This is a genomic window from Betaproteobacteria bacterium (genome assembly GCA_016194905.1).
Taxonomy (GTDB): domain Bacteria; phylum Pseudomonadota; class Gammaproteobacteria; order Burkholderiales; family JACQAP01; genus JACQAP01.
In genome coordinates this window covers 115,343-173,013 of the sequence record JACQAP010000019.1, presented here as the reverse complement: position 1 = coordinate 173,013, position 57,671 = coordinate 115,343, and the positions used below count along the sequence as shown (strand labels likewise).

50 protein-coding genes and 1 pseudogene (2 of these 51 running past the window's edge) are annotated in these 57,671 nt (G+C 61.3%); 26 read left to right on the top strand and 25 right to left on the bottom strand.

Going from position 1 to position 57,671, the window contains the following annotated elements; all coding sequences use genetic code 11:
* The 16 genes and pseudogenes from def to HY067_12135 form a co-directional block, all read left to right on the top strand.
* A protein-coding gene (gene def / locus HY067_12210) for a peptide deformylase (protein ID MBI3528720.1) crosses the window boundary here: on the top strand, window positions 1-41 show its 3' end. Its footprint begins 463 nt before the window's first position; 41 of the gene's 504 nt are visible here — the last part of the coding sequence; its start codon lies off the left edge, out of view; the stop codon is at window positions 39-41.
* Window positions 41-970 (top strand): methionyl-tRNA formyltransferase, encoded by a 930-nt coding sequence (locus HY067_12205; GenBank protein ID MBI3528719.1) that lies wholly within the window; start codon window positions 41-43, stop codon window positions 968-970. The genes def and HY067_12205 overlap by 1 nt, the downstream gene beginning before the upstream one ends.
* 12 nt (window positions 971-982) lie before the next feature.
* On the top strand, window positions 983-2,248 hold the full coding sequence (gene rsmB, locus HY067_12200) for a 16S rRNA (cytosine(967)-C(5))-methyltransferase RsmB (protein MBI3528718.1): 1,266 nt from the start codon (window positions 983-985) through the stop codon (window positions 2,246-2,248).
* A 4-nt stretch (window positions 2,249-2,252) separates the two neighbouring features.
* A complete protein-coding gene (locus HY067_12195; GenBank protein ID MBI3528717.1) occupies window positions 2,253-2,801 on the top strand; it encodes a DUF4390 domain-containing protein in 549 nt (182 codons plus the stop codon).
* Between the two features lie 41 nt (window positions 2,802-2,842).
* Window positions 2,843-4,996, top strand: a complete 2,154-nt coding sequence (locus tag HY067_12190) for a HAMP domain-containing protein (protein MBI3528716.1) — start codon at window positions 2,843-2,845, stop codon at window positions 4,994-4,996.
* Window positions 4,993-6,252, top strand: coding sequence for a sigma-54-dependent Fis family transcriptional regulator (locus HY067_12185; GenBank protein ID MBI3528715.1), 1,260 nt, complete (start codon window positions 4,993-4,995; stop codon window positions 6,250-6,252). Before HY067_12190 ends, HY067_12185 begins: the two co-directional genes overlap by 4 nt.
* A gap of 78 nt (window positions 6,253-6,330) precedes the next feature.
* Window positions 6,331-8,316: a transketolase gene (gene tkt, locus HY067_12180; protein ID MBI3528714.1), complete on the top strand. Its 1,986-nt coding sequence runs from the start codon at window positions 6,331-6,333 to the stop codon at window positions 8,314-8,316.
* Between the two features lie 45 nt (window positions 8,317-8,361).
* The gene (locus tag HY067_12175) at window positions 8,362-9,321 is read left to right on the top strand and encodes a glucokinase (GenBank protein ID MBI3528713.1); all 960 of its coding nucleotides are present in this window, start codon (window positions 8,362-8,364) and stop codon (window positions 9,319-9,321) included.
* A gap of 4 nt (window positions 9,322-9,325) precedes the next feature.
* Window positions 9,326-9,613 carry a SemiSWEET transporter gene (locus HY067_12170; GenBank protein ID MBI3528712.1) on the top strand — a complete coding sequence of 96 codons (288 nt, stop codon included), beginning with the start codon at window positions 9,326-9,328 and terminating at the stop codon, window positions 9,611-9,613.
* Window positions 9,614-9,815: 202 nt separating this feature from the next.
* Entirely contained in the window at window positions 9,816-10,829 is a 1,014-nt protein-coding gene (gene gap / locus HY067_12165; protein ID MBI3528711.1) for a type I glyceraldehyde-3-phosphate dehydrogenase, read from the top strand.
* Window positions 10,830-10,942: 113 nt separating this feature from the next.
* Window positions 10,943-12,139: a phosphoglycerate kinase gene (locus tag HY067_12160; GenBank protein ID MBI3528710.1), complete on the top strand. Its 1,197-nt coding sequence runs from the start codon at window positions 10,943-10,945 to the stop codon at window positions 12,137-12,139.
* Window positions 12,140-12,143: 4 nt separating this feature from the next.
* Window positions 12,144-13,577 (top strand): pyruvate kinase, encoded by a 1,434-nt coding sequence (gene pyk / locus HY067_12155; protein MBI3528709.1) that lies wholly within the window; start codon window positions 12,144-12,146, stop codon window positions 13,575-13,577.
* Window positions 13,578-13,618: 41 nt separating this feature from the next.
* Window positions 13,619-14,062 (top strand): annotated as a pseudogene (locus HY067_12150) (phosphate-starvation-inducible PsiE family protein).
* Window positions 14,063-14,194: 132 nt separating this feature from the next.
* Window positions 14,195-14,662: a 5-(carboxyamino)imidazole ribonucleotide mutase gene (gene purE / locus HY067_12145; protein MBI3528708.1), complete on the top strand. Its 468-nt coding sequence runs from the start codon at window positions 14,195-14,197 to the stop codon at window positions 14,660-14,662.
* A 22-nt stretch (window positions 14,663-14,684) separates the two neighbouring features.
* Window positions 14,685-15,572 (top strand): phosphoribosylaminoimidazolesuccinocarboxamide synthase, encoded by an 888-nt coding sequence (locus HY067_12140; protein ID MBI3528707.1) that lies wholly within the window; start codon window positions 14,685-14,687, stop codon window positions 15,570-15,572.
* A 178-nt stretch (window positions 15,573-15,750) separates the two neighbouring features.
* The gene (locus HY067_12135; protein ID MBI3528706.1) at window positions 15,751-16,743 is read left to right on the top strand and encodes a threonylcarbamoyl-AMP synthase; all 993 of its coding nucleotides are present in this window, start codon (window positions 15,751-15,753) and stop codon (window positions 16,741-16,743) included.
* Between the two features lie 12 nt (window positions 16,744-16,755).
* Here the strand turns inward: HY067_12135 and HY067_12130 are convergent, their stop codons facing one another.
* Window positions 16,756-17,982, bottom strand: coding sequence for an aminotransferase class V-fold PLP-dependent enzyme (locus HY067_12130; GenBank protein ID MBI3528705.1), 1,227 nt, complete (start codon window positions 17,980-17,982; stop codon window positions 16,756-16,758).
* 117 nt (window positions 17,983-18,099) lie between these two features.
* Between HY067_12130 and HY067_12125 the strand changes: the two genes are divergently transcribed.
* The 3 genes from HY067_12125 to HY067_12115 are packed head-to-tail and all read left to right on the top strand — an operon-like array spanning window position 18,100 to window position 21,925.
* Window positions 18,100-21,123 (top strand): FAD-binding protein, encoded by a 3,024-nt coding sequence (locus tag HY067_12125; GenBank protein ID MBI3528704.1) that lies wholly within the window; start codon window positions 18,100-18,102, stop codon window positions 21,121-21,123.
* Window positions 21,124-21,159: 36 nt separating this feature from the next.
* Window positions 21,160-21,456, top strand: a complete 297-nt coding sequence (locus tag HY067_12120) for a hypothetical protein (protein ID MBI3528703.1) — start codon at window positions 21,160-21,162, stop codon at window positions 21,454-21,456.
* Between the two features lie 13 nt (window positions 21,457-21,469).
* Window positions 21,470-21,925, top strand: a complete 456-nt coding sequence (locus HY067_12115) for a cupin domain-containing protein (GenBank protein ID MBI3528702.1) — start codon at window positions 21,470-21,472, stop codon at window positions 21,923-21,925.
* A gap of 29 nt (window positions 21,926-21,954) precedes the next feature.
* Here the strand turns inward: HY067_12115 and HY067_12110 are convergent, their stop codons facing one another.
* The 7 genes from HY067_12110 to glgC all read right to left on the bottom strand — a co-directional run bounded on the left by HY067_12110 (window position 21,955) and on the right by glgC (window position 30,657).
* Window positions 21,955-22,896 (bottom strand): hypothetical protein, encoded by a 942-nt coding sequence (locus tag HY067_12110; protein ID MBI3528701.1) that lies wholly within the window; start codon window positions 22,894-22,896, stop codon window positions 21,955-21,957.
* A gap of 4 nt (window positions 22,897-22,900) precedes the next feature.
* Window positions 22,901-24,628 carry a dihydroxy-acid dehydratase gene (locus HY067_12105; protein MBI3528700.1) on the bottom strand — a complete coding sequence of 576 codons (1,728 nt, stop codon included), beginning with the start codon at window positions 24,626-24,628 and terminating at the stop codon, window positions 22,901-22,903.
* 164 nt (window positions 24,629-24,792) lie between these two features.
* The gene (locus HY067_12100) at window positions 24,793-25,071 is read right to left on the bottom strand and encodes a DUF2934 domain-containing protein (protein ID MBI3528699.1); all 279 of its coding nucleotides are present in this window, start codon (window positions 25,069-25,071) and stop codon (window positions 24,793-24,795) included.
* Between the two features lie 168 nt (window positions 25,072-25,239).
* Entirely contained in the window at window positions 25,240-25,539 is a 300-nt protein-coding gene (locus HY067_12095) for a hypothetical protein (GenBank protein ID MBI3528698.1), read from the bottom strand.
* Between the two features lie 80 nt (window positions 25,540-25,619).
* Entirely contained in the window at window positions 25,620-27,590 is a 1,971-nt protein-coding gene (locus HY067_12090) for a DUF1926 domain-containing protein (GenBank protein ID MBI3528697.1), read from the bottom strand.
* Between the two features lie 19 nt (window positions 27,591-27,609).
* Entirely contained in the window at window positions 27,610-29,307 is a 1,698-nt protein-coding gene (locus tag HY067_12085; protein ID MBI3528696.1) for a glycoside hydrolase, read from the bottom strand.
* 66 nt (window positions 29,308-29,373) lie between these two features.
* The gene (gene glgC / locus HY067_12080; GenBank protein MBI3528695.1) at window positions 29,374-30,657 is read right to left on the bottom strand and encodes a glucose-1-phosphate adenylyltransferase; all 1,284 of its coding nucleotides are present in this window, start codon (window positions 30,655-30,657) and stop codon (window positions 29,374-29,376) included.
* A 219-nt stretch (window positions 30,658-30,876) separates the two neighbouring features.
* Between glgC and glgB the strand changes: the two genes are divergently transcribed.
* From glgB to larB, 6 genes are all read left to right on the top strand, one after another.
* Entirely contained in the window at window positions 30,877-33,063 is a 2,187-nt protein-coding gene (gene glgB, locus HY067_12075) for a 1,4-alpha-glucan branching protein GlgB (GenBank protein MBI3528694.1), read from the top strand.
* Window positions 33,064-33,132: 69 nt separating this feature from the next.
* On the top strand, window positions 33,133-34,599 hold the full coding sequence (glgA, locus tag HY067_12070; protein ID MBI3528693.1) for a glycogen synthase GlgA: 1,467 nt from the start codon (window positions 33,133-33,135) through the stop codon (window positions 34,597-34,599).
* A gap of 95 nt (window positions 34,600-34,694) precedes the next feature.
* On the top strand, window positions 34,695-36,020 hold the full coding sequence (locus HY067_12065) for a DUF2088 domain-containing protein (protein MBI3528692.1): 1,326 nt from the start codon (window positions 34,695-34,697) through the stop codon (window positions 36,018-36,020).
* Between the two features lie 27 nt (window positions 36,021-36,047).
* Window positions 36,048-37,307, top strand: coding sequence for a LarC family nickel insertion protein (locus tag HY067_12060; protein ID MBI3528691.1), 1,260 nt, complete (start codon window positions 36,048-36,050; stop codon window positions 37,305-37,307).
* Entirely contained in the window at window positions 37,304-38,128 is an 825-nt protein-coding gene (locus HY067_12055; GenBank protein ID MBI3528690.1) for an adenine nucleotide alpha hydrolase, read from the top strand. The genes HY067_12060 and HY067_12055 overlap by 4 nt, the downstream gene beginning before the upstream one ends.
* Before the next feature lie 214 nt (window positions 38,129-38,342).
* Window positions 38,343-39,002: a nickel pincer cofactor biosynthesis protein LarB gene (larB, locus tag HY067_12050; protein ID MBI3528689.1), complete on the top strand. Its 660-nt coding sequence runs from the start codon at window positions 38,343-38,345 to the stop codon at window positions 39,000-39,002.
* A gap of 55 nt (window positions 39,003-39,057) precedes the next feature.
* On the opposite strand, the gene HY067_12045 is transcribed toward larB, so the two are convergent.
* The 14 genes from HY067_12045 to HY067_11980 all read right to left on the bottom strand — a co-directional run bounded on the left by HY067_12045 (window position 39,058) and on the right by HY067_11980 (window position 53,851).
* Window positions 39,058-39,540 (bottom strand): heme-binding protein, encoded by a 483-nt coding sequence (locus tag HY067_12045; GenBank protein MBI3528688.1) that lies wholly within the window; start codon window positions 39,538-39,540, stop codon window positions 39,058-39,060.
* A gap of 89 nt (window positions 39,541-39,629) precedes the next feature.
* Complete coding sequence (locus HY067_12040; protein ID MBI3528687.1) at window positions 39,630-40,217, bottom strand: TIGR00730 family Rossman fold protein; 588 nt, start codon at window positions 40,215-40,217, stop codon at window positions 39,630-39,632.
* A 7-nt stretch (window positions 40,218-40,224) separates the two neighbouring features.
* Complete coding sequence (locus HY067_12035; GenBank protein MBI3528686.1) at window positions 40,225-40,746, bottom strand: hypothetical protein; 522 nt, start codon at window positions 40,744-40,746, stop codon at window positions 40,225-40,227.
* 67 nt (window positions 40,747-40,813) lie between these two features.
* Complete coding sequence (locus HY067_12030; GenBank protein MBI3528685.1) at window positions 40,814-41,536, bottom strand: ABC transporter ATP-binding protein; 723 nt, start codon at window positions 41,534-41,536, stop codon at window positions 40,814-40,816.
* Entirely contained in the window at window positions 41,523-43,322 is a 1,800-nt protein-coding gene (locus HY067_12025) for a branched-chain amino acid ABC transporter ATP-binding protein/permease (GenBank protein MBI3528684.1), read from the bottom strand. The genes HY067_12030 and HY067_12025 overlap by 14 nt, the downstream gene beginning before the upstream one ends.
* Window positions 43,319-44,200, bottom strand: a complete 882-nt coding sequence (locus tag HY067_12020) for a branched-chain amino acid ABC transporter permease (protein MBI3528683.1) — start codon at window positions 44,198-44,200, stop codon at window positions 43,319-43,321. The genes HY067_12025 and HY067_12020 overlap by 4 nt, the downstream gene beginning before the upstream one ends.
* Window positions 44,201-44,269: 69 nt before the next feature.
* Complete coding sequence (locus HY067_12015; GenBank protein ID MBI3528682.1) at window positions 44,270-45,400, bottom strand: ABC transporter substrate-binding protein; 1,131 nt, start codon at window positions 45,398-45,400, stop codon at window positions 44,270-44,272.
* Window positions 45,401-45,644: 244 nt separating this feature from the next.
* Entirely contained in the window at window positions 45,645-48,203 is a 2,559-nt protein-coding gene (glgP, locus tag HY067_12010; GenBank protein ID MBI3528681.1) for an alpha-glucan family phosphorylase, read from the bottom strand.
* 115 nt (window positions 48,204-48,318) lie between these two features.
* Window positions 48,319-49,650 carry an ATP-dependent protease ATPase subunit HslU gene (gene hslU, locus HY067_12005; GenBank protein MBI3528680.1) on the bottom strand — a complete coding sequence of 444 codons (1,332 nt, stop codon included), beginning with the start codon at window positions 49,648-49,650 and terminating at the stop codon, window positions 48,319-48,321.
* Between the two features lie 80 nt (window positions 49,651-49,730).
* The gene (gene hslV, locus HY067_12000; GenBank protein MBI3528679.1) at window positions 49,731-50,270 is read right to left on the bottom strand and encodes an ATP-dependent protease subunit HslV; all 540 of its coding nucleotides are present in this window, start codon (window positions 50,268-50,270) and stop codon (window positions 49,731-49,733) included.
* A gap of 114 nt (window positions 50,271-50,384) precedes the next feature.
* Window positions 50,385-51,149, bottom strand: coding sequence for a metal ABC transporter permease (locus HY067_11995; GenBank protein MBI3528678.1), 765 nt, complete (start codon window positions 51,147-51,149; stop codon window positions 50,385-50,387).
* 1 nt (window position 51,150) lies between these two features.
* Window positions 51,151-52,056, bottom strand: a complete 906-nt coding sequence (locus HY067_11990) for a zinc ABC transporter substrate-binding protein (protein MBI3528677.1) — start codon at window positions 52,054-52,056, stop codon at window positions 51,151-51,153.
* A gap of 67 nt (window positions 52,057-52,123) precedes the next feature.
* The gene (locus HY067_11985; GenBank protein MBI3528676.1) at window positions 52,124-53,482 is read right to left on the bottom strand and encodes a hypothetical protein; all 1,359 of its coding nucleotides are present in this window, start codon (window positions 53,480-53,482) and stop codon (window positions 52,124-52,126) included.
* Between the two features lie 66 nt (window positions 53,483-53,548).
* Window positions 53,549-53,851: a hypothetical protein gene (locus tag HY067_11980; protein ID MBI3528675.1), complete on the bottom strand. Its 303-nt coding sequence runs from the start codon at window positions 53,849-53,851 to the stop codon at window positions 53,549-53,551.
* A gap of 125 nt (window positions 53,852-53,976) precedes the next feature.
* Between HY067_11980 and HY067_11975 the strand changes: the two genes are divergently transcribed.
* Window positions 53,977-54,633, top strand: a complete 657-nt coding sequence (locus HY067_11975) for a hypothetical protein (protein MBI3528674.1) — start codon at window positions 53,977-53,979, stop codon at window positions 54,631-54,633.
* Window positions 54,634-54,706: 73 nt separating this feature from the next.
* On the opposite strand, the gene HY067_11970 is transcribed toward HY067_11975, so the two are convergent.
* The 3 genes from HY067_11970 to xerC all read right to left on the bottom strand — a co-directional run.
* Window positions 54,707-55,342 (bottom strand): histidine phosphatase family protein, encoded by a 636-nt coding sequence (locus tag HY067_11970; protein MBI3528673.1) that lies wholly within the window; start codon window positions 55,340-55,342, stop codon window positions 54,707-54,709.
* A 52-nt stretch (window positions 55,343-55,394) separates the two neighbouring features.
* On the bottom strand, window positions 55,395-56,582 hold the full coding sequence (locus tag HY067_11965) for a class I SAM-dependent methyltransferase (protein ID MBI3528672.1): 1,188 nt from the start codon (window positions 56,580-56,582) through the stop codon (window positions 55,395-55,397).
* A 168-nt stretch (window positions 56,583-56,750) separates the two neighbouring features.
* A protein-coding gene (gene xerC / locus HY067_11960; GenBank protein ID MBI3528671.1) for a tyrosine recombinase XerC crosses the window boundary here: on the bottom strand, window positions 56,751-57,671 show its 3' portion. The gene runs 18 nt beyond the window's last position; 921 of the gene's 939 nt are visible here — the last part of the coding sequence; its start codon lies off the right edge, out of view; its stop codon occupies window positions 56,751-56,753.

Sequence of the window (57,671 nt, the reverse complement as noted above, 5' to 3'; positions counted from 1 at the left end):
TTGTCGGCAAGCTGAGGAAGCAGCAACGGCAAACTCTCTGATGCGCATCGTGTTCGCAGGCACGCCGGCGTTTGCAGCCGTGGCATTGCAGGCGCTGGTCGACGCCCGTTTCGATGTCGTGCTGGTGCTTACTCAGCCGGACCGTCCGGCGGGACGCGGGCTTCGCGAGTCGCCCAGCGACGTGAAACAGCTGGCATTGCGTCACGGCCTGCCCTTGGCCCAGCCGCGAACATTGCGCGACGAAGAAATCATGGCGCAGCTTCGCTCGACCGCCGCGCGGGCAATGGTGGTAGCGGCCTATGGCCTGATCCTGCCGAACGCAATCCTCGATCTTTTCCCTGCCGGTTGCATCAATATTCACGCGTCGCTGCTGCCGCGCTGGCGCGGGGCTGCGCCGATCCAGCGTGCAATACTCGCCGGCGATCGCGAAACCGGGATCTCCATCATGCGTATGGAACAAGGACTGGATACCGGCCCGGTTTATCTCACCAGGACCATTCCGATCCTGCCCGACAACGATGCAGGATCTTTGCATGACCGACTCGCCGCGCTGGGCGCATGCTGCATTGTAGAAGCGCTTCCTCAAATTGCGGATGGTACGCTCGCACCTGCGCCGCAGCCAAGCGACGGCATTACCTACGCGCACAAGATCACCAAATCTGAAGCGGCGATCGACTGGCAGCGCGACTCGCTGGAAGTGGGTCGCCAGGTTCGCGCCTTCAATCCTTTTCCCGGCGCTTTCAGCCTGCTCAGAAGCGAAACGGTAAAAATATGGCATGGCCTCGCCATCGCCGGCGGACAGGGTGTGCCCGGCGAAATTCTAAGTTGCGGACCGCACGGGATCGACGTCGCCTGCGGCAACGGGACGCTGAAAATAACGGAGCTGCAAAGAGCAGGCAGTAGGCGACTGCCGGCTGCGGATTTCCTGCGCGGTTTGTCGATCGAGCCGGGCGAGCGTTTCGCTTCCTGAGCAAGCAAGTCCGTGCTCCAGATCCAGCGGCTCGCCGCGCAAACGGTCGCAAATGTAATATCAGGCACCAGTCTTAACGTGGCGCTCGATTCGGTCTGGCGCCGGAATCGACACCTGACTACCCCCGATCGCGGTGCCATCCAGGATATCTGCTACGGGACGCTGCGGTATCTTGGAAAGCTCACGGCGGTGCTCGACCAGCTCGCTACAAAACCGATAGCCAGTCCCGAATTGCGGATCTTGCTGCTGACGGTGCTCTATCAACTCGAGTACAGTGACGCCGCGCCATACGCAGTGGTCGATCACGCGGTCGAATGCGCCGTGCAACTCGGCGGCGAACATGTCAGGTCTTTTGCCAATGCGGTGCTGCGCAACTATCAGCGCCGGCGTGAAGTCTTGCTGGCGAATGCCGAACTACTCGACGAGGGACGTTTCTCCTATCCCGATTGGTGGGTAGACAGGCTGAGACGCGACTTCGGTCCGGATGCCGAGCGCATTCTGGAGATCGGTAACCGCCATCCGCCCATGACGCTGCGGACAAACGTCAGGCGTGGCAGCGTGAGTGACTATTTGCAGCGGTTGCGGCAGGCTGGACTCGAGGTGCGCAGACTCGATAACGGCGCGCTTCTGCTGGCGCGACCGATGCCGGTCGATCGATTGCCCGGATTTGGAGATGGCGCGGCTTCAGTTCAGGATGCCGGCGCGCAATTCGCGGCGACGTTGCTGGGTGTCAGAGACGGTATGCGCGTACTCGATGCATGCTCGGCACCGGGCGGCAAAACAGCACATATTCTGGAACTGGCAGATGTCGAGATGGTGGCACTCGATGCGGATGCCGTGCGGTTGCAGCGCGTGGGGTCGAATCTCGAACGTCTTGGGCTGAGTGCGCGGCTGCAAGCTGCGGATGCGGCCGTGCCGGATGCTTGGTGGGACGGTAAACAATTCGAACGGGTGCTGCTCGACGCACCCTGCTCCGCTTCCGGAGTCGTGCGGCGGCACCCGGATATCAAATGGCTCAGGAGACCCTCGGACATCGCCGGATTTGCCGCGCAGCAGCAGCGACTGCTGGAAGCACTGTGGAAGGTCGTCGCCCGTGGTGGTAAATTGCTTTACGTGACCTGTTCGATTTTCAGCGAAGAGGATCACGAGACGATAGGCAGTTTTGCGGCGCGCCACCCCGACGCGCGCATTCTGGGAGGAATGCCGGGACGCGACGGTTTACTGCTCCCGGACGACGAGCACGATGGTTTTTATTACGCCCTCCTCCAGAAAGACTGATTTTTTGCGCTGGCTGCTGGCACTGTGCGTGTTCTGGTGCAGTACGGTGTTCGCGGCTACCGAAGGCATCCACGTCAAGTTCGCAGAGATCTCGCAGAACGGCGGCGACTACTATCTTGAAGCGAATTTCGAGGTCGAACTGACCCATACGCTCGAGGATGCGCTCAACAAAGGCCTGCCGCTGCATTTCATCTTGGAGTTCGAGCTGATCCGGCCGCGCTGGTACACGCTCTATCTCTGGAACAAGTCGGTACTCGAATTCGAGCAGCACTATCGGCTTTCCTATAACGCGCTTACCCGCCAGTACCGATTGTCACTGGGTGCCCTCCATCAGAATTTCGACACGCTCAATGATGCGCTTGCGCTGATGGGTCGCCTGCGGCCGCGTTTCTTGGCGGATGCCGACATGTTGGATCAGGGCAAGGTCTACGAAGCGGCAATTCGCATGCGGTTCGACGTTTCGCAACTGCCCAAGCCGTTCCAGATAAACGCGCTGGCCTCACGCGACTGGAATCTTGCTTCGGAATGGTTCCGCTGGACGCTGACTCGATGAATCTGGCCCGCATCGTCAGACGCTCGCTGCTGAGCCGGGGAATGCAGTTTCTGATCGCGCTCGTCCTCACGCTCGGCGCGGTGATGCTCTATCTGCTGTCCGGTGCCAGTGCCAACACGCCGTGGTTTTCCAGCGATTTGCCGTTGCTGCTGGCGCTCGGGGTCGGTGTCGTCCTGATCCTCATGCTGGTTGTTGGCTACCAGTTGTTGTTGCTGCGAAGGCGGCTCAACGCGCGCGTATTCGGTTCCAAGCTGACGCTGCGGCTGGTGTTGCTGTTCGCGCTGGTTGCAGTGTTACCCGGAGCGCTGGTCTACGCAGTGTCCGTGCAATTCCTTTCGCGATCCATCGAATCCTGGTTCGACGTGCGGGTGGAAAAAGCACTCGAAGGCGGCCTGAGCCTGGGGCGCGTGAATCTGGACAACATGCTGAAGGATTTGCGGCGCAAGGCGGAATCGATGACGCTGGTGCTGTCGGAGCGCGCGACACCGCGCCAGCTGGCGACGCTGAACACCCTGCGCGAACAGGCGGCAGTGAACGAAGCGACGCTCTTGCGCACCGACGGCTCGGTGATCGCGTTTTCGAGCGCGGATTCGACCAGCCTTGTACCGGAATTGCCATCGCCGTCCGTAGTTCGCAGGGTTCGCATGCAGCAGCCCTACAGTGCGATCGAAGCGCTCGGCGAAGGCGGCCTGCAGTTGCGCGTTCTGGTACCAGTCAACGATGTGACGGGGGCGACATTGCTGTTACAACTGATTCAGCCGGTGCCGCCGGCGCTGGCGCGCGACGCCCAGACCGTGCAGGAGATCTACCGCGACTACCAGGAATTGTCGCTGTCGCGGCTCGGGTTGAAACGGTTGTATGCCTTAACGCTCACGCTGTCGCTGCTGCTGGCACTGCTTTCCGCGCTTCTGCTGGCTATCCTGTTCAGCGGGCGGTTGTCCGCGCCCCTGGGTGTGCTCGCCGCCGGTACGCGCGCCGTCGCGCAAGGCGATTTCAGCCAGCGTCATACGGTAAAGTCCCATGACGAACTGGGATTGCTGACCGAATCCTTCAACATCATGACCATGCAACTCGCGGATGCCCAGGCCGACGCGCAGCGCAATCAGGAACAGGTTGCCGCTGCCAAGGCGTACCTGGAAAGCGTGCTCGGCAACCTCTCGGCGGGCGTAATGTCGTTCGATGCCGAATTCCGGTTGCGCTCGGCCAACCGCAGTGCGGAGCAGATTCTCGGCGTCGACGTCGGCGACTTGATTTCCACACATCCGAATGAGTGGGCGGACCGCGAGCCGCGGCTGGCCGCGGTCGGCAACGCCGTACGGGAAGCGTTAGTGAAAGCGCGCGACGAACCTTGGGAAACACAGGTGGAATTATCCGGCGCTGCCGGCCAGCAGGTGTTGCTTTTGCGCGGATCCAGGCTCTCCGCCAGCGCGCAAACCGGCATGGTGCTGGTGTTCGACGACATCACCCGGATGCGGCAGGCGCAACGTCTTGCCGCATGGGGAGAAGTGGCGCAACGGCTGGCGCACGAAATCAAGAATCCACTGACCCCGATCCAGCTGTCGGCGGAGCGCCTGCAACATCGTCTCGCCGACAAGCTCCCCAGTCAGGAAGCTGAAATTCTGAAACGCTCGACGCAGACTATCGTCAATCAAGTGGCGGCGCTCAAGGCGATGGTGGATGCATTCAGCCTGTATGCCCGCTCGCCCGTGCCGGACTTGCAGCCGCTCGATTTGAACCTGTTGACGCGCGAAGTGATGGGACTGTACGAGTCGTCTCGCTCGGCGATGCAGCTGGAGCTTGCCGCAAATCTTCCTCTGGTTTCGGGCGATACCGCCAAGCTGCGACAGGTCATCCACAACCTGCTGCAGAACGCCGAGCAAGCGGTGTCCGATGTGGCGGGGCCGCGCATCGTCGTGCGAACCGAAGCGATAGACGCGGGCGTGCAGCTCACCATGCGCGACAATGGACCCGGCTTCCCCGAGGCGCTGATAAGCCGTGTATTCGAACCTTACGTCACTACCAAGTCCAGGGGCACCGGACTCGGTCTGGCCATCGTCAAGAAGATTGTTGAAGAGCACAACGGCACGATCGCCGTCGCCAACGATCCGTCGGGCGGTGCGAGCGTGACGATCAATCTGCCGAGTGCGCGGGTCGCGGTAGCCGAGTTGCGAATCAACAGGCAGGCGGGAAGATGAGCCAGATACTGGTTGTGGACGACGAAGTCGGGATACGCGAGTTGCTATCGGAAATCCTGCGCGACGAAGGACACCAGGTCCGGCTGGCGCAGAACGCGGGCGAGGCGCGCCAGATCCGCGTCCGCGTCCGGCCGGACCTGGTGCTGCTCGACATCTGGATGCCTGACACCGATGGCATCACGCTGCTCAAGGAGTGGGCCAGCACCGGCCTGCTGACCATGCCAGTGGTCATGATGTCGGGTCACGGCACCATCGATACTGCCGTCGAGGCCACCCGCATCGGTGCGTACGCGTTTCTGGAAAAGCCGATCGCGTTGCAGAAGCTGCTGAGCACGGTGGGCACCGCGCTCAGGCAGGGGACGCTCAAGAGCAATGCACTTGCGGTGCCGGCTACGGTCGGCAAATCGAGGGCGGTCGAGCAGTTGCGCACGCAACTCGAACGGCTGCGCACATTGAAATCGTCAGCCCTGTTTGTCGGTGAGCCTGGCGCGGGAATGGAACAATGCGCGCGGCTGCTGCACCAACTCAACACACCGTGGGTGGCCCCGGAGGATTTTTCAGCATTCGATCAGATGGAGACCAACCTGGTCGGCCAGGCATCGGAGGGCATCCTGTTTTTGCGCGAAGTCGGAGAAATGACGCGTGCCCAGCAAAAAAACCTGCTCAACCAGACGCTGAAACTGGAGCGTTACAACACGCGAATGCTTTCCTCGAGCTCCACGGACCTCGCGGAACTGGTGGCAAAAGGCGCGTTTGAACCCAGGCTATACGCAATTCTGGCTGGCGTAATACTGCGCCTGCCCGGGTTGCGCGAACGTGCCGAGGACGTGCCCGAACTCGCCAATCTCGTACTATCGCGTGCAATCGAGTCGAAGGAGGCACCGACGCGCAGCTTCAACACGGCCGCGCTGAATGCGCTGCGCAATTACCACTGGCCCGGGAACCTGGTGCAGCTGGAAAGCGTCGTCAAGACCGTCGCGCAACTGGCACTTGGCGGCGAAATCGGTGTGGCCGATGTAACCAACGCACTGGCGACCCTGGAAGCGCCGCTGCCGAGCCCGGCGCAGACGTTGCCGCTGGATCGCGAATTGCGCGAGGCGCGCGATGCCTTCGAGCGCGTCTATTTCGAATACCATCTGAGCCGGGAAGGCGGAAACATGAGCCGGGTCGCCGAACGCGTAGGCCTGGAACGCACCCACCTGTATCGCAAGTTGAAGCAACTCGGCGTCAAGCTTCCACGTCGCGCCGAGGAATAATCCAAGCCGTCCTCGGCTACTATAGCGTCGTATTCCATCCCGGGCTCCCGGGGTTTTTTCTGTTCTCCAAAGGAAGACATGGCAACCAGGACCGAACTTGCCAACGCCATCCGCGCACTGGCGATGGATGCAGTACAAAAAGCCAACTCCGGCCATCCGGGCATGCCAATGGGCATGGCCGAAATCGCCGAGGTGTTATGGAATCACCATCTACGGCACAACCCGGCTAATACGAAGTGGGCGGATCGCGACCGCTTCGTGCTTTCCAACGGTCACGGCTCCATGTTGTTGTATGCGTTGTTGCATCTCACCGGTTATGCATTGCCCATGGATGAGATCAAACGCTTCCGGCAGTTGCATTCGATGACGCCTGGACATCCGGAACTCGGCATGACACCCGGCGTGGAAACGACTACGGGGCCGCTCGGCCAAGGCACAAGCAACGCGGTGGGCATGGCGCTCGCCGAAAAATTGCTGGCCGCGGAATTCAACCGCCCCGGACACAACATCGTCAATCATCATACCTATGTCTTCCTCGGCGACGGCTGCCTGATGGAAGGCATTTCGCACGAAGCGTGTTCGCTGGCCGGTACGCTCGGCCTGGGCAAGCTGATCGCGTTTTACGACGATAACGGCATCTCGATCGATGGCCATGTCGACGGCTGGTTTACCGACGACACGCCGAAACGTTTCGAGGCTTACGGCTGGCATGTGCTGCGCAATGTCGACGGCCACGATGTGGATGCCGTCAATGCCGCGATCGAAACGAGCAAAAAGACGGCCGACAAGCCAAGCCTGATCTGCTGCAAGACCATCATCGGCAAGGGTTCCCCCAACAAGGCCGGCAGTCACGACAGCCACGGTGCCGCGTTGGGAGAAAAGGAAGTCGCAGCGACCCGCCGGAATATCGGCTGGGATCATGCGCCGTTCGAAATCCCGGCCGATGTCTACGCGGGATGGGACGCACGGGGCAAAGGGGCGGCGCGGGAAGCGGATTGGAATGCCAGGTTCGCCGCATACTCGAAGACTTTCCCGAAGGAAGCAGCCGAGTTTTCGCGCCGCATGTCGGCCGAGCTGCCGCAGAACTGGCGCCAGCACGCAGAGGGTTTCCTCGCCAAGGTCAACGAGAAGGCCGAGACGATCGCCAGCCGCAAAGCATCGCAAAATACGATCGAAGCGCTGGCACCGGTGCTGCCCGAACTCATCGGCGGTTCGGCCGATCTGGCCGGCTCGAATCTGACGCTGTGGTCGGGATCGAAAGGCGTCGGCAAAGGCAGTGGCGGCAACTATGTTTACTATGGCGTGCGCGAGTTCGGCATGTCCGCGATCATGAACGGCATGACGCTGCACGGCGGGCTGATTCCCTACGGCGGGACCTTCCTCACATTCTCGGACTATTCGCGAAATGCTCTACGCATGGCGGCGCTGATGAAGATTCGCACGCTGTTCGTGTTCACCCACGATTCCATCGGCCTGGGCGAAGACGGACCCACGCACCAGTCGGTCGAGCATGCAGCCAGTCTGCGCCTGATCCCGAACATGGACGTCTGGCGACCTTGCGATTCGGTGGAATCTGCGGTGGCGTGGATAGCCGCGATCGAGCGCCGGGACGGACCGGCGTGCCTGCTGTTCTCGCGTCAGAACCTTCCTTGCCAGGCGCGCGATGCCGAACGTATCAAACAGATTGCGCGCGGCGGTTACGTGCTCTCGGATGCCGCGAGTGCAAAAGCAATCATCATCGCGACCGGATCCGAAGTTTCGCTGGCTATGGCCGCGCAGAAGTTGCTGGCCGACGCCGGTGTTGCAGTGAGAGTCGTGTCGATGCCGAGTACGAACGTGTTCGACCGCCAGGAGGCACAATATCGCGAAGCGGTGCTGCCCAAGGGCGTGAAGCGCGTCGCAGTGGAAGCCGGCGTGACGGACTTCTGGCGCAAGTACGTTGGGCTTGAGGGTGCGGTGGTCGGACTCGATCGCTTCGGTGAATCGGCGCCCGCGGGTGAACTGTTCAAATTCTTCGGCATCACCGCCGAAGCCGTCGCGGACGCGGTGAAACGTTTGATCTGAAGAACGTTTCGTCGCTGGTCGCGCGGCGGCCGTTGAGGACAAGCCATGCAAGACGCCATGCGGTTGGTCGTTGATATCGGCGGCACCAATGCGCGGCTTGCGCTGGTCGCCGCAGGTTCGTTGCAACCACAACACGAGAAGACGGTGCGCTGCGCCGATTTCGAAGGACTGGAGCAAGCCGTGCGCCGCTATCTGCAGGAAAACGGCAATCCGGCGGTGCGCGAAGCTGCAATGGATGTCGCCACGGGCATTACCGGTGATTTCGTGCGGCTTACGAATGGGCCGTGGGGATTTTCCATCGAGCAGATCCGTCGCAATCTGGGGCTCGACCGGCTGCAGGTCGTCAACGACTTCACCGCACTCGCGTTGGCGGTGCCGATCCTGCGTCCGGATGAACTGCAGCAGATTGGTGGTGGAGCGGCGGTTCCAGCAACGCCGATTGCGGTCATCGGTCCGGGCACCGGCCTCGGTGTTTCCGGATTGGTCCCCGTCGGCAACGGCTGGGTCGCGTTGCAGGGCGAAGGCGGTCATACCGCGTTCGGTCCGATGAACGAGAAAGAGATCGGCGTGTTGCGCTGGCTGCAACAGCAGTACGATCATGTATCCACGGAACGCGTGGTCAGCGGCATGGGACTGGAAAATCTCTACCGGGCGTTATGCGCATTGGAAGGCGTGGAAGCGCAATCTCTCGGCCCGGATAAAATTACAGCGGCGGCGTTGTCCAGCAGCGATGCCCGGTGCGCGGAAGCCGTGGAAATGTTCTGTGCAATCCTCGGCACCGCCGCTGCGAACCTGGTGGTCACGCTGGGCGCGCGTGCCGGTTGCTATATCGGCGGCGGCATTGTACCAAGGCTCGGGGATTACTTCGCCCGCTCGCCGTTTCGCGCCCGTTTCGAAACAAAAGGAAGGTTTTCCAGCTATGTTGCGGCGGTGCCGACCTACGTGATTCTTGCACAGACGCCTGCACTACGCGGTCTCGCCACGCTTTTTCACGACGCACGATAAAACCATGAACGGATTGATCGACGGCATCGGCCTGATTGCCGGATTGCTGACCACGACGGCTTTCATACCGCAGGTATTGAAGATTTACCGGACCAAATCCGGCAAGGACATTTCGGCAAGGATGATTTCCCTGTTCACCACCGGCCTCGTGCTCTGGTTGATCTACGGCATCCTTTTGCGGTCCCTGCCGCTGATCCTTTCCAACGTGGTTACGCTGGTGCTGTCGCTGGCCATCATCGCGCTCAAGATCCGGTATCGCGACCCGCAGAGAAGGGACAACGGGGACGCCTGATGTCGATCGACGCGTATTTCATATTCCGGGATCGGGATCGAACAACGCCGCATTGGAAGGATCCGTCGTCAGTGTTCTCGATTGGATTGCTGCGCAGATATGCTGCAGCCGACCCTGCAGCATACCCGTCATCGCATCGGGTCATGGCTGTGATCGGCGCTCCGAGTACAGTAAAATCCAGGTTTAATCGGGAGACTCGCCAATGACTGTTCGCGTTGCAATAAACGGCTATGGCCGGATCGGCCGCAACATCCTGCGGGCGCACTACGAAGGTGGAAAGAAGCATGACATTCAGATCGTTGCGATCAACGACCTCGGCGACGCGAAAATCAATGCCCATCTGACCAAATACGACACCGCCCATGGCACGTTCCCAGGCACCGTGGCGGTCGACGGCGACTATCTGGTCATCAACGGCGACAAGATCAAAGTCTGCGCCCAGCGCAATCCTGCCGAGCTGCCCTGGAAGGACCTCGGCGTGGATGTGGTGCTCGAGTGCACTGGATTGTTTACCAGCAAGGCCAAGGCCGGCGCCCACCTGACGGCCGGAGCGAAGAAGGTCATCATTTCCGCGCCTGGCGACAAGGACGTCGACGCCACGGTGGTCTACGGCGTGAATCACGGCACCCTGAAAGCCGCGCATACGGTGATCTCCAACGCCAGTTGTACGACCAATTGCCTGGCGCCCCTGGTCAAGGCGTTGCATGATCGCATCGGCGTGGTCAACGGCTTGATGACCACGATTCATGCGTACACCAACGATCAGGTGCTGACCGATGTGTATCACACCGATCTGCGCCGCGCGCGTTCCGCGACCATGTCCATGATTCCAACCAAAACCGGCGCGGCTGCGGCGGTCGGTCTCGTGCTCCCGGAGTTGAACGGCAAGCTGGACGGTTTTGCGATGCGCGTTCCGACCATCAATGTGTCCATCGTCGATCTTTCCTTCGTGGCCAAGCGGGCGACCACTGTAGAAGAAGTCAACAACGCGGTGAAGCAGGCTTCCGAAGCCGAACTCAAGGGTATTCTCGAATACAACAAGGATCCCCTGGTCTCGGTGGACTTCAACCACAACCCGGCGTCGTCCGTGTTCGACTCGACGCTGACCAAAGTTTCGGAAGGAACCCTCGTCAAGGTATGCTCCTGGTACGACAACGAGTGGGGTTTCAGCAATCGCATGCTCGATACCACGGTTGCGTTTGTGAACGCGAAATAATACGGAAACGGTTTTCCGCTGGAGGGCACGGAGACGAGAAGGCCGGCAGGACCAGGCCTTGTTCTCTGTGCCCTCTCGCGTTCCTGAATACTTGTGCGGATTGAATTGATGCCATGACTATCCTGCGGATGACCGATCTCGACCTGCGCGGCAAACGCGTGTTCATTCGCGCCGACCTGAACGTTCCGCAGGACGATGCCGGCAACATTACCGACGACACCCGTATTCGCGCTTCCGTCCCGGCGTTGCGCCATGCGCTCAAGGCCGGCGCCGCGGTCATGGCGACTTCGCATCTAGGTCGACCGACCGAAGGCGAATTCAAACCCGAGGATTCGCTGGCGCCAGTCGCGCAGCGTCTGTCCGAACTGCTCGACATGCCGGTGCCGCTGAAGGCGCACTGGGTCGCTGGCGTGGACGTCAAACCCGGCCAGGTCGTGTTGCTGGAAAACTGTCGCGTCAACAAGGGCGAAAAGAAAAACGACGACGCGCTGGCGAGAAAAATGGCCGCGCTCTGCGATGTCTACGTGAACGATGCGTTCGGCACGGCGCACCGTGCGGAAGCGACTACCCACGGCATCGCCAAATATGCGCCGGTCGCGTGCGCCGGGCCGCTCATGGCGGCGGAACTCGACGCACTGGGCAAGGCTTTACGCGATCCCAAACGCCCGCTGGTGGCGATCGTCGCCGGCTCGAAGGTGTCCACGAAGCTCACCATCCTCGGCGAACTGGCGAAAAAAGTGGACCAGCTGATCGTCGGCGGGGGAATCGCGAATACGTTCATGCTTGCCTGCGGTCTGTCGATCGGCAAATCGCTGGCCGAGGCCGATCTTGTCGGCGAAGCCAGGAACATCATGGCCATCATCGAAGCGAAAGGCGGCGGTGTGCCGATCCCTGTGGATGTGGTTTGCGCCAAGGAATTCTCGGCAGATGCCAAGGCAATGGTGAAAGATGCGAAAGAGGTCGCAGCCGACGATCTGATCCTGGACATCGGGCCGAGGACGGCTTCGCAACTCGCTGGTATTCTCGGCAAGGCCGGCACCATCGTCTGGAATGGCCCGGTCGGCGTGTTCGAATTCGAGCGCTTCGGCGAGGGTACGAAGACACTCGCGAAGGCGATTGCCGGTTCGGCGGCATTCTCGATCGCCGGCGGTGGTGATACCGTCGCTGCCATCGCGAAATACGGAATCGAAAACAAGATCGGCTACATTTCCACGGGAGGCGGAGCTTTCCTCGAATTCCTCGAAGGTAAAAAACTGCCTGCCGTGGACATCCTCGAGGCGCGGGCCGCTGGCCAGGGCGGGGGACACTGAAATCATGCAAAGAAGCACGAAAATCGTGGCAACCCTCGGCCCGGCTTCCAGCGATCGCGATGTTCTTATGCGCATGATCGCAGGGGGTGTCGACGTGGTCCGCATGAATTTCTCCCACGGAACCAAGGAGGAACATCTCGCGCGCACGGAGATGGTGCGCGATGTCGCGCGCTCTCTTGAACGCACGGTCGGCATCATGTGCGACCTGCAGGGGCCGAAAATCCGCATCGGAAAATTCGAAACCGGCAGGATCATCCTTAACAAGGGCGACACGTTCACGCTGGATGCGGATTGCGCGATAGGCGATCAGCAGCACGTCGGCCTCGACTATAAGGAACTGCCGCGCGACGTGGCTCCCGGTGCCGTGCTATTGCTCGACGACGGCCGGCTGGTGCTCGACGTGCAAAAAGTACAAGGTGCCCGCATTACCACCACAGTTCGCGTCGGCGGCGTCTTGTCGAACAACAAGGGCATTAACCGCCAGGGAGGCGGACTGACCGCTCCAGCGCTGACCGCCAAGGACATGGAGGATATCAAGACCTCCGTGACAATGAAGGCCGATTTCCTCGCGGTATCGTTTCCCAAGAGCGGTGCCGATATGTACATGGCCAGGGAACTGATGCGTGCCGCCGGCGGCCGTTCGATACTGATTGCCAAGATTGAACGCACCGAAGCCATCGTGGCGATGGACGAAATTCTGGATTCCTGCGACGGCATCATGGTTGCGCGCGGCGACCTCGCGGTGGAAGTCGGCGACGCTGCAGTGCCAGCGCTGCAGAAGCGCATGATTCGCACGGCGCGTGAGCGCAACAAGCTCACAATCACCGCCACACAGATGATGGAATCGATGATCGCGAGTCCGGTGCCGACGCGGGCGGAAGTATCCGACGTGGCGAATGCCGTTCTCGATGGTACCGATGCGGTCATGCTCTCCGCTGAAACGGCGAGCGGAAAATATCCGGTGGAAACCGTCGAGTCGATGGCACGCATCTGCCTCGAAGCCGATAAATCCGCCGATTTCACGCTTGACCGGGAATTCCTCAATCGCGTATTCACGCGCGTCGATCAGTCCATCGCCATGGCGGCGCTGTTCACGGCTTACCATCTGAAGGTCAAGGCGATCGCCGCGTTGACGCAATCGGGTTCGACGGCGCTGTGGATTTCGCGGCTCAACTGCGGCGTGCCGATCTACGCACTGACGCCGGAAATCTCGACCCGCTATCGCCTGAGCCTGTTCCGCGACGTCTATCCGCTGATGATCAAGTATGTCGGCCACGACCGCGACCATTTGTTGCAGGAAGCGGAAGATCAGTTGGTTGCCGCCGGCTTGGTGCAGAAGGGCGATCTGATCGTCATCGCATTCGGCGAACCGATTGGTTCCCCCGGCGGTACCAACACCATGAAGATCGTCAAGGTCGGTGAAAGCCGCAAGCCCTGAAGGCCGTAGTCAACTGATCGCGTAAGCGGGGATTTAGAGGAATGCCGACAAAAACCAGGACCGCGCGTTACACCCTTTTCGGCCTGGAGGTGGTCGAGAACATCGGCTTGATCATCATCGGCATCGCCACCGTCGTCGCCGGTTACCATGAAGTGGCGCTGATGGTGGACAACGGCAAAGTGACGCTGGCCGATCTGCTGCTGATGTTCCTGTATCTGGAAGTGCTCACCATGGTCGGGCTGTACTACAACTCCGGCAAACTGCCGGTGCGCTTTCCGCTGTACATCGCCATGGTTGCGCTGGCGCGCTATCTCATTCTCGACATTAAGGAGCTCGATGTCTAGCGCATGCTGGCGGTATCTGGCTCGGTCCTTTTGATCTCGGTGGCAGTTCTCGTGATCCGCTTTGGCCATGTGCGTTTCCCGTATTCGGAAGATGCGGTACGCCCGGGAAGCAGCGAGCAGCCGGGATTTCACAAGGAATGACACAGGCTCGATAGGCGCTGGTTCTGCCCGATCGGCAATCGTGAGTTCAATTCAGTTTTTACTGGTGCGGGAGAAATCATGGCAATCAATAAAACGTCCAGGCGCAAAGGCGCACCCGCGGTCGCGATTCTCATGGGGAGCAGCAACGACTGGGACGTGATGCAGCACGGCGCGAGGCAATTGAAGGATTTTGGTGTGTCTTACGAAGCGCGTGTCCTCTCCGCGCACCGCACGCCGGAACTGCTTGCCGAGTATGTTGAACAATGTATTTCCGGCGGAACGCGATGCTTCATTGCCGGTGCCGGCGGCGCCGCGCATCTGGCCGGCGTGGTCGCGGCCCTGACAACCTTGCCGGTACTGGCCGTGCCAATCCCCTCCAAACACCTTGGAGGGCTGGACTCGCTACTGTCCATGGTGCAAATGCCAAAGGGGATCCCGGTTGCGACGTTCGCCATCGGCGATGCGGGCTCGGCCAATGCCGGACTGTTCGCGGTGGCGATGCTGGCCATGAGCGATGAAAAGCTTGGCCGCCGGCTGCAAGCCTTCCGCGTCAAGCAAGCCGATGCGGTAAAGGCAGCGAAACTGCCCGAGTTATCCTGAAGTTCGTCCGCAGAACGATGAAATGAGCACGAACAAGCCGCTGCACGAAACCAGTCTCGCGTCGCTCAAGTTCCTGCATCGCGGGAAAGTACGCGATCTCTACGAAGTCGACGCCGAGCGCATGCTGATCATTCAGACCGACCGGCTTTCCGCCTTCGACGTCATCCTGCCTACCCCGATACCCGGGAAAGGGCGCGTGTTGACCGCCATGTCGAATTTCTGGTTCCGGAAATTGCGGCACGTGATTCCGAACCATCTTCTCGACGTGGCGCCGGAGTCCGTGGTCGTGGCGGGAGAGCGTGAGCAGGTCGAAGGCAGGGCATTCGTGGTACGGAAGCTCAAACCGCTGCCGATCGAAGCGATCGTGCGCGGTTACATCACGGGTTCGGGCTGGAAGGATTATCACAAAACCCAGATGATTTGCGGCATACCGTTGCCAGCAGGCCTGAAGGAGGCGCAGCAGTTGCCGCAGCCCTTATTCACGCCGTCGACAAAAGCGGCGATCGGCGCCCACGACGAGAACATTTCCTTCGCGGAAATGGAAAAAATTATCGCTCCCAAGCTTGCTGCGCAAGTGCGTGACAAGACGATCCAGCTGTATTCCGAGGCCGCAGCGTACGCCGCGACGCGGGGCATCATCATCGCGGATACCAAGTTCGAGTTCGGTCAGGACAACGCCGGCAAGCTTTATCTGATCGACGAAGCCCTGACCCCGGACTCGTCGCGCTTCTGGCCAAGAGACCAGTACCGCGTCGGCACCAGCCCGCCTTCGTTCGACAAGCAGTTCGTGCGCGACTGGCTGGAAGCAAAGAAATGGAACAAGCAGCCACCGGCACCGGCCCTGCCTGCCGATGTACTGCGGAAAACCGGTGAAAAATACCAAGAAGCGCTCAAACTCCTTACCGAATAGAGCAACGCTAACCGCAGCAGCTTCAGCCGTAGGTGTTTCACCTTAAGGCGCTGAGGACGCAGAGTAGTGTATCTTCGAAAGCTGTTATTCAGCGCACAGATGTTGAAGATGAAAATCCCTCCTCGCGTTCATATCACCTGCTTTTCCTCTGCGTCCTCCGCGTCCTCTGCGGTGAGAAGTGTTCGTGATCTCTGAACAGGAAATCGAGAAAGCCGCAGAGATCCTCCGCGCCGGCGGGCTGGTGGCGTTTCCGACCGAGACGGTATACGGACTCGGTGCCGACGCTTCGAATCCGGCGGCGGTCAGGAAGATCTTTGCGGCAAAGGGGCGTCCGGCCGATCATCCGGTGATTGTGCATGTCGCCGGCACCAGCGATCTGAAGCACTGGGCGGCGGACGTTCCGCGTTCTGCGTGGTTGCTGGCGGAAAAATTCTGGCCGGGGCCGCTCACCATGGTGTTCAAGCGGGCCGCCCGCGTCAGCGATCTCATCACCGGGGGGCAGGATACCGTCGGCCTGCGGGTTCCTTCGCATCCGGTTGCACAGCAATTGCTGAAAGCTTTCGGCGGCGGGATCGCAGCGCCGTCGGCCAACCGATTCGGGCGTCTTTCGCCGACCACGGCGCAACATGTGCGTGAAGAACTCGGCGATGCGGTCGATCTCGTGCTGGATGGCGGCCCGTGCGATGTCGGCATCGAGTCGACTATCGTCGATCTCACGCGCGAAACGCCGGCTGTACTGCGCCCGGGCCGCATCAGCGCGCAGCAGATTGCGGATGCATTGCTTGCCCAACTCGGTGAGTCCGCAGTCGGACGACCCCGTGTGTCGGGATCGCTGGAGTCCCACTATGCGCCGGGCCTGCCGCTCAAGATCGTGCATCCCGACGAGATCGAAAACTATCTGCGCGCCCGGGCGGGCACGTCGGTGGCGGTGCTATCGCGCCGCAGTCGGCCGCGGGATTCGAAAGCCACGTTGTGGCAGGTGGCTCCGGAACTGCCGGATGACTATGCGCGCCTGCTCTACGGCACCTTGCGTCGGCTCGATGTATCCGGCTGCCGGCTGATCGTCGTCGAAGCACCGCCTGCGTTGCCGGAATGGGCCGCGATACGCGACCGCCTCGGTCGCGCGGCGACGCCGGATCCGGTTGCGCCGCCGGTCAGTGCGGGACGCTAAACCGCGCTCCTTTCAGGCTGCATCCCCGTGGTTCAGGAGCCGCACGCGGGCCTGGTTGCCGGCGGCCCGTTCGCCCGGATGCAACAGATGGTCCAGTGCCGCGGCAACGCCCTCTTTCCGGATCGGCACGCCGGCGAGCTGCAGCCCCATTTCCACGCCGCACAACGTGCCGGCCAAAGCGAGATCGTTGAAATCGCCGAGGTGGCCGATGCGGAAGACCTTGCCCTGCAGTTTGCCGAGCCCGGCACCGAGCGACATGTCGAAACGCTCGAGGATGATCTGTCTGACCGTATCCGCGTCCTGGCCGGCGGGGAGCAGTACTGCTGTCAATGAATTACTGTATTCCGTGGGATCCGCGCACAGGATATCGAGCCCCCAGGCGCGCACCGCACAACGCGTGGCTTCACCGTGACGGGCGTGGCGGGCAAAAACATTGTCGAGCCCTTCTTCCTGCAGCATCCGCAGCGCTTCACGCAATCCGTACAGCAGGTTGGTCGCGGGGGTGTAGGGAAAGAAGCCGGACTTGTTGGGGCCGAGCATTTCGTCCCAGTCGAAGTAGCTGCGCGGCAATCCGGCGGTCTTCGCCGCGGCAAGCGCCTTTGCGCTGATCGCGTTGAAGCTCAGGCCGGGCGGTAACATCAAGCCCTTCTGCGATCCCGCCACGGTGACGTCGACACCCCATTCGTCGTGGCGGTAATCGATCGATCCCAGCGACGAGATCGTGTCGACCAACAGCAGCGCCGGATGGCCGGTGCGGTCGAGCGCCTTGCGCACCAGCGGAATGCGGCTGACGACGCCAGTCGAGGTTTCGTTGTGTACCACGCAGACCGCTTTGATCGTGTGACCACGGTCCTCCACGAGTTTGCGCTCGATTATTTCCATATCGGCGCCATGGCGCCAGTCGCCCGGGATGAAATCGATCTTGAGTCCGAGTCGTGCCGCAAGCTTCTGCCAAAGCGTCGCGAACTGACCGGTCTCCGACATCAGAACGCGATCGCCTGCCGACAGCGTATTGACCAGTGCCGCTTCCCAGGCGCCGGTGCCGGAAGCCGGATAGATAATGACCGGGCTGCTGGTCCGGAAAATCAGCTTGATGCCTTCCAGCACTTCGCGGCCGAGTTGCGCGAATTCCGGACCGCGATGGTCGATCGTGGGCCGGTCCATGGCGCGCAGCACACGGTCGGGCACGTTGGTCGGGCCGGGAATCTGGAGGAAATGGCGTCCGCTGCGAAAAGTCATGGCTGGGTGCCGGGCAAAGAAATTGAGCCTACTGAAAATCCCCGGCCGTAACAAGCGCGCTCGGGAGAGCCTCGGGTATCATTTGCAGCATCGTCTACCAAGGATTGCAGCTTCGGCGTGAACGCTCCCGCAACACCCATACGGTTTCACCCGCACCCGGGCGTTCGCAACCCGCTCGAACAGCGGCTGCGAGCGAACTTTGAAGGGGACGTACTGTTCGATGCGTTTTCGCGAGGTCGTTATTCCACCGACGCGTCCATCTACCAGGTCGACCCGATCGGCGTGGTCATACCACGCACCGAAGAGGCCGCCCGCGTTGCGCTGCAGGTCGCCGCGGAGGAAGGCGTGCCGATCCTGCCGCGCGGCGCGGGAACGTCGCAGTGCGGACAAACCGTCGGCGCAGCGCTGGTCATCGATTGTTCGAAATACCTCGACGAGGTCATCCGCATCGACGCAGACAAACGCGAAGCCACGGTGCAACCCGGCCTGGTGCTCGATCATCTGAACGTCCGCCTGCGATCACACAAACTCTGGTTTCCGGTCGATGTTTCGACTTCGGCACAGGCTACCATCGGCGGCATGGCCGGCAACAATTCCTGCGGCTCGCGCTCGATCCGCTACGGCAACATGGTGCACAACGTGCTCGGCGTGGATGCATGGCTCACCGGCGGCGATGAATTCCATTTCGGCGCCAGCACCGGGTTGGGCGGCGCACCGGCAGGCTATCGCGCACTGGTCGAAAAGATTCACGCCATCGTGCGTCGTGAGGCCACCGAGATCGAAGCGCGCTGGCCAAACGTGCTGCGGCGGGTGCAGGGTTACAACCTCGATATGATCCAGCCCGGTAGCGGTACGCATCCGCTGGCCCACAATCTCGCGCATCTGCTGGTCGGTTCGGAAGGCACGCTCGCGTTTTCGAAACGCATCACGCTGAAGCTTTCGCCGATCCCGGCGCACAAGGTACTGGGCGTCGTGCATTTCCCGACGTTCTATCAGGCGATGGACCTGACGCGGCACATCGTCACGCTGGATCCGGACGCGGTGGAACTCGTGGATCGGACCATGATCGATCTTGCGCGCGGCAATGCGGCGTTTCGCCCGATCGTCGACAAGTTTCTGCAGGCAGAGCCCGAAGCCATTCTGCTGGTGGAGTTCGCGGGCGAGGACAAGGGAGCACTGGTTGCCCGGCTCGCGCGGCTCGTCGAACTGATGGGTGATCTCGACCTTCCCGGCAGCGTGGTGCAGATCACAGAGCCCGCGCTGCAGAAGGAAATCTGGGAGGTGCGCAAGGCCGGGCTCAATATCATGATGTCGATGAAAGGCGACGGCAAGCCGGTGTCCTTCATCGAGGACTGCGCGGTACCGCTGGAACACCTCGCCGAATATACCGACCGGCTCACGAAAGTCTTCGAGAAGCACGGCACGCGGGGCACCTGGTACGCACATGCGTCGGTGGGCACGCTGCACGTGCGCCCGATACTCGACATGCGCCGCGACGGCGCCGAGAAAATGCGCGCGATAGCCGAAGAAGCTTGTGCAATGGTCAGGGAGTTCAAGGGCGCCTATTCCGGCGAGCACGGCGATGGCCTGGTGCGCTCCGAGTGGATCGAGCCGATTCTCGGATCGCGGCTGACCGGGGCACTGGCCGAAGTGAAAGCGCTGCTGGATCCGAAGGGCCTGATGAATCCCGGCAAGATCGTGCGGCCGACGCGTATGGATGACCGCAGTCTGTTCCGCTACAAGCCCGGCTACCGCGCGCAGCATATCGAAACGGCGCTCGACTGGTCGGCGTGGGGTGGCTTCGCGCCCGCGGTCGAGATGTGCAACAACAACGGCCACTGCCGCAAGTTCGACGCCGGCACCATGTGTCCCTCGTTTCGCGCCACCGGCGATGAACAGCATCTGACTCGCGGACGCGCCAATACCCTCAGGCTGGCAATTTCCGGCCAGCTCGGCGCGGACGCGCTGGTATCGGATGCGATGCGCGACACGATGGAATTGTGCGTCAGTTGCAAGGGTTGCCGGCGTGAATGTCCGACCGGGGTGGACATGGCGCGCATGAAGATAGAATTTCTGAGCCAGTACACCCGGCGTCACGGTCTTACGCTGCGGCAGAAACTGATCGCGTATCTGCCGCGCTACGCATCCGCCGCTTCGAAGCTGGCGCCGCTGCTGAATCTGCGCGACGCGATTCCCGGCGCGGCATGGCTCACGGAAAAGCTGTTCGGCCTGAGCGCGCGGCGCAGCCTGCCGCGCTGGAGCGCCTCACCCCTGCGCGCGGATTCGTTAGCGACAATGTCGCCCGTCCGCGGGAAGCGCGCATCCGCTCCGCTTCCCGCCCCGGATCGCTCCGCGAACGCCGTGTCGGCGGAGCCCTCTCCCCGGAGCGGAGAGGGAGGACAAAAAGTCGTTTTGTTCATAGATACGTTCAGCCGCTATTTCGAACCGGAAAATGCCCAGGCGGCGGCGGATGTGCTGGAAGCGGCCAGCTATGGGGTCGAGGTCGCTGCGCCAGCGGACAATGGCCGGCCGCTGTGTTGCGGCAGAACGTTTCTTGCCGCGGGCCTGGTGGAAGAAGCAAAGGTTGAAGCGCTACGCATGCTGAAAGCGCTGCGGCCTTACGTGGAGCGCGGTGTCGCCGTCGTCGGGTTGGAGCCGTCCTGCCTGCTGACGCTGCGCGACGAATATCTGGCGATGGGTCTCGGCGACGAGGCTGCCCGGCTCGCCGGGCATGCCCTGCTGTTCGAGGAATTCATCGCTGCACAGATGGACGCCGGTGCGTTCCGGCTTGAACTTGCGCCGCTCGCCACGAGCGCTGCTTTGCTGCACGGACATTGTCACCAGAAGGCCTTCGATGCGATGCCGGCGGTGCGCAAGGTTCTGGACATGATCCCCGGATTGAAAGTGGAAACCGTCGAATCGAGCTGTTGCGGCATGGCCGGCAGCTTCGGCTACGAGGCGGAGCATTTCGACGTCAGCATGAGAATGGCGGAGCTGTCGTTGCTTCCGACGGTAAGGCAAGCGAAGCCGGAAACCATGGTCGTCGCCGACGGCACGAGCTGCCGCCATCAGATTCACGATGGATCCGGCCGTGAAGCGCTGCATGTGGCGAGGGTGCTGCAAATGGCGCTGAAGAAGTGACTGCACAAGCCAGGGTTGTCGCCGAGGGAATCGCGGTTGAACGGTAAACTGAAGCGCTTTCTGCTCTATTACCTGCCGTTACTGGCCAATATCGGCCTGATCGTTTATCTGGTATGGCAACTCAATCTCGTGCCTTATTTTCAGCGCCAGGGCGAATTCCAGATCTTCTCCATGCTGTATGCGATCGGCGGCCTCGTTGTCGCAGTGTCGGGCATTACCGCTTTCATCCACATCACCGCGAATCAGAAAGGTTCGCGCCCGCTGTTCGCGCTGGCGCTGGTGAACACCATCATTCCAACCGTGCTGCTGCTCGTCATGCTGCACTTCCGCTGACAGGGAAACCTCGATGATCGACTCCAAGTGGAAGGTTCATGGCATCCGCATCGTCAAAGCGTCGGAGCTCGACACCAATACGGCGCAGACGCCCGGCATGAATCGGGCAGCCGCCATCACCCATGCGCGCTGCGGAGCCGAAAAACTGTGGGCCGGGACGGTGGTAATCCATGCGAAGGCCAAGACTGGAGCTCATCATCATGGCCCGGTCGAGAGCGTGATCTACGTGGTCAGCGGGCAGGCGCGCATGCGCTGGGGAGACCATCTCGAATTCGTGGCGGAGGCGGGACCCGGCGATTTCATCCATGTGCCGCCGTATGTCCCGCATCAGGAAATCAACGCGTCGGACACCGAGCCGCTGTCCTGTGTGCTGGTGCGATCGGGCCAGGAACCGGTCGTGGTGAACCTCGACATTCCTGTCGTGGAAAAGCCGGAAAGCGTGTGCTGGACTGACGACTTGCACAAGTAATCCCCCGGCCTGCAGCGGCGTTTCGCTCTTCAGGCACCCCGCTTGGCGGTGATGGCCCGCCGGATTGCGGCAAGCGGCGCCGCATCGTCGAACTCGACACCGTCACCCAAGAGCTTCACGCCGAGGCGTAGCCACAATTGTGCGAGATCCGGCGAAACCGGCGTGGCCCGCATTTCGTCGTACAGTTCGATCAGCACCTTCGTGCCGGTGGCCTGGTCTCCCATCGCCAGTGTGCGTCGCACGTCCCACGACACTTCCACGTTGCCCCCATGCGCGACAATGGCGCGCAACGCATCCTGCAGTCCCGCGCGATTACCGGTGCGTTCGCGGATGCGTACGTCGGCCAGAAGATAGAACAGCGCGCCGCCCCAGTAGGTGCGGCCCCAGGTATGCGTGTTGTCCAGTCCCTGATCGCCTGCGGCAGGCAGGCCTTTGGGCATGTCTTGGAGCATGTCGCGCCAGATCTTTTCCTCGGTCAGTTGCCCGACCTGAACGCGGGCGATCGGCTCGACGTAGGTCGCCAGGCCTTCCTCCAGCCAGGCGTATCGATCGGCGAACTCCGGCATCGCCAGATGAACCATTTCATGGGTCATGATCCAGTCCCGCTTCAGGTCGGCGCTGTCGCTGTAACGCCCTACGCCCACCCGGATCAACGCACCGTTGTAAGCGTAGGTTGTGCCCGACCGCGCGCCGCGCCCCTCCCCGGCCTCGATCCGGATGCGCACGCGCTTGACCGGAAAACACCCGTAATAACTTTGTACGGCATTCGCCGACGCAGTGATCCATTCGCGCAACTCGTTACGGTCCAGACCAGCGGCATCGCCAGTGTAACTAAGCTCGATTGTCGCGTCGGCGAGCCTGATTTCGCTGGTCGCAGGCGATGTTCCGGATCTTTCCGCTGTCTCGGCTCCGGGCGCACTCCCCGCAGAGAGCAGGATAAACAATGCAACGGACCATCGAATCGCGGACATGTCTCTAGTGGATTTCCGGTTCAGGGATAGGTGCCGTGCCTTCGAGAAAGTCGAAGTCGCAGCCCTTGTCGGCCTGGGAGACATGCTGCGAAAAAATCTTGCCGTAGCCACGCTCGTATTTTCTCGCCTTCGGTTTCCAAACCTCGCGCCGCTTCGCCAGCTCCTCTTCGCTGACCTTTAACGTCAATTTCCTGCCCGGCACGTCGAGTTCGATGAGGTCGCCTGTCCTGACCAGCGCGAGCGGTCCGCCGATCCACGACTCGGGCGACACGTGCAGCACGCAGGTGCCGTAACTGGTCCCGCTCATGCGCGCATCGGAAATGCGTACCATGTCGCGCACGCCCAGCTTGAGCAATTTCTTCGGGATCGGCAGCATGCCCCATTCCGGCATGCCGGGACCGCCGAGCGGGCCCGCGTTGCGCAGCACCAGCACCGAATCCGCGTCGACATCCAGATTCGGGTCGTCGAGTCGCGCGGCCATGTCGTTGTAATCGTCGAAGACCATCGCGCGGCCGGCGTGCTTTAGCAACTTCGGATCGGCCGCTGTCGACTTGATGACGGCCCCGTCAGGCGCGAGATTGCCACGCAACACGATGAGGCCGCCCTCCGGTTGCATTGGATTGTCCGGCGTGCGAATCACGTCGGTGTTATGGATTTTGGCGCCGGCGATATTCTCGCCGAGCGTTTTGCCTGTGCAGGTGAGCTCACCCACATCGAGCAAATGGCGCATGCCTTCGAGCATGGCTGCCAGCCCGCCAGCGTAATAGAAATCTTCCATCAGATACTTGCCCGACGGGCGCATGTTCACCAGATAAGGCGTGCGCTGGCCGATTTCCTCGAAGCGCTCGAGCGGAATAGGGATGCCGGCGCGGCCGGCCATGGCGATCACATGGATCAGTCCGTTGGTGGAACCGCCCAGCGCCATCAGTACCTTGATCGCGTTGTCGAAGGATTTTCCGGTGAGGATGTCGCGCGGTTTGAGATCTTCCCAGACCATTTCCACGACACGCCGGCCGGTGAAATCGGCCATGCGGCTGTGATTCGAATCCACGGCCGGAATCGTCGATGAATTGGGAAGACTGAACCCGAGCGTTTCCGCGACACTCGTCATCGTCGAAGCCGTGCCCATGGTCATGCAGGTTCCGGCCGATCGCGCGATGCCTTCCTCGATTTCCGTCCAGTCGCGTCCGGTGATATTGCCCGCGCGCAATTCGTCCCAGTATTTCCAGACGTCCGATCCGGAGCCCAGTGTTTTGCCCTGCCAGTTGCCGCGCAGCATCGGACCCGCCGGCATGAAGATCGCCGGAATGTTCATGCTTATCGCGCCCATCAGCAGTCCCGGCGTGGTCTTGTCGCAACCGCCCATCAGCACGCAGCCATCGACCGGATAGGAGCGCAGCAATTCCTCGGTCTCCATGGCGAGGAAATTGCGATACATCATCGTGGTCGGCTTCTGGAACACTTCCGCGAGCGCGATCGCCGGCATTTCCAGTGGGTAACCTCCCGCCTGCCAGACGCCGCGCTTGACTTCTTCCGCGCGCTGCCTGAAATGCGAATGGCAATTATTGATGTCGCTCCAGGTATTGATGATGGCGATGACCGGCTTGCCTTTGTAGTCCTGGTGCGCGAAGCCCATCTGCAGCGTGCGCGAACGATGTCCGAAGGACCGCAGATCCTGTGCACCGTACCAGCGATAGCTGCGCAGCTTTTCGGGTTTCTTCTTCTTGCCCATGCTTCTCCTCGCTTGTATTTATTCGATTGTGGATCGAAGCGTACAACAGCCGCGCACTGCCGGAAAGGCGGGCATCTGGTGTGGGGAAGGAAAGAAAAAGCCCGGTGCCAGCACCGGGCCGGGAACTACTTAAGGAGAAGCTGCGCCACGCACCCGGCCGGGCTTCAGGTTTTGACGATTTCGCCGAGCTGCTGTTTCAGATCGGCTTCGGCCGCCAGCCAATCCTGCTCCGGCGAGCCATGCTGGAAGCCGCGCGCCTGCGCACGGTAGTAGGCGGCGGTCGCTACCATTTCGCGCCAGACGTCTTCGGCAATCACCGGCCTGGATTTCCTCGCTTTCGAGACCTTTACAGCGGGTGCTACCGGGGAGTTGCTGCGCGTCGTCGTCGTGACGGGGGGAGTCTTGCGGGTCGTGCGCGATTTCCCGGTCTGGGCTGTGGTCATGACGCCTCCTTTTGCGCGTCCGGCCCGAAGCCACGGCCGGCAATGCGCCTGCTCTTGCAAATTCGGGGCCACGCGCAAAAGCGGACTTGCCCGTGGTTTAGAGCCAGACCATGCCCCGGTGCCGGGCAAGCCGCCAGACCGGTGCTCTAACTTGGTGCCGCCGCTCGATCAAGACTTCTTTTTGTGAAATTCTCCCCAGGCTTTCTCGAAGCTCGATTGCATGCCCTTCCAAGCGGCCTCGGCACCTTTGCTGACTTCCATCCAGGCCGCCTGACTGGCGTCGCGGGTTTCGTTCAGGCGTTTGACAGCCTCGTCGCGCTGTTTTTCCAGGGCCTTGATCTGCGCTCCGTATTGCGCTTTCACATTGGCCTGCGCCTTCTGCACCTCTTCTTCCCATTTGCTCAGCTTCGCATTCCACTCGTCGAGCTGTTTTTTCATTTGCTCCACATATTGCTCGCGCGTCATCATGATTGCGCCTCCTCCTCGTCGTTGTGTGCCACCTGCTTTCTTTATAGGTCAGAAAAACGCGACCTGCCGGAATCGAACCCCTACTCGACCGCCAGGACGATGCTAAGTCCATGGGACGGATGGGGATGGACGATGCGCAGCGTCACGGCCTGCATGATTTTCTCGAATCCGTCTTCCGACTGCGAAACAGTCTGGTGTGGCGCGGCATGAATGGTGAGCGGCTGGGTCGCCGTCAGCATTACCTTGCCGCCCAGCACGCCGTCTTCCAGCACCAGCGCCGTGATGTTGTCCCATGTGTAGGGCTGTCCGAATCCGCCGGGCACTTCGCCGTTCACGACATAACGCCCGAGGAAGCCATCGCAACTCGGCATGGCCAGGTTGACCTCGGTTTCTAGCGGCTTGTTCGCCTCGGCGTTCTTGTATTCGACGCTCAACCGGTTGCCGTCGATCGAAATGGTCTTGCCGATGCCATTCGCCGACAGCTCGGCGCGAGCGCCTTGCACGGACGGTCGATGGTATCGCACCGGCTGCCCGTTCTGCCGATCGACGAATAGAACGCGCGCCACGGCATCTGGATTGAGGTCGTCGGGTGAGACCGGATGGCGGAAATTGACGCGATCATGCGCGGAGGCAATGCCTTCGCCGTGACGCTCGCCCTGCCCGGCGCGATGATCGCGGATCTTGCGATAGTAATGCTCGGCCCGCCGCGCCAGCGTGTCGCCGAAATTGTGGCGCAGCCGGTAGGCATCCAGTTCGTGGATCGCGCCGAGGCCGTCATCGCGAATGACCGCCTGCAGCACCTCGTTACCGAGGAAGAACTCGTCGCAGCCGTCCAGATCGAGATCGAGGGCGGTCGATTTGCGAGGCGCGGCCTTGTCGAGCAGCGCTTCCAGTTCGACGAGCGCATTCCATACCGCGCGGCGCAAATGCGGCAGGTAGATGCCGCCGAACAATCCGTGCCAGTAGGCGTCGTTGGCCTGCGCCAGATGCAACAGTTCGCGCATGCGCGCCGTCGCCTTGGCGCCGAGATCGGCGACGCGCGCGGAAAGTTGCTGCATGCGCTTGTGCATCCAGTTCGATTCGGCGTAACGCGACATGAAGTTGCGCCAGATGCCGCCCCGCAGGAAGGGTTTCGTCTGCTCGTAGCGATGATGATCCTTTTCCCGCTTGACCAGTTCCGCGTAGCGGTCCGCACGCTCGGCGTTCAGCGTCCATTCGTTCATCTCGATGTACGAGGTGGTTGGCAGGTACACCACCCCCCGGGTGCGCTGGTCGCTATGGAAGTCGCGATAAAGCGCAGGCTCGATCGACGGCGCGGCAAGCACCCCTTCGATGAACTGCTTCAGCCACTGCTTTTCATAGACCCACTGGTAGGTCTCCGGCCAGATGCCCAGTTTTTCGATGTCGTCGAAGTAGATCGCCGCCGCGGTGCCATCTTCGGTGGCCAGCGATTCGAGGTACTGGATCGCTTCGGGCGCGGTGGAAAACGGAATGCGATAACGCAGCGCTTCCGAGATCGGAAACAGGTCGAGACGGTTGCCGCTTTCTTCCGTCGAGAAGTGGCCCGTCAGTTCCCCGACCTGTCTTCCGGCGCAGAGAAAGTGATAGTCGTCGACCGTGACGTAGCGAATGCCGGAATCGGCGAGCGCGGATGCCACTGACGATTCCCAGACGCGTTCGGTCAGCCAGGCGCCGACCGGTCGCTGGCCAAGTGACACGTCGAGCCGGCTCGACAAGGCCGCGAGCTGCGAACGGCGGTCGCGTTCCGGAATCGATGCCAGCACCGGCTCGGTGTCGCCGCCGCCGAACATTTCTACCTGGCCGCGCGCCACCATCTCGCGCAGTTTCGCCATATCGTCCGGATATCGTCTGAGCAGATAGTCGAGCAACCATCCGCTGAAATGCACCGACAGCCTGAACTGCGGATAGCGGTAGACGGTCTCCAGGAAAGGCTTGTAGCAACGCGCGTGCGCGTCGTCGATCACGTGCTCGAAATTGCCGGCCGGCTGGTGGGCGTGCACGCCGAAGAGCAGCGAAATTTTCTTGTTCATCTGGCCGTTCGATTCCTAGTCAGGACGCACGACGCATCGCATTGGTGGCTTCCGAGCCTTCTCTGCCGTGGCTGATCGGAATGTCGAGTTCGCCAGGCGCGGGCAGTTTCAGCAGCCCATACAGATGGGCGAGTTTCTGGCGGTAAAGCTCGTCGAACGCCATCACCGATTCCGCGGGATTGTAATCACCGAACCACCAGCACCAGTCGGAGGCCTCGCAATCGGCGAGCTGGCGCGTGGCCTGTTCTATTTCCCGGTCGTTCAATCGACCGCTCGCGATGATTGCATCGAAGCTCCGCTTGGCCGCGCACAACAGATCCCATGCACGGTTCTTGTCGTCACTGCCGATCCAGGTGGCGAGATTGCCGTATACCCAGCTTCCAGCCACCAGTGCAGGCAGCGGAGCTGGTTCGCGTTTTTCATCGAGCAGTTGCGCAAACGTCGCCGTTGCTATTTGCGGATGTTTTTCCAGCGCCGCGTAGAGCTCGTCGAGAAAGTAATAGCCGTTGTAAGGGTAATACTCCCAGGCATTCTCGCCATCGAGAATCACACTGACCACCGGCCGTTCGCCTTTCCCCGCCTTGCCGGCGATGTCCTCGAGCGTGGCGACGAAATGCGCCGCCGCGTCCTTGCCGTGCCATTTCGCATATTCAAAACCGATCAGGTCGGACAGGCGATCGTCGCGGAAGAAACAGGTGATCGCGGTTCGACCGTTGTCGATGCGGTAGGGCCGGAAAAGATATTCCGGCCGCTCGGGCAGCGTGCCGCGACTCCTTTGCAGGCTGTGGACCAGGACGCCTTCGCCGCTGGCAATCCATTCGCAGCCGCCCTGCGCCAGCAAGTCGGCGAAATCGCGCGACACCGCACCCTCCGCCGGCCATATACCGCGTGGCGGCCGGCCGAAGCGCCGGGCATGACTCTGCATCGCCGCGTCCGCTTGTGCGCGGGCGCGCTCGCGTCCACCCGGATAATTCGGACTCTGGGGCAGCGGCGCGTCCGGGGCTGCTTCCCGCGCGACTTCGAAGGAAAGCAGCAACGGACCGATCGGATGGTATTCCGGCGTGGTGGTCAGTTCGATGCGACCCGCTTCGAACAATTTGCGGTAGCGCGGAATGACATCGCGTACCTCCCGGCCGATGACTTCGAGCAACTGCAGTCGGTCGTCGTGCGAAAAACCGTGCGCTTTTGCGATCAGACCAGGCACGCTGCCGTCGCAGCGGCGTACCGTCTCGCCCATCCATGAGATGTGGTACCAGCTCAGCAGATCGCCGAGGTATTGCGCCGACAGGTAGGTGGCGCCGGTGTCGCCATGGCTTTCCGCGACTCGGAAGAACTCGAGCAGTCGCTTGTATGGCGGGTAAGGATCGATCAGCTTCTGCTGGTTGGCTCTGAAGCAGGACTTCAAAACGAGGTCACGGCCGGCTTGGTCGAGTTGCTGCAGATCCGGTTGTGCGAGCAGGCGCAGCAACGGGTCGCGAAATCTTCCGGTGGCGAACTGGTCGGTGTAATCATCGAGCTGGTCGAGCAGCACCGGCGTGAAGTTCAGCACTACGCGCATGCCCGGGTGCGCTTCGAGATGCGCGGCCATGTCGCTGTAGTCCTTGATGGCGTGCAGGTACACCCAGGGCTGCGCGAATTCTCCGCTGGCATGGTCGCGGAAATCCGGCTGGTGCATATGCCACAAGATCACCAGATCGAGTTTTTTTTGGTCGCTCATGAAATATCGAAATCGCGGCGCATGCCCACGGCCGGTAACCAGCCTGAGCCGCGCGTCACGCGCGGCTCAGCGTTGATGGAAAACTTCCTGGCCGAGCATTTCCGGCGTGATCAGCGTGATGCCGCGCTCGGAAACATGGAAACGCCGGCGATCCTCTTCCGGATTGAAGCCCACCGTGAGGCCTTCCGGCAGCACGCAACTCTTGTCCACCACCGCGCGTCGAAGCTTCACATGCCGGTTCACGACGACTTCCGGCAGGATCACCGAGTCCTCGATGCTGCCATAGCTGTGCACGCGCACATTCGAAAACAGCAGCGAGCGTCTCACGGTGGTTCCGCTGATGAGGCAACCGCCGGACACGACTGAATCGACTGCTCCGCCGCGCCGGCCTTCGTCATCGAACACGAATTTGGCCGGCGGCAATTGCTCCTGATGCGTCCAGATCGGCCACTCCTGGTCATACATGTTGAGATCCGGCGTGACCCGGGTCAGGTCGAGGTTCGATTCCCAATAAGCATCGACCGTGCCTACGTCGCGCCAGTACGCGGCCTTGTCGCGCTGGCCGACGCAACTGTCGTCGAAGCGCTGCGCGTACACTCGATAGCGTGGCACCAGATGCGGTATGAGATCTTTGCCGAAGTCGTGGCTGGAGTTGGGGGTGAGGGTGTCGCGCACAAGCTGTTCGTACAGAAATGGTGCGTTGAACACATAGATGCCCATGCTGGCGAGCGCCATGTCCGGCCGGCCGGGGATGGACGGCGGGTTGGCCGGCTTTTCTATGAAATCGGTGATGCGCCAGTCGTCGTTTACTCCCATGACGCCAAACGCAATAGCTTCCTCCCGGGGCACCTCCAGGCAGGCCACCGTCATATCGGCATTCTTGGCGACGTGATAGGCCAGCACTTTTCCGTAGTCCATCTTGTAAATGTGGTCCCCGGCAAGTATCACGATGTAGTCCGGTTCGTAGGAGCGCAGGATGTCGAGGTTCTGATACACGGCGTCTGCCGTTCCCTGATACCAGTTCTCCTCGTCGGTGCGCTGCGAGGCCGGTAGGATGTCGACGAACTCCTGGAAACGGCCGTCGAGGAAACTCCAGCCGCGCTGGATGTGCCGGATCAGGCTGTGGGACTTGTACTGGGTGGCTACGCCGATGCGGCGGATCCCGGAATTCACGCAGTTCGACAAAGGAAAATCGACGATGCGGAATTTACCGCCGAAAGGCACGGCCGGTTTGGCACGCCAGTCGGTCAGGTTCTTCAGCCGGCTACCGCGTCCGCCGGCCAGCACGAGCGCGTAGGTATTCTTGGTCAGAACGCTGACGAAGCGGACATTGAGGTCGGTGTCGATCATGATTGTTCCTGATGCAGACGTTGAACGATCGGGTTTGCGGCCCGCACTCCTGCTGGCTTTTACCCATGCCGTGGCCGTCCGCCGTCCATGGGTTCGCCGTCGGATTTCCAGCCGGCACTAAAGAAAGGCCTGAACCGGAGGGCTCTGCTTATAATAGGTGCGACGTCGTCTGCCGTCACGAATTCCCTGACGGCGCATGACGCCGCCCGTCCCGCCACGATGATCCACACTTTCCAATTGCCCGCAGCCGATGATCTAGAGGCCCTGGTTGGCGCCCGCCACCACGATCCGTTCAGCCTGCTTGGGTTGCACCGCGCCGGCCGGGACTGGTCCTTGCGCGTGTTCCGGCCTTACGCCACGAGCGTTTCGGTGCGCACGGCGGCAGGATTCGCGCCCATGAAACGCGTCCATGCGCAGGGGGTATTCGCCTGGCAGGGTGCCGATCCGCCGGCGCACCCGGTCGTGTTGCGGATCAGCGAATCGGGACGGGAGTTCGAAACCTGCGATCCCTACACATTTGTACCGGCCATCGGCGCGAACGATTTGTACCTGTTCAACGAAGGCCGCCTGGAACAAGCCTATCGCGTACTCGGCAGCCGTCTCGAGCAGCGCGAAGGCGTCAGTGGCGCGCGCTTCGCCTGCTGGGCGCCGAATGCCGCGAGGGTCAGCGTAGTCGGTGAATTCAATCGTTGGGACGGGCGCGCGCACCCGATGTCCGCGCACGGGTTGAGCGGGGTATGGGAGTTGTTCATTCCCGGCATCGATGCCGGTACGCTCTACAAGTACGAGATCCGCAACCGCGCCACCGGCGAAGTCTTGGTCAAGACCGATCCCTATGCCCGTTTTCACGAATTGCGTCCCGGCACGGCCGCGCAAGTCGTCGCCGATGAGTATGCCTGGCGCGACCAGGAGTGGATGAGCGCCCGCTCCCGCTGGGACTGGCTGCATGCCCCGGTCAATATCTACGAAGTGCACGCGGGCTCGTGGCGGCGGCACCCCGACGGCCGTTTTTACACCTACGCGGAACTGGCACAAAGCCTGATCCCGTACGTCGTCGAGCTGGGTTACACGCATATCGAACTGTTACCGGTATCCGAACACCCCCTGGACGAATCCTGGGGCTACCAGACCACGGGCTACTTCGCGGTGACCAGCCGGTTCGGCACGGCCGACGCATTCAAAGCCTTCGTCGATGCCTGCCACCAGGCCTCCATAGGCGTCATCCTCGACTGGGTACCCGCGCATTTCCCGACCGATGCGTTTTCACTGGCGCGCTTCGACGGCACCGCGCTTTACGAACACGAAGATCCCCGCCTGGGTTTCCACCAGGATTGGGGCACGCATATTTTCAACTATGGGCGCAAGGAGGTAAAAAGCTTCCTGCTGTCCAGCGCGCACTACTGGCTGGCGGAGTGCCACATCGACGGATTGCGGGTCGATGCGGTCGCCTCGATGCTCTATCTCGATTACTCGCGCAAGGCCGGCGAGTGGATTCCGAACAAGTACGGCGGGCGCGAAAATCTGGAAGCCATCGAGTTCCTGCGCGAACTGAATGTGATGGTGCATCGCGATTTTCCCGGCGCGCTGACCTGCGCCGAAGAATCCACCGCCTGGCCGATGGTTTCGCGGCCGGTGTATCTCGGCGGGCTCGGATTCTCGATGAAGTGGAACATGGGCTGGATGAACGACACGCTGTCGTACATGCAGAACGATCCGGTGCACCGCCGCTTCCACCACAACCAGCTCACCTTTGGCCAGGTTTACGCTTACAGCGAGAATTTCCTGCTGCCGCTGTCGCATGACGAAGTGGTGCACGGCAAGGGATCGCTGCTCGGCAAGATGCCTGGGGACGCCTGGCAGAAATTCGCCAATGTGAGATTGCTGATCGCCTACCAGTTCGTCGCGTCCGGCAAGAAACTCACCTTCATGGGCAACGAAATTGCGCAGGGACGCGAGTGGCGCGCGGGCGGGGAACTCGACTGGGGGCTGCTCGGCATCGACTGGCACCGTGGGGTGCAGACCATGATGCGCGATCTTTCGCGCCTTTACCGCGACGAACCGGCCTTGCACGAACTCGACTTCGAACTGGACGGTTTCCGCTGGATCGACTGCAACGACGCGGACCAGTCGATTCTGTGCTTCGAGCGCCGCGCCCGCGACGGATCATCCATTGTGGTGGCGCTCAATTTCACGCCGGTACCGAGGCACGGCTATCGCGTCGGTTTGCCGAAATCCGGTAACTGGCGGGAAGCGTTCAACAGCGATTCGGTGTTCTACGCCGGCTCCAATGCCGGCAACGCCGGCATCATTCCTTCGCAGCCTTTTCCCTGGATGGGCCACGATCAATCGGCCGCCGTCACATTGCCGCCCCTGGGAGCGCTCATCCTGCGGCATGAAAGGCCGTGAAAACGACGAAGGGAGTTTCACGGCACTCACGACCGAAACGCGCCGACAAGTCGAAATACAAAAACCGCAATGGCCGTAACTGAGAAACTCAAGGTCCTCTTCGCGACGTCCGAAGTCGCGCCGCTGATCAAGACCGGCGGACTGGCTGATGTCAGTGCCGCGCTGCCCGTGGCGCTGAGCGCGCTCGGTGTGGATGTTCGCGTGCTCGTGGCGGGTTATCCGCAGGTCATGGAGGCGCTCAAGACCAGGAGCCGTGTCGCAATGTTGCCGGGATTGCCCGGCGTACCTCCCGCGACTTTGATCGCCTCGAAACTCCCGTCGGGGTTGCCGCTGCTCGTGGTCGAGTGTCCGATCTACGATCGCAGCGGCGGTCCGTATCAGGATGGCTCCGCCACAGATTGGCCGGATAACGACCTGCGTTTCGGCTTGCTGTCCTACGTTGGTGCGCTGCTATCCACGCCCGGCTCGCCGTTTCCCTCCTGGAAGCCGGATATCGTCCACTGCAACGATTGGCAGACCGGGCTCACGCCGGTCTATCTGAACTACGTGCACGGGCCGCGGGCACGCACCGTTATGACCATTCACAATCTCGCGTTCCAGGGCATTTTCCCACTGCAGAGCGCGAACCGGCTTGGACTGCCGCCGCAGGCGTTCACCATCGACGGCGTGGAGTACTACGGCAACATGTCTTTCCTGAAGGGCGGACTGCGATTCGCCGACCGCATCACGACGGTGAGCCCCAGCTATGCCCAGGAGATCCAGAGTGAACCGCTGGGGATGGGGCTGCAGGGCCTGCTTGCCCATCGCAAAGACGTGCTCACCGGAATTCTCAACGGCATCGACGTCGATGCGTGGGATCCGGAATCGGATCCCTACATCGAGCGCTATTACAACGCGTCGAGATTGGCGGCGAAGCAGGACAACAAGCGCGCGCTGCAGCGGCGCATGGGCCTGCGGGACGCGCCGGAGACGCCACTGTTCGGGGCGGTGAGCCGATTGACGGACCAGAAAGGCCCCGATGTCCTGGCTGACGTTGCGGACGACCTCGTGAAGCTGCCGGCGCAGCTGGTCGTCCTCGGCTCGGGTGACCCGGCGTTGCAGCGCCGTTTCCAGGCGCTCGCACAGCGTCACGCCGGCAAGGTCGCCGTACAGATCGGATTCGACGAAAGCCTTTCTCACCAGATCGAAGCCGGTGCGGACTTGTTCGCGATGCCCTCGCGTTTCGAACCCTGCGGACTGAACCAGATGTACAGCCAGCGTTACGGCACGCCGCCGCTGGTGCACGGTACTGGCGGATTGCGCGATTCGGTGGTCGATTGCACTCCGGCAGCCTTGAAGAATCACATGGCGACCGGATTCGTATTTGCGCCGCTCGACCCGGCCACGCTGCTGGAGAACTGCCGCCGGGCCGTTGCCGCTTATCACGACAAGAGAATCTGGCGGCAATTGCAGAAGAATGGCATGAAGCGGGACTTCAGCTGGGAAGCCCGCGCACAGCAATACCTCGATCTGTACCGCGCGCTACCGGTTGGCTAGGGAAGGGCGCACTGGAGTAAAATGTTCGTTCTTCGCTGTGTGGCCATTTCCGGGTCAGCGGCGCCAAAAAACCATACTGGATGGAGGATGCTGAAATGATTGGTGATCGCATCGAAGTCAACATGGCCGGCGGACTCGATGTTGCCCTGCCGCGCATGGTGCATGTGCGCCAGAAGTTCCAGACCAAGAAACTCGACAGTGTCACCAAGACGGTCGTCGAACAGTTCAAGCGCCCCGAAGTGCGGGCCAAGATCAAGCCGGGGATGACCATCGCAGTCGGTTGCGGTTCGCGCGGCATCAACAACATAGCCGAATGCGCCAAGGCAGTGGTCGCCGAGCTCAAGGCGCTCGGTGCCAAGCCTTTCATCTTTCCGGCCATGGGCAGCCACGGCGGCGCAACCGCCGAAGGCCAGCGCGAAGTGCTGGAAGGCTATGGCATCACGGAAAACTATGTCGGTTGCCCGATCAGGTCCGGCATGGACGTCGTGGAACTGGGCAAGCTTGACGATGGCATGCCCGTTTACATGGATAAGCATGCCGCCGAAGCCGACGCAGTCGTCATCATCCCGCGCGTCAAGCCGCACACCAACTTCCGCGCGCAGATCGAATCCGGCATCGTCAAGATGCTGGCCATCGGCATGGGCAAGATCATCGGCGCCACCACGCTGCACACTTACGGCATGGACATGTTCGGCGAACTGCTGCCCAAGGTGGCGAAGCTCATCATCGCCCGGAAGAACGTCCTGTTCGGCGTCGCCATGGTGGAAAACGCCGCGGACGAAACCGCGATCATCGAGATCGTCCCGTCCGAGCAGATATTCGAACGTGAACCCGTGTTGCTCGCCAAGGCCAAGGAACTGATGCCGCGCCTGCAATTCGACGAGATCGACGTGCTGGTGGTGGAAAAGATCGGCAAGAACATTTCCGGTTCGGGCATGGATCCCAACATCACCGGCCGCAACTGCCGCTTCATCGAATGGAACATGAAGCCCTTCGTGAAGAAAATCGCGGTGCTCGGCCTTACGCCGGAAACTTACGGCAACGCCTGCGGCATCGGCGGTGCGGACGTGACGACCATGAAGCTGTACAAGGAACTCGATGTCGCCAAGACTTACGCCAACATCATTACATCGACGTATCTGGACGGCGGCGCGATCCCGATCATCATGAACACCGACGAAGACGCGATCCGTCTCGCCGTCAAGACCGTGGTCAGGGTCAAGTCGCAGGACACCAAGATCGTGCGCATTGCGACCACGCTCGAGATCATGGACATCCATGTCTCGGAGCCGATGCTGCCGATCATCAAGGCAAACCCGTCGCTGTTCGAAATTGTCGGCAGCCCCGAGCCGTTCAAGTTCGATGCAAAGGGCAATCTCTACCCGATGCTGGGCAAACACCGGGAGCACGCGGCGGCCTAGTCGCTGCGGCTTCCCGGGTCTTCCGGTATGCACATCCATCTCGACGCGGTCGGAGGCGTGGCAGGCGATATGTTCATCGCCGCCATGCTCGACGCGTTTCCCGATCTGCGCGACGGCGTGCTGGCGGCGATTCGCGCCGCGGGCCTACCGGCGGACGTTCACGTCGGCTTCGCCGAGCATCAGGACCACGCCCTGACCGGGTTGCGCTTCCGCGTGATCGAACCGCGCGTGGCCGAACTGATGGTTGCCGCGCACCATCATCCGCATACCCCGTTCGCCGATATCCGCACTCATCTGCAGGCCTGTGCGCTGACCCCGGCGGTACGGACGCACGCGATAGAAATTTTCAGCGTGCTGGCAGAAGCTGAAGCGAAGGTTCACGGCAAGACCGTCGATACCGTCAGTTTCCACGAACTTGGCGAATGGGATTCGATTGCCGATATCGTCGGCGCGGCGTATCTGATCGACGCCGTGGCTCTGATCGAAACCGGGGCTCTGATCGAACCCATGGCTCTGATCGATGCTGTGGCGTCCACCTGGTCGGTGAGCAGCCTTCCGCTCGGGCGCGGCAAGGTGAAAACGGCGCACGGCATGCTGCCCGTTCCCACGCCCGCCACGGTGCTGCTGCTCGAGGGATTCGAGTTTACCGATGACGGCCTCGAGGGTGAACGCGTTACGCCGACCGGCGCAGCGATTTTGCGGCATCTGGGTTGCACTCAGGCTGCATCGCGCCGCTCACGCCGGCTGCTGCGCACCGGCATCGGATTCGGCGCCCGGACTTTCCCTGGCATCAGCAATGTGCTTCGCGTTCTGGCTTTCGAGGAAGCCCGGGAGAGTCGCGGCAGTGACGAAGTCGCGCAAGTTCAGTTCGAAGTGGACGATCAGACGCCGGAGGATCTTGCGATCGCGCTCGACAAGCTGCGTTCGCATCCGTCGGTGCTGGATGTGCTGCAGACGCCTGCGTTCGGCAAGAAGGGCAGGATGACCATGCATATCCAACTGCTCGCCGACGTCGCGGACATGGACGGCGTATTCGATGCCTGCTTTAGCGAAACCACGACCATTGGCCTGCGTTATCAGGTCATGCAGCGCCGCAAGCTCGCGCGCGCCAGCACTACGGTCGAGGCCGCAGGCCGGCAGATGCGGGTGAAGGTTGCCGAACGTCCGGGCAGAAAAACCGCAAAAGTGGAAGCCGACGATCTGTTGAATGTGATCGGCGGCCGCGCAGAACGCGAACGACTGCAGCGCGAAGCCGAACAGGTTGTCTTGCGCAAGGATTGCAAGTGAGCGACGTGAAGGACACTCTGGCGAAACTGGAGAGCGTCCTGCGTGACATCGGACCCGTTGCAGTTGCGGTGAGCGGCGGCGTGGACAGCCTGACGCTGGCAACACTCGCTCATCGCACATTGCGCGGCGAAGTCGAAATGTTCCATGCAGTTTCTCCCGCCGTGCCGCGGGAAGCAACCGATCGCGTGCGCACGCTTGCAGCGCGCGAAGGCTGGAAGTTGTCGGTGGTCGACGCGGGTGAGTTTGGCGATGCGAACTATCGCAGCAACCCGGTAAATCGCTGCTTTTACTGCAAGACCAATCTGTATGGCGTACTGGTGCCGCATACGACGGCGCAAATCGTCGCCGGCACGAACCTCGACGATCTCGGCGAATACCGCCCGGGTCTGGACGCGGCAAAGAACCACGGCGTGCGCCATCCGTTCGTCGAAGCCGGCATCGACAAGAAAACGGTGCGCGCCATCGCGCGCCATCTCGATCTCGGGGACGTCGCCGAGCTGCCTTCCGCACCCTGTCTGTCGAGCCGCATCGAAACCGGCATCGCGATCGATCCGGACATGCTCAAGCTGGTGCATGCCGCGGAACTCCTGGTGTCGAGATCGCTCGCCCCGCGCACGGTGCGTTGCCGGGTACGCGCCACGGGCGTGGTGATAGAACTCGATGAACAGAAGCTCGCTGCGCTGGATTCGGCGGCACGCGATGCGATTGAAGGCGATGTCGGCACGTTGTTTCGTGATGGCGGATTCGAGTACGCGGTGTCGCTGGCGCCTTATCGCACCGGCAGTGCATTTCTCGTCCGTCTTGAGCGCGACGCCGCTTAAGCCAATTCAAAAGCGTTGACGCAGAGGACGCAGAGGAAAAACAAGAGAGGACACAGAGAAAGACGAAACAGAGACAATAAAAGTTGAGAAATGTAGATGTACATGCCATTGATCCTACGGCACGTTATTTTCATATTTTGCCGATGGCATTTCTCCGGTTTTCTCTCTTTATCCCTCTGTGAACTCTGCGTCGACGATCTTAGGGTGTAGATGAATGACTTTGCATAAGGATGTAATGCTGGATTTTGCGCGCGATGCCCGCACCGGGCTGGAGGAAGCGGTGCTGTGCGCGTCGAAGTCGATCGCCCATCTTTCGGTGATCCTCGACCAGGTGCAGGGAAAAAGCCGGCACTTACTGCTCACGCGTCTGCTGCCCGAGCAGTTCGCGGGACTTTCTCAAAGCCATCGCGCCGCCATCGACTACGATCCGCTTTCGCGCACCGGTTATTTCGGCGGCGCGCATGAACTGCGCGCCGAGACACGGATTGCGGTCGTCGCAGCCGGTACTTCGGATACCGCGGTCAGCCGTGAAGCTGCACGCACGCTGCGTTTCTACGGTGAGCCGGCCGCCGAGATCAGCGACGTGGGCGTCGCCGGGCTGTGGCGTTTGCTGGAGCGCATCGAGGAAATCCGCAAGATGAAAGTCGTCATTGCGGTCGCGGGCATGGATGCAGCCCTGCCTACCGTGATAGGCGGCCTGGTATCCAGTGTCGTGATCGGTGTACCGACCTCGGTCGGTTACGGTGTGGCTTATGGCGGAGAAACCGCGTTGCGCGCGATGCTGGCGAGTTGCTCGCCAGGACTGACGGTGACCAACATCGACAACGGCTACGGTGCCGCGTGCGCCGCGTTGCGCATTCTGCGCGCGAACTGATCCGGCGGAAAAAAAGCCCGGCTGCTACAGCCGGGCTTTTTCTTTTTCAGGGTGCTTACTTCAGGTCATTCTTGACTGCTTCGACCGAAGCCTGGGCACACAATCCGTCTTGCTCGGCGGTACCGCCCGACACGCCGATAGCGCCAATCTGTTTGCCATCGGCAGTCAGAATCGGCAATCCGCCCTCGAAGGTCACGATGCCCGGTACGAATGCGATGCCCGGCACCTTGGCCGTAATCTCGCCGATCTGCTTCGTCGAGAAGGGGAAGCCGGCCGAAGTACCGGCCTTGAGCTGGGCAATCTCTATGCTCTTCAGGAACGCGTCGTCCTGGCGCAGGAAGTATTTCAGATTTCCGCCGTTGTCGACGATGGCGATGTTCATCTTCCAGCCTTCCTGTTTTGCTCTTGCTTCGCACGCCACCGCCATTTTCTTGGCGACATCCAATGTCAGGATCGGGCGTTGCTCCAACGCCATGGCCGAGCCGGCCAGCGCGGTGAACAGCGATACGAGACTGATTGAAAGCAGGGTCTTCTTCATGGGCATTCCTCTCGAAAAGGTTCTTGTGAAACGTCAAGCGCGATTGTTTCGCGTACCGAATTTCTACCTCCGCGAGTTTGATGCGCAGGTCACGGAAAGTTCCCCGTCGCATTCGCGCGCTTCCTGGCTTGAACGGGAGCAAATGACATGAGGTGCTGCAGAAGCGAATCCGCATCGATATCGGCGATCACAAGCTCGCGATGAGCCGGCCGCAGCAATCCTTCGGCGACGGCATGGTCGAGCATCGCCAGCAGGCTGTCGTAATATCCTGAAACATTCAGCAATCCGCTGGGCTTGCCGTGAATGCCCAGTTGCGACCAGGTGAGGATTTCGAAGAATTCATCCAGGGTGCCGAAGCCACCGGGCAGTGCAATGAACGCGTCGGACAATTCATTCATCAAGGCCTTGCGCTGGTGCATGGTGTCGACGATGCGCAATTCGGTGACGCCGTGATGGGCAACTTCCTTTGCAACGAGGGACTGCGGAATCACCCCGATGACCTTGCCACCCGCCTCCAGCATTGAATCGGCGAGCAGGCCCATCAGGCCGACATTTCCACCACCGTAAACCAGTTCGAGACCGCGACGAGCCAACACGGCGGCCAACCCTTGCGCCGCGACGCCGTATTCGGCGCGAATGCCGGCGTTGGAGCCGCAGAACACGCATACGCGCTTCATTGCGTCTTCAAAATTCCGCCCATTCGTCGTCGCGGTGATAGATTACGCGGCCGGCTTTCTGGATGGGCCCGTCTTCGATGCCATCATGATCGAATGCCGGAGGCGGCTCATCCGGGTGATCGCGTACGGCGCGCTTCTGCAGGACGAAAGCACTGACGACATGAATCGTGCGGCTAGGGTCGGTCGGTTCGCTGCGCAGCATGGGCAAGTCGGACGCTGCCCCGCCGGGATAGAGCAGAATTCCGGTCTTGTCGCCGACCTGGCAGAGCACGGCCCAATCCGTCTGCCCCGGCTTGAAAAACTGTCCCTGGATGGCGTTGTGTCTGGCGTCCCATTTGATGAACTTCGGGACGCGGCAACCGAGCTTCTCCATGTCGGCGCGGATGACTTCCGGAAGTTCGCGCAACTGGCCGGGATTGAGATAACGGAAATCCGGCCAATTCTTGCGGACTTCCTCGACTGTCGTCTGGGCGGCCGCCGCGGCGCTAAGCACGGCCAGCAGGACAGCAAGCCATCGGCTGGGTTTCATCGGACATCTCCTGAGCGACCGGCGATGCCGCCAGTGTAAACCCGCGACAAAATCGATGCGCCGGCGGTCAGCCGTGGCCGCCCAGATAGGCAGCGCGAACTTCCTCGTTGCCAAGCAATTCCTTCGGCGAACCTTCGACTTTCATCTCGCCGGTTTCCAGCACGTAGCCGCGATTGGCGACGGATAACGCCATGTTCGCATTCTGCTCGACCAGAAGAATGGTGGTGCCGCGGGCGTGAATTACGCGGATGGTGGCGAACAATTGCTGCACGATGACCGGCGCGAGTCCGAGCGATGGTTCGTCGAGCAGCAGCAATTTCGGCTTCGCCATGAGTCCGCGCGCCACCGCCAGCATCTGCTGCTGGCCGCCGGAGAGCGTCCAGCCCAGCGCATTCTCGAAGGGCTTGATGACCGGGAAGATGTCGAACATTTCCGCGACCTCTTCGTCCATCTGCTTCTTCGGCAAACGGCCGCGATTGGACGTGCCGAGCATGATGTTTTCGCGCACGGTGAGTCCGGGGAAAATCCGCCGGCCTTCCGGCACGTGCGAAAGGCCGAGCCGCACGATCTTCTCCGGCGCCATGTCATGAATAGGCTGGCCCTCGAACCACACCTCGCCGCTTGCCGGCCGCAGCAGCCCGGATATCGTGCGCAGCGTCGTGCTTTTTCCGGCGCCGTTCGCGCCGAGCAGCGTGACCACTTCGCCCTGCTCGACGCGCAGGCTCACGCTCTTGAGCGCCTGCACGCTGCCGTAATAGCTGGCGACGTTCTTCAGCTCAAGCAGCGGCATTGCTGTCTCCCAGGTACGCGGCAATCACGTCCGGATGCCGCAGCACTTCCTGTGGCGTACCCTCCGCGATCTTCTTGCCGAAGTTGAGCACGGTGATGCGATCCGAGACTTTTTCCACCAGCCCCATGTCGTGATCGATCAGGAAAACGGTCAGGCCATGGCCGCTGCGCAATTTCTTCAGCAACTCCACCAGCTCCATTTTCTCGGTCTGGTTCAATCCGGCCGCGGGTTCGTCGAGCAGCAGCAGCTTCGGATGTCCGGCCAGCGCGCGGGCGATTTCCACCAGCCGCTGGTGACCGTAAGGCAGGCTGCGCACGATGACGTCGGCCTTGTCGGCGAGCCCCACGAACTGCAGCGCCGACATTGCGCGGGCGCGCAAAGCCTTTCCACCCGGCTCGATCGGATTATTGTCGCGCTGGGCGCCGACGATCACGTTTTCCAGCGCCGACATGCTTGGGAACAGCCGGATGTTCTGGAAGGTGCGGCCCAAACCGTGCGCCGCACGCTCGTGCGGCGACTTCAGGGTGACGTCGTTGCCGTCGATGATGATACGGCCGCCGGTCGGTTTGTAGATGCCGTTGACGACGTTCAGCATGGTGGTCTTGCCGGAACCGTTCGGCCCGATCAGCGCATGCACCGTGCCGCGGGAGACTTCCAGATCGATGCCGTCAACCGCGCGCAAGCCGCCAAAGTACTTCTGCATGCCTTCGAGCTTGAGCAACGGCATCGTCTCCGTCACAGTGATATCGAGATTCAGCGGCATGATGCCGGACGTATCGACCGGCAGTGTCGTCCTGAATTTCTTCCAGCCGTTGCGCAGCAGGCCCCAGATCCCTTCGGGCATGAACACCATGATCAGAATCACCGCCATGCCGTAGATCGCCAGGTATACATCCTTGATGAATTGCAGGCTGGGAGGCATCTCCTTCAGCCATTCAGGCAACAGGATCAGCAACGTGGTGCCGAGTGCACCACCGAACGGCGACTGTGCGCCGCCCAGCAGCACCATGGACAGGAATTCCACCGCGCGCTGGAAGTTGAAATTGTCCGGACTGATATAGGCGAAGCCGCCCGCGTAAAGGCCACCGCCGACGCCACCGAGCGCCGCGGACAACGTGAACGCGATGACCTTCGTTCTCAGCGTATGCACGCCGACGACTTCCGCGGCAAGTTCATTTTCGCGCACGCCGCGCATCGCGCGACCAAGCCGCGTCCGCGGCAGATACCAAACCGCGCCCATCATCGCGTACAGCACCAGCGAACACAGCAACAGATAGGCGCGATCGTCCGATAGCTCGCGTCCGAACAGCGACGGCCGCGCTATCCCGGCAATCCCGTCGGGCCCGTGCGTCACCTGGATCCAGTTGACCGCCACCAGATCGAAAATCTGCTGGAAGCTGATGGTGATCATCGCCAGGTAGTGGCCTCCCAGGCGCAGTGTGGTCAGTCCGAGGATGCCACCGGCGATGCCGGCGATGCCGATGCCGATCGCCAGCGAGACCCAGAATGACAAGCCGTAGATCACCGTGCCGAGCGCGACGCCATAGGCGCCGAAGCCGAAGAACGCGGCCTGTGCGAGATTGATCTGTCCGGTATAGCCAAGCACCACCACCATGCCCAGCACCGCGATCGCATAAGTCGTCGCCTGCATGAACATCGACAACACGAAGTGGCTGACATTGGTGAAGTAAGGCAGCAGCGGCACTGCGACGGCGATCGCAAAAAGAATGAACGGCCAGGGCGAGAGGCGGCGCGCGCGCGCCGCTTCGAGTGTTTGCGTGCTCATGCTTTCTCGGAAACCCTTTCGCCGAAGAAGCCCTGCGGCCGGAATACCAGCACCAGGAACAGCATCAGGAAGGCGTAAGCATCCTTATAGGGGACGGAAATGTAGAAGGCCGCGAAGCTTTCGATCACGCCAATGAAAATGCCACCGACGATGGCGCCCTTGACGTCGCCGAAGCCGCCGATGATGGTCGCGGCGAATGCCTTCAGCGCGATGATCGAACCCATGCCGATCGATACGAACAGCACCGGGCCCACCAGTACGCCGGCCAGTCCGCCGAGAGCAGAGCTATAGACGAAGGTGATGGCGATCATCAGCGCCACCGGGATGCCGAGCAGGCGCGCCATGTCCTTGTCCTGCGACGTGGCTTGCAGCTTCTTCCCGAGCATGGTGTGCTCGAAGAAGAAATACTGGAACGCCACCATTACCATCGTCACCGCGAGAATCACCAGGTACTGGCTGTCGAGAAACACCGAGCCGATCTGCACGCCCCCGGCGATGACATTGTCCAGGCGCTTAGGTTGCGCACCGAAGATCGCCAGCACGGAGTTCTGCAGGAAAATCGAGGCGCCGAGGGTGGAAATGATTACCGGCAGGAACCCTCGATGCCGCAGCGGGTAGTACACCCCGTAGTTGAAGACGAGGCCGAACACACCCATGCCCAGCAGCGCGAGCAGGAAGGACAGCCAATAAGGCAGGCCGACACTGACCAGGAAGGCGACCATCATGTAGGCGCCGAGCATGGCGAAATCGCCCTGGGCGAAGTTCACTACGTTGGTGGCGCGGATGATGAGCACGAAGCCCAGCGCAACCAGCGCATAGATGCTGCCGAGCGCGAGGCCCTGGAACAGCACCTGGAAATTATTGGCTAGCGCATCCACGGCGCGTCGTCCCCCTTGTTCATCTGTCCGCCGTCATCGATGATGCCGACGGGCGTGTTGCCGGCGCGCTTATTTGTCGACGTTGATGTGTTCGACGAACTTGACCTTGCCGCCTTCGTTCTTGACGATGTTGTAGCCACGCAGCCCGTCGCCGTTTTCGTCGAACGTGTAGTTGCCCTCGACGCCCTTCCAGTTCTTCAGCCCGAGGATGGCCTTGCGGATGTCGTCCGGCTTGGTGCTCTTCGCCGTATTCATGGCCGTGGCGATGACATACAGCGCATCGTAGGCCCAACTCGAATAGACGTCCGGTTCGAGATTGTACTTGGCGCGGTACGCGGTCGCGAAGATTTTGGCCTCGGCATTGGCATCCGGATTGAAATCGGCGATGCCATAGGTGCCGTGCAGCGATTCGCCCGCCAGCTTCATTGCCGTGTCGGTGACAATCGAGGGCGATCCGACCCAGGTCGCGGTTACACCGAGTTGGCGCAGTTGCTTGGCGAAGATGCCAAGGTCCTGCGAGTTGGTCATATAGGTGCCGATCACGTCGGCACCGGACTTCTTGATCGCCAGCACCACCGGCGTGAAGTCCTGCGAATTGTTGGTGTAGCCCTGGATCAGCACCGGTTCGACGCCGAGCGCCTTCAGTGCGTCGACCAGTGCTTTCTGTCCACCGGAACCGAACGCATCGGTCGAGTGCACGATCGCCCACTTCTTCAGCTTCAGCTTGGTTACGCCGAAGTCGGAGATCACGCGCGAAGAGAACATGTCGTTCGGCCGGCAGCGGAACACCCACGGATTGTTGACGTGCGTCAGGCTCGGGTCGGTGCCGCCGATCATCGTCGGGATGCCGGCCTTTTGAATCGAAGGCGAAGCGGCCTGGATCTGCGTGCTGCGGATCGGGCCGATGATCGCCGGGATGTCAGTGTTGCCGCCCAACTTGGAAAATGCCAGCACCGTGCCGGGGTTGGTCGACTGGTTGTCTTCGATCACCAGTTCGATCTGCTTGCCGAGAATGCCGCCCTTTTGGTTGATTGCGTCGACAGCGAGCTTGGCGCCGTTGAGGGTATAGCTGCCGGCCTCGGCATTCGGCCCGGTGATTTCGCTGATCAGTCCGATGCGAATCGAGTCCGCTGCCGCAGAAAAGGCAAAAAGCGATGCAATGGCGCCAGCCGACAGAGCGCTCAAGAGCGATACACGCATGATTTCCTCCCGATGAATTTTATATTTTCAGGCGCCGCGTCGCAGCATCTCCGCTTCCATTTGCCCTGGATGGTACTCCCGGGCGTTCAAATGAAACGTGACGGGGACTGCGAGCATTGACATGGCCGGGGAGCGTAATGCTATGTCCCGCTCCCCCGACTGTCAACGATTCAGACGCGAGGCGAACATCGCGATGAAACGAACCAGGCAGAAACGAAGGCGAGTTTAACAGGCTGACCGCGACTTACAGCCAGCGCATCATGCCCAGTTCGAACGGATGCGTGAGCAATTCATGTTGCGGGTACAGGCGTACGCGGTATTCCAGCTTGCCGCAGACTTCCGGACTCAGTTCGAGCACGAAGCGCTGTTCGCCCTGCTCGGTCAGCAGGCCCTCGGATTCGAACCGGTAGGATTTCGGCTGGCTGTCCTCTTCGCGACCCGTCTGTTTCGCAATCAGCAGTTCGAGCGCGACGTCCTCCGGCTTGAGTCCGTTGAGAAAAGCGCCGACTTCCAGGCGCAGTCCATCGCCGAAGGCGATGCGCTTCTGCGGGGCATCCAGCCGCCGCATCGCCACTTTCGGCCAGATTTCGCGCACCTGCTGCTTCCACTGCGCCAGGCGACGCGCCGGCTCGAAATCGGATTCCGCGTAGCGCCGGCCCTGCCGGGTCGCCGGCAGATAGAATTTCGCCAGGTACTCGTTGACCATGCGGGTCGACGAGAAGCGCGGCAGGATAGAAGTGATCGAACGCTTGGCCATGCGGATCCATTCGGCCGAATAACCCATGTCGCCGCGGCGGTAGTAGGTCGGAATGACGTGGTCCTGCAACAACTCGTATAGCGTGCGGCTGTCCTCGAAATTGCGGCGTGCCTCCTCCAGGTTTTCCGCCACCGGCTTGATCGCCCAGCCGTTGTGCCCGTCGTAGCCTTCCCCCCACCAACCGTCGAGGACGGAGAGGTTGAGCACGCCGTTGATGCCGGCTTTCATGCCGGAAGTCCCGCTTGCTTCCAGCGGATACGTCGGATTGTTCAGCCAGACGTCCACACCGAAAGCCAGCCGGCGCGCGAGATGCAGATCGTAGTCTTCGAGCAGCAGGATCTTGCCTTCGAACGCCGGCATGCGCGCGATCCGGTTCAGCTCGCGGATGACGTCCTGTCCGGGGACATCGGCGGGGTGGGCCTTGCCGGCGAATATGAACAGGACCGGTTTCGCTTCGTCCCCGAGAATCGTGCGCAGCCAGGCGAGATCCTGGAACAACAGCGTGGCGCGCTTGTAGGTTGCGAATCGGCGCGCGAAACCCACGGTCAGCACGTTCGGATTGATCGGGTCGGCGTTGCGCAGTAACCGGTCAAGATGCGCTTCCGAACCGTTGTTGCGGAAATGCTGCCGTGCCACGCGATGGCGCACCAGATGCAGCATCTGTGCTTTCAGCGATTGCCGCACGCTCCAGAATAGATGGTCCGGCATGGCTTCCAGGCGTTCCTGGAAGCCGTGGCTGCCGGCGTGGTGCGACCAGTCGAAACCGAGAAATTTGTCGAACTGGTCGGCCCATTCCGGCGCGAGGAAAGTCGGTACGTGCACGCCGTTGGTTACGTAGGAAAGAGGGTTTTCGCTTGGATCGAGTTCAGGCCACAGCGGCGCGCAGATTCGCGAGGATACGCCGCCGTGGGTGCGGCTCACGCCGTTCTGAAAGCGCGAACCGCGGATTGCCAGCGCGGTCATGTTGAATTCGTGTCCCCCGTTGACGAGTCCTAATGCAAAAAACTGTTCCTCCGTCAGGCCAAGCTGTTTGCGCAGCCACGGGAAGTAGGCGCTGATCGCCTCAGTGCTGAAATGATCGTGTCCTGCGGGAACAGGTGTATGCGTGGTGAACACGGTATTCGCAGCGACCGCTTCGGACGCGGCGTCGAAACTGAGTCCCTGCGCAACCAGTGTGCGCGCTCGCTCGAGGACCAGGAAAGCCGGATGTCCTTCGTTGATGTGCCACGCCGTCGGTTTGATGCCCATCTCGGTCAGCGCACGTACGCCGCCGATGCCCAACACGATTTCCTGCTGGATGCGGGTGGTGCGGTCTCCGCCGTACAGGCGGTGGGTAATATTGCGATCATCCGCAGAATTCCCGGCCAGGTCGGTATCGAGCAGATAGAGCGTTACATGGCCGATGCGCGCCTGCCACACCTTGATTTGCACGTTCCTGCCTGGAAACTCGATGCTGACGCGCACTTCCGATCCGTCGGTGCACAGGCAGGGGGTAACGGGAAGATCCTCGAAGTCCGAATCGGCGTACAGTGCATGCTGGTTGCCTTCGCTGTCGATGGTCTGGTGAAAATAGCCCTGGCGATACAGCAGTCCCACGCCGACCAAGGGCAGGTGCATGTCGCTCGCCGACTTGCAATGATCGCCGGCGAGAATGCCCAGGCCCCCGGAGTAGATCGGCAGACTTTCGTGGAAGCCGAACTCGGCGCAAAAATAGGCGACGAGATCGTTCTTGCGCAGCCACTCCGAACCATTGCGGCGCAGGGGTTCCTTCAGATAAACGTCGAATGCCGACAGCACTCTGTTCAGGTTTCCCAGAAAAACCGGATCGTCGGCGGCATCGACCAGCTTGTGCTCGTCAATGCGCTTGAGGAAAGCTTTCGGGTTGTGGCCGACCTCGCCCCAGAGATGCGGGTCGAGCCGCGAAAACAGCAGCCGTGTCTGCCGGTCCCAGCTGTACAGCAGGTTGTTGGCGAGTTCTTCCAGCCGCACGAGCTGGTGCGGAAGCTTCGGATTGACTTCTAGGGCGAATGCGGTGCCGCTGGTCATAGGGAATCCTGAGGCGGCAAAGTATCAGGAAATGCTGGCTTTGGGGAATAGCGGCGCCATGACGGATTGCGAGCGGGCGGATTGCGAGGGAGACTGATCAAAGCGCCTGCCTCGATCATAGTACGTAGCGCGCGAGATCTTCGCTCTGTGCGAGCTCCTTCAGCCGGGCATCCACGTAAGCCGCATCGATAACGATGACCTTGCCCTGCCGGCGATTCGCCTCGAATGAGACTTCTTCCAGCAGCTTCTCGATGACGGTGTAGAGCCGGCGCGCGCCGATGTTCTCCATCTTTTCGTTCACCTGCCAGGCGATCTCGGCCATGCGGCGTATGCCGTCCGGGCGGAAATCGAGCTTGACTTCTTCCGTTTCCAGAAGCGCCTGATACTGCCGCGTGAGGCAGGCGTCGGTGGACGTCAGGATGCGTTCGAAATCTTCTACCGACAGACTCTCGAGCTCGACGCGGATCGGGAAGCGGCCTTGCAATTCCGGGATCAGGTCGGAAGGCTTGGAAAGATGGAAGGCGCCGCTGCCGATGAACAGAATGTGGTCGGTCTTGATCATTCCATACTTCGTATTGACGGTGGTGCCTTCCACGAGCGGCAGAAGATCGCGCTGCACGCCATGGCGGGAAACTTCGGCGCCGCCGGTTTCCTGGCGGCTGGTGATCTTGTCGATCTCGTCGATGAACACGATGCCGTTCTGCTCCACGTTGGTGAGAGCTTTCAGTTTCAGGTCTTCGTCGTTCACCAGCTTCGCCGCCTCTTCCTCGGTCAGGAGCTTCATCGCCTCGCGGATCTTGAGCTTGCGCGTCTTGCGCCTTGTGCTGCCGAGGTTCTGGAACATGCCCTGGATCTGCGACGTCAGGTCTTCCATGCCGGGCGGCGCCAGTATTTCCATCTGCGCCTGCGCCGCCACGATGTCGATTTCTATTTCCTTGTCGTCGAGCTCGCCTTCGCGCAGCCGCTTGCGGAATTTCTGCCGCGTCGCATTGTCGCCCTCCTGCTGATCCGGCTGGAAACCGATTTCCCTCGCCGCCGGCAGCAGGGTGTCGAGGATGCGTTCCTCGGCGAGATCTTCGGCGCGGTGTCGCACCTTGCGCGTTTCCTGTTCGCGGGTCTGCTTGATCGCGGTTTCCACCAGATCGCGCACGATGGAATCCACGTCCTTGCCGACGTAGCCGACTTCCGTGAATTTCGTTGCCTCGACTTTGATGAACGGCGCCTCGGCGAGCCTGGCCAGCCGCCGTGCGATTTCCGTCTTGCCGACACCGGTGGGTCCGATCATCAGGATGTTCTTCGGTGTGATCTCCTGGCGCAGCGGTTCGGCAACCTGCTGGCGGCGCCAGCGATTGCGCAACGCGATCGCGACGGCCCGCTTGGCGTCGTCCTGGCCGACGATGTGTTTGTCCAGTTCATGGACGATTTCCTGGGGGGTCATTGATGACATGGCGAAAAGGCGAACGGTAATCGGTGAACAGCGAACAGTAGTCGGCGGCAGCGTGGCGTAGAGGGTTTTCCGTTTACCGTTCACTCTAGTACTTCGATCACATGATTCTGATTGGTATAGATGCAGATCTCGCCGGCGATGGTCAGGGCTTTTTTGACGATTTCCTGCGGCGGCAGATCGGTGTTCTCCAGCAAAGCGCGCGCGGCGGCTTGCGCGTAAGCACCGCCGCTGCCGATCGCGACCAGACCGAGTTCGGGCTCGACCACGTCGCCGTTGCCGGTGATGATCAGCGACGACTCATGATCCGCGACCGCCAGCATCGCTTCGAGCCGGCGCAGGATACGGTCGGTGCGCCAGTCTTTCGCCAGTTCGACCGCCGAGCGCAACAAATGCCCCTGATGTTTTTCCAGTTTTGCTTCGAAGCGTTCGAACAGCGTGAAAGCATCCGCGGTGCCGCCGGCGAACCCGGCAAGAATGCGTTCGTGGAACAGCCGCCGCACTTTGCGCGCACTCGACTTCAGCACGATGTTGCCGGAGGTGACCTGGCCGTCGCCGCCCAAGGCGACATTTTTGCCGCGGCGGACGGAAATGATGGTGGTACCGTGAAAGTTTTCGCTCATGCCGAAATGTGTGTGTTGCCGGCCGCACACCGGCGTAGGTCGGTCCGGGGAGAAAAGCCCGGTCCGAAAGTGCCCGGGCGGATCACTGTCAGATGGGGGATTGTACTGGAGAGTTCAAGCTGCGGGTCTGGCCTCGGTGCGCTCGAGGCTGGAAAACACGATGCCCACGATCGCCATCGCCCAGACGATGATCGCGCCGGTCGGCAAGTCGAACAAGGACGAGGCGACCAGGCCGAACAGATAACCCAGCCCGCCCACGGCGTAAGCTTTGGCGAGCGGGAACCGGGTGGCGTTACGCGATGCGAGCGCGGGAATGATCAGGCTGGAGAACACCAGGTAGACGCCGACCATCTGCACCGAAGCGGTAACCGACAGGCCGAACAGCAGATAGAAGCCGACGCGGCCGAGGCGCTGGCGACCGATACCGAACCACGCTGCCAGAACCACGGCAGTCAGGATCGCAACGACGATGACTTGCTTGTGTCCGACCCAGAGAATCTGTCCGACCAGCATATCCTTCAGATACTCGCCGCCATGCGGATTGCTGGCGAGCAGCAGCACGCCGAGCGTTGCGGCCAGCACGAACACCGTCCCGATGATGGCTTCCTGGATTTCCGGCCAGCGTTTCTCCGTCCAGGTCAGGAACAGCGCCCCCAGCAGGGCGGCCGCCAATGCGGAAATCTGCACGGCGACGCCCTGTGCCTCCCAGCCGAAAAAATCGGCTGCAATCACGCCGACCCCGGCAATCTGCGCGATGGCGATGTCGATGAATACGATACCCCGGCTCAGCACCTGTATTCCCAGCGGGGCATGGGTTGCGGTAACCAGCAAACCCGCAATCAGTGCGGGAAGCAGGAAGCTGATCTCGAGATTGGGCATGTTATCTCTTCACCGCTTTGAGTCGTGAGATCGAGTCGTCGAACAGGCCGAACAAGTCCTTGGCCCCTGGCGTTCCGCCCACGGTGTACGGAAGTTCCACTACGGGAATATTCGTTTTTTCCGCCAGCGATGTCGCCGCCTTCGGGTCCTGATAGGCCGAACGGGCGACGACGTCGGCTGCGCCGCCCTTTAAACGCCCGACCAGCTCGGAAAGATGACCGGCGCTGGGCGGAATGCCCGGCTTCGGTTCGATGTTCATGACTTCCACCAGGCCCAGCCATTTGATCAGGTAAACCGAGTCCTTGTGATAAGGCACGATGCGCAGGCCTTTCAGCGGCGCCGCATCCTTCTCCCACCGCGAGATCGCCTGTCCCCAGCGGCCCTGGAAGTCCTTGCTGCGCGACTCGTAATAGGCGGCGTTGCCTGCATCGATTTGCTCGAGGCGCTGCGTGAGCACCAACCCGACCTTGGCGATATTATGCGGATCGAGCTGGACATGCGGATTGCCTGCGGGATGGATATCCCCTTCCGCACGGTCCAGCCGCGTGGGCACTTCCAGCCGGTCCACGAATTCAGCGGCGGCGATGAAGCCCGGCTGTCCAGGCTGCACTTTCTGGTTTCCCGCGGTCTGCAGCAATACCGGCAGCCAGCCGATCTCGAGTTCGGCGCCGGTGCAAATCGCCAGATCGGCGCTGCGCATGCGTGCGACCAGGCTCGGTCGCGCTTCGATGCGGTGTGGGTCCTGCAGTGCATTGGAAGCCTGGTAGACCGAGACCTTGTCGCCGCCCAACTCGGTCGCGAGCGCCGCCCATTCCGGCAGGCAGGCGAAGATGTTGACGGCGGCGAAGGCCGGAGAGCACACAGCGCATAACGCCATGGCGCCGGCGAATGTTGCCCATCTGTTCATGTTCAACTCCTTTCGTGTCGACTGCGCAATCGTGCGCAGGACGTTTCGTTTAGGGTCGGAAGCCGGATCAGAATTTGTGGGCGCCGTGCGTGCCGAGACTCATGATGTATTGCAGGAAGACCTGGTTGTCGGCTTCGTTGAAGCGGGCTTCGTCGCGCGCGAACTGCAGCCGGAAGCGCGAAAACTCCGACGGCGAAAAATCGATCATCGCCGTGGTTCGCTTCGGATCGTTCTGGGCAAGCCTCGGAAAATCGGCGGCTGTAAGCGCGCCGCTGTTGACCAATCCGATGTCCGGGTTGCCACTGTTCAATTCTTCATAGCGCAGCCCCACGCGCCAGCGCGGCATGAACTGGTAGGCTCCTTGTACATACCAGCCCGACTGGCTGGAACGATAGGCGTCCGACAGATTCGCGCCGGTCGTGTCGAAGGCCAGAGTGCCGTCTTCCTTGCGGCGCAGATATTCGGCCTGGAACTTGAAATTGCGATCGACGGTATTGCCGTTGGGCGCCCACTTCCAGACGAAATCCACCCCCCAGATCTTGCTGTCGCCGGTGAAAGCGTTGATGACCGGCGTGCCGATGGAGTTGACATCGTCGTAGGTACGGTCTTGCGCCCTGGTGGCACGGTAAGACGCGCCGACCCGATAGCTGTTACTGATGCCGACGTCGTCGCCCAGGTGGGCGAAGATCATTCCGGAATTGGCGCCGTTCTTGTTGCGTTCCGAACCCGGAAATGCCGATCCCCTGCCGGTTTCGACACCGAGTTCGACGAACATCGGCGTCGGCGCCAGCCAGCGCGCCTGTATGCCGTCCTCCTTGAGCTGTCCGCCGAAGAACGCCTGATGCACCAGGGGGGCATCGACGAAATCCCATGCATGCGCGTGGATTTCATTCAGATAACCGAATCCGGACAGCATGCGGCCGAATTTGACCGTCACACCGGGAATGGTGCCGGTGTTCTGTACGAAACTTTCCTCGACCTCGACTTCGTTTTCCGAATTGACCGACATCACGAAATAGCCGGATAAGTACGGATCGATGTTCGCGGACACGGTCAACTCGGATTCGCCGAGGTTGAAGCTTCGACTGCCGGGGCCAATTTCGCCTTCTCCGGGGATGAAGCCGCCGATCTGGTAAGTCGCTGGATCGCGCTGCAGGTTGCTGAACTGGCCACCGAGGATCAGCGAGATGGCCGGATTAAAAGCGTTCGCTGAAGCCGGCGCGGACTGTGCCGGCGCCGAAGCTGGACGTTGCTCCGTCTGTTCGAGGCGTTGCTCGAGCTGGCGGATGCGCGTCTCGTACCCCTCTTTGAGGTCTTTTATTTCATCGCGGATATTCCGGACTTCCGCATCGTCCGCGCCGATGGCCGGAACAGGTGCGACGAAAGCAGCGCCGACGGCGACTGCCAGGGTGACCTTCCTGAACATGAGAATCTCCTCTGGACGAAAAAAATCAACGCACCGCGGCAAGGCCGCGGGCGTCAGCGACGTCGATCAGAGGAAAACCGGAGGGGCGCGGCTGTGGAATGCGGCAACCGTGCGCGGACTGAATACGTAGTCCACATGCAACGGTTGCGTAAAGACAAATTCCAGCGGGAGGATCGCTGGGACGCTTGCGGGCGCCACGCCGGAGATTTTTTCGAAGCTGACGCACTTGTCACATAGTTTCGAATGGGCGAGCTGCTCTTTCGCCGGCGGTTCCTTGCCCAGGTGGGAAATTGCATGCGCGTAAGCCGCCTGCTGTGCGAATAGCAGCAGCAGGATCAGCAGACTGGTCAGGGCGCGATGCAGTTTCATGGGGTTGAGGCGAACCGGCGAACAGTGTAGCGCCGACCGGGCGGTTTCGCCAACATCCGCATCGGGATTGCCTTCGTAACTGTCACGGACGGACTATAGTCAAGAACATCAACCGGAGGTTTGCCATGGGTAATCCCTGCCTGTATCACCCCGACCCGACGAAGTCGCGCAGGGATTTCCTGTTGCAATCCGCCGCCTGCGGTGCGGCATTGCTGCTACCCGCAACATCCCATGCGGGGAAGCTTCATGAGTTCGACGGTGAAGTCATGGTCAACGGCAGGCTGGCAAGCAAGGCCAACGAGGTTCGCGCGCTTGACGTCATCAGGACCGGAACCAGCGGCCACCTCGTGCTGGTGATGGGCAAGGATGCATTTCTGATTCGCGCAAACAGCGAAGTCGAAATACTGGGGAAACCCAAGGCGCTTCTGTTGACCGGACTGCGCATGTTGAGCGGAGCGCTCCTCGGCGTGTTCGGCAAGGGCGGTCCGCGCCAGCTGCTGAGCGCGACGGCGACCGCCGGCATTCGCGGTACCGGCATCTATATGGAAGCCTCGCCGGAGCGGACCTATTTCTGCACGTGTTATGGAACGGTCGAAATCGAGGATCAGCACCGCACGGAAAAGCGCCTGGTTGTTTCCGGCTATCACGCACCGAATATCATCTACGCCGGGATGACCGACGGCAAAATGATGCAGAAGGCGGAGTTCGTCAACCATACCGACGATGAACTGGTAATGCTCGAGAAACTGGTCGGGAGGGTGCCTCCCTTCGTGAGGCAGTGACTGGTGACTGGCGATTGAAGAGAAATGCCTTGCCAGTTACCAATCACGAATCACCAGTTACCAGTCACCGCATTCAGCCGTCGTCCATCGACAATTCCTGAGGCAGGTGGCTCACGTCGCCCCAAGCGTCGATGCGCCAGCCTTGTTTATCGTGCGAGAGGATGTTGACGGACGCGTTGTAAATCGGGAAGTTGCGGGATGCCGAGAGCGGCATGCCGGCAGCGTGGCGATAAGCCGCATCCAGCACGCCGCCGTGCGTGACGACAAGCACATGTTCACCCGCATGCGCTTCGAGAATATCTTCGACGAAGCTGACTACCCGGCGCGAGAACTCGCCGAGCCTTTCGCCACCGGCGAGTTCGAGATTGGGATCGCGCGATTTGAACGCTTTCCAGGCGGCCGGCTGATCGGCCATCGCCTCCTCGCCGGTCAATCCCTGCAACACACCGAGATGGCGCTCGCGCAGTCGCTGGTCTTTAATGATGGTTCGGTCAGGATCGGGCACGGCGGGGCGCGCGGTGTGAAATGCACGAATGAGGTCGCTCGAATAAACCGCATCGAATCGTTCGCGTGCCAGGCGTTTTCCCACCGCTTTGGCTTGTGTGACGCCGAGGCGATTCAAAGGAATGTCGGCATGGCCCTGGATGCGGCTTTCCGCGTTCCACGACGTTTCGCCGTGACGTACGAGAACCAAGGTCGTAACGGTCATCGCGGTGGTGCTTCTTCGTAGAGCGGCAGCGAGTCGGCAATCTCGAACCACTTCAATTGATTCGGCACAACAATCCCTTCAGATATTCCCCTTCGGGAAAAGCCAGCGACACCGGATGATCCGGCGTCGGGTGGAGTTGATCGATGACTTGCGCGTCGGTGCCCGAATCCAGAGCCGCGCCCGCGACGATCTTGCGGAACAGGTCGGCGGAGACGCCGCCGGAACAGGAGAAAGTCGCGAGCAGGCCGCCCGGTCGCAGCAGCTTGAAGCCGAGTAGATTGATGTCCTTGTAGCCGCGCGCGGCGCGTTCGGCGGTCGCCGCGGTGGGCGCGAATTTCGGCGGATCCAGGATGATCAGATCGAATTGCCTGTTCTGGTCGCGCAATTTCCGCAGGTATTGGAATACGTCGGCGTCGACCCATTCACAGCGGTACTCCGGCAGGTCGTTCAGCCGCACATGTTCGCGCGCAAGCTGCAATGCGTCCGCTGACGAGTCCACCGAAGTCACCGATGCGGCGCCGTGAGCCAGCGCTTGCACGGTGAATCCACCTGAATAGCTGAAGCAATTGAGCACGTCTTTGCGTGCGGCAAGCTGGCCGACCTGCAAGCGGTTGTCGCGCTGATCCAGATAGAACCCGGTCTTGTGCCCTTTGGCCACATCGACTCGCAGGCGAAGGCCGCTTTCCCTGATCTCGACCACCGGCGTGTCGAGCTTACCTCTCGCCAGTCCCGTGCGCGGCGTGAGTCCCTCGAGTTCGAGCACGTCCGCATCAGAACGCTCGTAGATGGCGCGGGCAGCGGTGATCTGCTGCAGCGATTCGATGATCGCGTTACGCCATCGATGACAGCCGGCGCTCGAAATCTGCAATACGACCACATCGGCATAGCGATCCACGATCAATCCCGGCAGACCATCGGACTCGCCATGCACCAGGCGCTCGGCTTTGTCCGGTGTCCTGCCGAACAGGGCGCGGCGCATGCCGATCGCGGTTTCGAGGCGTTTGCGGAAGAATGCAGCGTCGATCTGCGTGCCTTCATTCCAGTCCCACACGCGTGCGGAAATGTTCGCGTCCGGATTCAACGCAGCGACGGCGAGAAAGCGTCCGTCGTTTGCAACGACGTGCGCCGTGTCGCCCGCCGCGGCCTTGCCATCGATGCGGGCGATCGCGCCGGAAAAAACCCAGGGATGCCGGCGCAGCAACGATTTCTCGCGGCCAGGTTTAAGAACGATTTTATGCATGCGCTAATGAAGATCTTGAACCACGGAGAACACGGAGGGCACGGAGTAAGACCGAAGACGGGAGATGCAGTACCAGCGCTGCTTTCCCAAGCCAGGCAGCCGGGGCTTGCTGATGATTTCTCTTATTCATTTCCTGCCTTTCTCCGTGCCCTCCGTGTTCTCCGTGGTTCAAGGTTTGGCAAGTTTTCTTTTTGCACGCGGATGGGCCTGGTCGTAGACCTTGGCTAGATACTGGAAGTCCAGATGCGTATAGACCTGTGTGCTCGAAATGCTGGCGTGGCCGAGCATTTCCTGCACCGCACGCAGATCACCGCTGGATTGCAGGATGTGAGACGCGAACGAATGGCGCAGCATGTGCGGGTGTACGTGGCCGGGCAGACCTTGCTTGATGCCCCAGGCCTTCAGCCGCGACTGCACGGCGCGTGGGCTGATGGCATCGCCGCGTTGGTTCAGGAACAGCGCCGATTCGCTCCGGCGCGGCAGGGACTCGCGCACCGGCAGCCACGCCTGGAGCGCCTGCAACGCGTGGCTGCCCACGGGCACCACGCGCGTCTTGTTGCCCTTGCCGATCACCCGCACCGTGGCATCCGCGAAGCTTACGTCGCCTTGCCTGAGCGAAGTCAGTTCGGACAATCTCAGTCCGGAAGAATACAGCAGTTCGAACATCGCACGATCGCGCACAGCCAGCGGGTCGCTCTGGGGGAAACTGACCAGGCGCGTTGCTTCATCGGGCGACAACGCCTTCGGCAGCGACTTGGGCGATTTCGGTGGTCGCACGCCGGTGCAGGGATTACGCGTGAAGCCGTGATCGCGCGCGAGGTAGTTGAAAAAACCGCGCCACGCGGAAAGCATGCGCGCCAGCGATTTGCCGCCCAGTCCGCGTCCGTGAAGCCGGGCGATGAAGCGCCGGATCTGATGAATCTGCAGGTCGTGCAGCGCTGTTTCTTGTGTCAGTTCCAGCAACACGCGCACATCATGCCCATACCCTTCGGCGGTATGCGGCGAAAGACGCCGCTCCCGGATCAGATGCGACAGGAAGTCGGAGACGAAAGGATGCTCGGCCGGGGATTCTTCTTTGGCTGGAGACGG

What these genes read in the sequence shown, in the direction of transcription:
- pyk (MBI3528709.1), top strand. Translation starts at nt 12,144, where the DNA reads ATGCAAAGAAGCACGAAAATCGTGGCAACCCTCGGCCCGGCTTCCAGC.
- HY067_11965 (MBI3528672.1), bottom strand. Translation starts at nt 56,582, where the DNA reads ATGCATAAAATCGTTCTTAAACCTGGCCGCGAGAAATCGTTGCTGCGC.
- gap (MBI3528711.1), top strand. Translation starts at nt 9,816, where the DNA reads ATGACTGTTCGCGTTGCAATAAACGGCTATGGCCGGATCGGCCGCAAC.
- HY067_11975 (MBI3528674.1), top strand. Translation starts at nt 53,977, where the DNA reads ATGGGTAATCCCTGCCTGTATCACCCCGACCCGACGAAGTCGCGCAGG.
- HY067_12115 (MBI3528702.1), top strand. Translation starts at nt 21,470, where the DNA reads ATGATCGACTCCAAGTGGAAGGTTCATGGCATCCGCATCGTCAAAGCG.
- hslV (MBI3528679.1), bottom strand. Translation starts at nt 50,270, where the DNA reads ATGAGCGAAAACTTTCACGGTACCACCATCATTTCCGTCCGCCGCGGC.
- HY067_11985 (MBI3528676.1), bottom strand. Translation starts at nt 53,482, where the DNA reads ATGTTCAGGAAGGTCACCCTGGCAGTCGCCGTCGGCGCTGCTTTCGTC.
- tkt (MBI3528714.1), top strand. Translation starts at nt 6,331, where the DNA reads ATGGCAACCAGGACCGAACTTGCCAACGCCATCCGCGCACTGGCGATG.
- HY067_12045 (MBI3528688.1), bottom strand. Translation starts at nt 39,540, where the DNA reads ATGAAGAAGACCCTGCTTTCAATCAGTCTCGTATCGCTGTTCACCGCG.
- glgA (MBI3528693.1), top strand. Translation starts at nt 33,133, where the DNA reads ATGGCCGTAACTGAGAAACTCAAGGTCCTCTTCGCGACGTCCGAAGTC.
- HY067_12015 (MBI3528682.1), bottom strand. Translation starts at nt 45,400, where the DNA reads ATGCGTGTATCGCTCTTGAGCGCTCTGTCGGCTGGCGCCATTGCATCG.
- HY067_12140 (MBI3528707.1), top strand. Translation starts at nt 14,685, where the DNA reads ATGAGCACGAACAAGCCGCTGCACGAAACCAGTCTCGCGTCGCTCAAG.
- HY067_11990 (MBI3528677.1), bottom strand. Translation starts at nt 52,056, where the DNA reads ATGAACAGATGGGCAACATTCGCCGGCGCCATGGCGTTATGCGCTGTG.
- HY067_12190 (MBI3528716.1), top strand. Translation starts at nt 2,843, where the DNA reads ATGCAGTTTCTGATCGCGCTCGTCCTCACGCTCGGCGCGGTGATGCTC.
- HY067_12030 (MBI3528685.1), bottom strand. Translation starts at nt 41,536, where the DNA reads ATGCCGCTGCTTGAGCTGAAGAACGTCGCCAGCTATTACGGCAGCGTG.
- HY067_12085 (MBI3528696.1), bottom strand. Translation starts at nt 29,307, where the DNA reads ATGAGCGACCAAAAAAAACTCGATCTGGTGATCTTGTGGCATATGCAC.
- HY067_12105 (MBI3528700.1), bottom strand. Translation starts at nt 24,628, where the DNA reads ATGGGCAAGAAGAAGAAACCCGAAAAGCTGCGCAGCTATCGCTGGTAC.
- glgP (MBI3528681.1), bottom strand. Translation starts at nt 48,203, where the DNA reads ATGACCAGCGGCACCGCATTCGCCCTAGAAGTCAATCCGAAGCTTCCG.
- HY067_12160 (MBI3528710.1), top strand. Translation starts at nt 10,943, where the DNA reads ATGACTATCCTGCGGATGACCGATCTCGACCTGCGCGGCAAACGCGTG.
- HY067_12175 (MBI3528713.1), top strand. Translation starts at nt 8,362, where the DNA reads ATGCAAGACGCCATGCGGTTGGTCGTTGATATCGGCGGCACCAATGCG.
- HY067_11995 (MBI3528678.1), bottom strand. Translation starts at nt 51,149, where the DNA reads ATGCCCAATCTCGAGATCAGCTTCCTGCTTCCCGCACTGATTGCGGGT.
- HY067_12025 (MBI3528684.1), bottom strand. Translation starts at nt 43,322, where the DNA reads ATGAGCACGCAAACACTCGAAGCGGCGCGCGCGCGCCGCCTCTCGCCC.
- HY067_12205 (MBI3528719.1), top strand. Translation starts at nt 41, where the DNA reads ATGCGCATCGTGTTCGCAGGCACGCCGGCGTTTGCAGCCGTGGCATTG.
- purE (MBI3528708.1), top strand. Translation starts at nt 14,195, where the DNA reads ATGGGGAGCAGCAACGACTGGGACGTGATGCAGCACGGCGCGAGGCAA.
- HY067_12170 (MBI3528712.1), top strand. Translation starts at nt 9,326, where the DNA reads ATGAACGGATTGATCGACGGCATCGGCCTGATTGCCGGATTGCTGACC.
- HY067_12065 (MBI3528692.1), top strand. Translation starts at nt 34,695, where the DNA reads ATGATTGGTGATCGCATCGAAGTCAACATGGCCGGCGGACTCGATGTT.
- HY067_11970 (MBI3528673.1), bottom strand. Translation starts at nt 55,342, where the DNA reads ATGACCGTTACGACCTTGGTTCTCGTACGTCACGGCGAAACGTCGTGG.
- HY067_12110 (MBI3528701.1), bottom strand. Translation starts at nt 22,896, where the DNA reads ATGTCCGCGATTCGATGGTCCGTTGCATTGTTTATCCTGCTCTCTGCG.
- HY067_12130 (MBI3528705.1), bottom strand. Translation starts at nt 17,982, where the DNA reads ATGACTTTTCGCAGCGGACGCCATTTCCTCCAGATTCCCGGCCCGACC.
- HY067_11980 (MBI3528675.1), bottom strand. Translation starts at nt 53,851, where the DNA reads ATGAAACTGCATCGCGCCCTGACCAGTCTGCTGATCCTGCTGCTGCTA.
- larB (MBI3528689.1), top strand. Translation starts at nt 38,343, where the DNA reads ATGACTTTGCATAAGGATGTAATGCTGGATTTTGCGCGCGATGCCCGC.
- HY067_12185 (MBI3528715.1), top strand. Translation starts at nt 4,993, where the DNA reads ATGAGCCAGATACTGGTTGTGGACGACGAAGTCGGGATACGCGAGTTG.
- HY067_12040 (MBI3528687.1), bottom strand. Translation starts at nt 40,217, where the DNA reads ATGAAGCGCGTATGCGTGTTCTGCGGCTCCAACGCCGGCATTCGCGCC.
- HY067_12100 (MBI3528699.1), bottom strand. Translation starts at nt 25,071, where the DNA reads ATGACCACAGCCCAGACCGGGAAATCGCGCACGACCCGCAAGACTCCC.
- HY067_12035 (MBI3528686.1), bottom strand. Translation starts at nt 40,746, where the DNA reads ATGAAACCCAGCCGATGGCTTGCTGTCCTGCTGGCCGTGCTTAGCGCC.
- HY067_12060 (MBI3528691.1), top strand. Translation starts at nt 36,048, where the DNA reads ATGCACATCCATCTCGACGCGGTCGGAGGCGTGGCAGGCGATATGTTC.
- glgB (MBI3528694.1), top strand. Translation starts at nt 30,877, where the DNA reads ATGATCCACACTTTCCAATTGCCCGCAGCCGATGATCTAGAGGCCCTG.
- glgC (MBI3528695.1), bottom strand. Translation starts at nt 30,657, where the DNA reads ATGATCGACACCGACCTCAATGTCCGCTTCGTCAGCGTTCTGACCAAG.
- hslU (MBI3528680.1), bottom strand. Translation starts at nt 49,650, where the DNA reads ATGTCATCAATGACCCCCCAGGAAATCGTCCATGAACTGGACAAACAC.
- HY067_12095 (MBI3528698.1), bottom strand. Translation starts at nt 25,539, where the DNA reads ATGATGACGCGCGAGCAATATGTGGAGCAAATGAAAAAACAGCTCGAC.
- HY067_12090 (MBI3528697.1), bottom strand. Translation starts at nt 27,590, where the DNA reads ATGAACAAGAAAATTTCGCTGCTCTTCGGCGTGCACGCCCACCAGCCG.